The organism is Pseudomonas rosaeacicularis (assembly GCF_057128745.1).
In genome coordinates this window covers 113,940-159,372 of the sequence record NZ_JBSKHT010000006.1, presented here as the reverse complement: position 1 = coordinate 159,372, position 45,433 = coordinate 113,940, and the positions used below count along the sequence as shown (strand labels likewise).

Genomic DNA, 45,433 nt, shown 5'->3' with positions numbered 1-45,433 from the left:
AAATTAGCAGCGCCGCAGATTCACTGTGGGAGCGAACCTGTTCGCGAAGACGGTGGTTCAGACACCAGAGATGAAGTGGATGCGCCGGCGCCTTCGCGGACAGGTCCGCTCCCACGGGTTTTGTGTCAGCCTCCAAGCTCCTTGCTCCTACAGGTTCTCGATTGCTCTGCCGGAGGCTCGCTCCTACAGGTTTTCGATTGCTCTGCCGGAGGCTCGCTCCTACAGGTTCTCGATTGCTCTGCCGGAGGCTCGCTCCAACAGGTTCTCCAGTGCTCTGCGGGCAAACCTGGCGTCGACAAATATTCAACTGCCTTCCCCCAACAAGTTCTCTTGTGCGGTGCTGGCATGAACGCTGCTAAGATTTAAAGAGTTAATCAATTAATTAATTTTTCGCTCGCTGAATCCCCTGAATGCTACGTTCCAGGGCCGCGAGCGATTGATTTGACTCTCAAGGTAGCGGGTATCGATGCAGACAATAATGGGCCGTCGCGGCACTGCGCCCTTGCCGGTCGAGCAGGGCAAGGCCAAGACCAAAACCAAGAAAAAAGGACCGGGACGTCCCGAGGGCGCCAGCAACGTGCGCGACGAAATCCTCGACGCCGCCGAAGAGTTGTTCGCTAATCTAGGCTACGCTGGCACTACGTTGCGTGAGGTTTCGCAGCAAGCAAAAGTCACTCAAGCGCTGATCAACTATTACTTCGGCTCCAAGTACGGCCTGTTTGAAGAAGTATTCCTGCGTCGCGGTGCCGCCGTTTCAGACGAGCGACTGAAAAACCTGGAGGCGTTGCAAGAACAGGGCGAGCCCTTGCAGGTGCGGCAGATCGTCGAAGCTTTCCTGCTGCCAACCGTCGTACTGCGCACCAGCGTGCAGGGCCGACATTTCCTGCGTCTGCAAGCGCGACTGCACACCGAGCCGCCAAACATTTCCTACGCGCTACGTGATAAAGCTTACGGGACCTCGACCCAACGTTACGTCGATGCGCTCAAAGAGGCTGTCCCCGGCCTGACGGATCTGGACGCCAACTGGCGCATCACCTTGATGGTCGGCACTTACCTTTATGCATTTTCGGACAGTCACCGCATGGAAGACCGCTTGCCCGGCGGCGAATACGATCCGGCGGACTGGCAGTCGCTGATCCATCAGGTCACCAGTTTCGTCGTCGGCGGGATGACGGCTTGAGATCCTTGCACTGACCGGACGCACCAAACTGGACGCCGCCGATACTAAAACAGTGCTCGCCCCAAAGGCGGGCCCTGCGCCCTGACGGATAATTCTCATAACAATCAAACAGATAAAATTTCACCCATGACTGGCACGGCTCCTGCTATCTATTAATTAACGAGTTGATTAATTAATTTGCATCCTGATAAGCAGAGGCATCGTGATGAACCTGATCGCTGTTTCATCTCACCAACCGATAACCGCCAACGACGGCTGCCAAGACCCCGTGTTGCTTAACGACTGGCACGTCGTGGGCTACAGCAGTGACTTCGTCGAGGGCACGATCTACCCCGTGCGTTTGCTGGAGCGCGAACTGATTGTCTGGCGCAGCGCCGATGATCAAGTGCATGTCTGGGAAGACCTGTGCATCCATCGCGGCGCTCGGCTTTCCAAGGGCTGGATCAAGAATGACTCGGTGGTTTGCCCTTATCACGGCTGGCAATACGACGGCAGCGGTGCCTGCACCCTGATGCCTGCTGCGCCGGATGAAAAACCGATGAAAAAAGCCAAGGCGTTTCCTTACGCAGCGGTGGACCGTTATGGGTTTGTCTGGACCTGTCTCGGCGAACCGGCAAGCGACATTCCGGTGTTTCCGGAGTGGGAAAACGACGCTTTCATGAAGGTCCACAGCGGCCCTTATATCTACGACGCCAACGGGTTTCGCGCCGTCGAAAACTTCATTGACGCCTCGCACTTTCCGTTCGTGCACGCTGGCCTCAATGGTGTGATGGACAAACCTGACCGCCTGGACCCCTACACCGTGGAAGAAGTCGACTCGGGGCTGCGCTCCTCCGAAGTGCGGGTGTTTCAGCCGTTCGGCGATGCGCGGGGCAAGCCGCTGGTGGCGTTTTACACCTACCACACGTTCCGTCCGCTGGTGGGTTACTTCTCCAAACGTACTCAGGATTCGGACGCGCAAGGCAACGTCACCAGTGACAAATCCGACACGTTCGCCACGCTGTTCACCGTGCAAGCGCTCGACGCCACCCACAGCATCGTGCGCGTGTGCGCGGCCATGGACGTCATGCCGCGGCCGGACCCCCAGGCCGTGCGCGAGCGTGCCGACGTAGTCTTCGGCCAGGATCGCGACATCGTCGAAAGCCAGCGCCCGGAACGCATCCCGCTCGAACTTCGCTACGAGTTGCACCACCGCACCGACCTGATGGGCCAGCGTTATCGCACCTGGCTGCGCAACAAGGGCATCAGCTATGGCGTTATCTGACGGCGTGCTCAAGGTGCGTTTGCAGGCGATCGAATACGGCGCGCCGGGCATCAATCTCTACACCTTCGAATCCCTCGACGGCCTGCCATTGCCTGTCTATGAGCCCGGTGCGCACATCGACGTCGCCTTGAGTCCGGACACAGTGCGCCAGTACTCATTGTTGTGGCCCGCGCTCAATCCTGCGCAGTACCGCATCGCGGTGCAGCTGTCGGAGGCGGGGAAGGGCGGATCTCGCCAGTTGCATTTCGAGTCGGTGGTGGGCGCGACTTACGAGGTGTCATCGCCGCGCAATCATTTTCCGTTGCATCCTGGCGACGGTGAGTTTCACCTGTTTGCCGGAGGGATCGGCATCACCCCAATCATCTCGATGTACCGCCAGCTCAAGGCCACCGGGCAAAAAGTTTCGCTGTACTACTGGGCAAGCGGGCCGGCGCACATGCTGTTTCATGGCGAACTGTGCCAGGCGCAAGACAGGGTGCGACTGTTCCATACCCGCATCGACGGAGTCGCGCCACCCAGGCTCAGGGACCTGATCACCGCGCTGCCCGACAGCGCGCAACTTTACTGCTGTGGGCCGCAAGGAATGGTGGATGAGTTCGACCGCCTGACCCTCGAACGCCCCGAAGCCAACACTCATCGTGAACGGTTCAGCGCCACCACCGACGCCTTGCAACCGGGCGATACCTTTCGCGTACGGCTGCAACGTTCTGGCCTGACTCTGACCGTTGCCACCGAGCAAACCCTGTTGCAGGCCTGCGAGGCGGCGGGCGTCGACGTGGCGTATTCCTGCGAAGAGGGCGTGTGTGGCGCGTGCGAGGTCAAGGTGCTGGCCGGGAAAGTAGAGCACCGCGACACCGTGCTGACGCCGGGCCAACGCCAGCGCAACGAAAGCATGATGATCTGCTGTTCGCGGGGTGTGGGCGACGGCCTGGTACTGGATCTGTAGGGCCCATTTTTTCAAGCGAGTAATTAATTACTCGGCCAATTATTACAACGCGCTGCGTCGATCATCCATCGCTCAGCAGGAGGAACACCCATGGACAGAGCATTGCGAGTCGGCATCATCGGGGCGGGTATCGGTGGCGTCACGTTGGCGCGTGCCCTCAAGCAGCGAGGCATCGAAGCGCGCATCTTTGAGCGCGCGCCGATGTTTGGCGAGGTCGGCGCCGGCGTGCAGATGACCCCGAACGCGGTCAAGGTGCTGTCAGCGCTGGGCCTGGAAGATCAGTTGAAAAAAATCGGTTTCCTGCCGCAAGCGATGGTAGGGCGCAACTGGAAAACCGCGCGTGAACTGTTCCGCACGCCGCTCAAGGAAAGCTGCCCGGCGCTATATGGCGCCGAGTTCTATCACGTCCACCGTGCCGATCTGCACGCTGCGTTGGCGAGTGATATCGAACCGGGGCAGGCGACCTTCGGCGCACAGTGCAGCGGCTTGATTCAGCACGCTAATAGCGCTGTCGCGCAGTTCGCCGATGGCACCGAGTTCGAGGCCGATCTGATCGTCGGCGCCGACGGTGTGCGTTCGGTGATCCGCGAGCAGCTGTGGGGCCAGGAAGCGGCCAATTACACCGGCCACATGTGCTGGCGCGCGCTGGTCAATGTCGACAAACACCCGCTGCCCTTCGTCAGTCCCGATTCCAGTTTCTGGATGGGCCCCAAAGGCCATGTGGTGACGTACTACGTGAAGGGCGGTTCGATGGTCAACATCGTGGCCGTCAATGAAAGCCCGGCGTGGGTCGAGGAGTCATGGAACGCCAAAAGTACCCAGCAAGAGATGCTCGCCGGGTTCGAAGGCTGGCACCCGAATCTGATCGAACTGTTCAAGCGCACCGATCCCGATGCGATCTTCAAGTGGGGGCTGTTCGATCGCGACCCGATGAAAACCTGGTCCAAGGGCAATGCCACGTTGCTGGGGGACGCGGCCCACCCGATGCTGCCGTTTTTGTCCCAGGGCGCGGCGATGGCCATCGAAGATGGTTACGTGCTGGCGCAATCGCTTGCGTTTCATGGCCCGCGTCAGTTGCAGCAGGCGTTGAGCGCCTACGAAATGGAACGCTTGCCGCGCACCAGCCGGGTCCAGCTCGAAGCCCGCGAGCGCGGGCGCACCTATCACTTGCCGTCTGCCTGGTCGCAACTCAAGCGCGACATGACCTACCGCTGGCGCCAACTGCTCAACCCCAACGCCGTGGGCATTCAGGCCAACTGGGTTTACGAGTACGACGCTCGGGATTGCGAGGCGCGGTTTGCTCAGGCGCAGAAGATTCCGGCGTGACGTTCGCGCGTCTGCCAGCGCGTTGCGCGACCCGCCCGGCGCGGTGCTGAACCGATTCCCGCACTCTTAAAACAACAAGCCTGATTGGCATACTCGTTGCTCGTTAATTAACTGCCCATTTAATAATGGTCGTCCGAGCCTGGAACGCCCTAATGCTGTGCAAGCCTTTCACCTGATCAGCTTGGAGAGAACCATGATTACGCGTGCACGTTTAACGAAGTCGGGCCTGTTGGCAGGCTTGATCGCTCTGACCATCAGCGGCGTTGCCTGGTCGGCAGAGACCATCAAGATCGGCGACATCAACAGCTACAAGTCGCAGCCGGTATTTACCGACGGTTACAAGAAAGGCATGGAACTGGCCATCGAGCAGATCAACGCGGCGGGCGGGGTCGAGGGCAAGAAGCTTGAGCTGATCACCCGTGACGATAACGCCAATCCGGGCGACGCGATTCGCCAGGCCGAAGACTTGATCAACCGCGAGCACGTGGACGTGCTGGCCGGGGCGTTTTATGCGCACATCGGCACCGCATTGTCCGATTATGCCAAGCAGAAAAAACGCTTCGTGCTGATCACCGAAGCCCTGAGCGACAACATCGTCTGGAGCGCGGGCAACCGCTACACCTATCGCCTTGATGCCTCGACCTACATGCTGACGTCCGCGCTGGTGGACGAAGCGGTCAAGCTCAACAAAAAGCGCTGGGCGCTGGTTTACCCCAATTATGAGTTCGGTACCGCTGCGGCCAGTGCCTTCAAAGCCATGCTCAAGGCCCGGCAGCCAGACGTGGAATTCGTGACCGAGCAAGCGCCGCCGTTCGGCAAAGTCGATGCCGGCAGCGTGGTCCAGGCACTGGTTGACGCCAAGCCGGACGCGCTGTTTAACGCCCTGTTCGGCGCTGATCTGGCCAAGTTCATTCGCGAAGGCACCACCCGTAACTTCTTCGGCGAGCAGTTGCCGGTGCTCAGCATCATCACCGGTCAGCCGGAATACCTCGAGCCGCTCAAGGATGAAATTCCGCAGAACTGGACCGTCACCGGTTACCCCTGGTACAGCATCGACTCGCCCGCGCACAAAGCGTTCGTCGACGCGTATCACGCCAAATACGGCACCGAAAACCTGCGCTTTGGCTCGATCATCGGCTACTCGGCGATCCAGTCCATCGCGGCAGGGATCAAGGCGTCCGGCGGCAAGACCGATTCCGAATCGATGGTCGAGGCGTTCAGCGGCTTGAAAGTGACTACGCCTGACGGCCCGCTGGAGTACCGCAAGATCGACCATCAGGCGACTTGGGGTTTGTACGTCGGCAAGCTGGCCGTGAAAGACGGTTCTGGCGTGATGGTGGATTACACCTTCAAGCCCGGCGCCGGGCTGCTGCCGTCGGATGATGAAGTGCGCAAGTTGCGTCCGGCTGAGTAAGTGATGGTCTGACCTGACCATGTGGGAGCGGACCTGTCCGCGAAGAGGCCGTAACAGGCGCCCAATGTGTTGTCTGTGCCGACACCTTCGCGGACAGGTCCGCTCCCACAAAACCGCAGCGAGCCAGTCAATCCGGTTTTAGCGGGCAGAAGCGGTATTGCATAAACCTGCTTTCGAGGACCTCATGGACTTTTCAGCTTTTCTTGCTCAGTTACTCAACGGCCTGGCCGAGGCGTCGTCGCTGTTTCTGGTGGCGGCGGGACTGTCGTTGATCTTTGGCGTGACGCGGATCGTCAACTTCGCCCACGGCTCGTTCTACATGCTGGGCTTGTACATCGCCTATTCGGTGGTCGAACACCTGATGGGCTCCCTCGGCGCGGCGGGGTTTTGGCTGGGGCTGGCGCTGGCCGCGATCTCTGTCGGACTGATCGGCGCAGTGGTCGAAATCGTGTTGTTGCGGCGCATCTACAAAGCGCCAGAGTTGTTTCAACTGCTCGGCACCTTCGCCTTGGTGCTGGTGATCAACGACGCCGTATTGGGTTATTGGGGCGCCGAAGAACTTCTTGGCCGTCGCGCACCGGGCCTGAGCGGATCGGTAGACATCCTTGGGCGGCAATTTCCCACGTACAACTTTTTCCTGATCGCCATCGGCCCGGTGGTGCTGGGGCTGGTCTGGCTGTTGCTGGTGCGCACGCGCTGGGGCGTGCTGGTTCGCGCAGCCACTCAGGACCGAGAAATGCTCGGCGCTTTGGGCGTCAATCAGGCGTGGCTGTTCACCAGCGTGTTCGCCCTCGGCGCAATGCTCGCCGGGTTGGGCGGAGCCGTGCAATTGCCCCGCGAACCGGCCAGCCTGACGCTCGATCTGCGCGCTATCGGCGAGGCGTTCGTGATCGTCGTGGTCGGCGGCATGGGCTCGCTGCCGGGCGCGTACGTCGCCGCGTTGCTGATCGCCGAGATCAAGGCCCTGTGCATTGGTTTGGGCACGGCCACGCTGTTCGGTATCACCATTTCCTTTTCCAAACTGACGCTAGTGATCGAGTTCCTCGTCATGGCGGTGGTGCTGGTGGTTCGCCCGTGGGGCCTGATGGGCAAACCCCAGGCGACCAGTCGCAATTCGGCGCCCATCGAGGCTCCGATGCGCCCGGGATCACCCACGTTCAAATGGCTGATCGGCGGGTTACTGTTGGTACTGGCGGTATTGCCATTGCTCTCGACCTGGCTGCCTTATGCCAGCGTGCTGACCCAAGACGTGCTGGTGACAGTGCTGTTCGCCGTCAGCCTGCACTTCATCATGGGCCCGGGCGGCATGCATTCGTTCGGCCACGCGGCGTATTTCGGCCTCGGCGCTTATGGCGCCGCAATCCTGTTCAAAGTGCTGACGATGCCCATGCCGCTGGCGTTCGCCTTCGCGCCATTGGTGGCCGGGTTTGGCGCACTCATTTTCGGCTGGTTCTGCGTGCGTCTGTCCGGCGTGTATCTGGCCATGCTGACCCTGGCGTTTTCGCAGATCGTCTGGTCGGTTGTGTTTCAGTGGGAAGACGTGACCGGTGGCTCCAACGGCATCACCGGCATCTGGCCTTCGACCTGGCTCGACGGCACTGCCTATTACTACCTGACCCTGGTGCTGGTGGCGGCGAGTGTGTTCGTCGTGCGGCGGATTCTCTTTGCGCCGTTCGGCTACAGCCTGCGGGCAGCTCGGGATTCGGCGCTGCGGGCGGACGCGATCGGCATCGACGTCAAGCGTGTGCAGTGGATGGCGTTCGTTATTGCCGGGCTGTTCGCCGGTTTGGCCGGAGCGTTGTATATCTTTTCCAAGGGCAGCATTTCTCCGGACGCCATGGCGGTGGGCAAGTCGGTGGACGGTCTGGTGATGGTCCTGCTCGGCGGCATCCAAAACCTGCTCGGGCCGGTGGTCGGTGCCAGCGTGTTCAGCGTGTTGCAGGACTACATCATGCGCGCCACCGATTACTGGCGAGCGGTGTTCGGCGGCGTGATTCTGGTGCTGGTGCTGGTATTCCCCCAGGGCATCGCAGGCTTTTTCCAGCAAGTGGGCGAGAAGTGGCGCGGCTGGCGTGCAAACGCTTCCGCTCGGCGTGAACCGCTGTCCCCGGCTATGGAGAAACAGGCATGACGCTGCTTGAAGTACGTGATCTGAACAAATCATTCGGCGGCGTTCGCGCGGTGGATGGCATCAATTTCGATCTGCACGAGGGCGAGTTGCTGGCCCTGATCGGCCCCAATGGCGCGGGCAAATCCACCACGTTCAACATGGTCGGCGGGCAACTGAAAGCGTCGGGCGGTTCGATCCGCTTGATGGGTAAGGAGCTGGTCGGTATGCGTCCGCGCGATATTTGCCGGATGCAGGTCGGGCGCACTTTCCAGATCGCTGCGACCTTCGCGTCGCTGACCGTGATCGAGAACGTGCAAATGGCGCTGCTCTCACACCATGGCCGGGCGTTTTCGCTGTTCAGGCAGGCGCGCAAGATGTACCGGGAGGAGGCGCTGGATCTGCTGGCTCAGGTTGGCATGCTCGCTCATGCCAGTAGGCCGTGCAGCGAGTTAGCTTACGGCGACGTCAAGCGCGTGGAACTGGCGATGGGGCTGGCCAATGATCCCAAACTGTTGCTGATGGACGAACCCACCGCCGGCATGGGCCCGGAAGAACGCAATGACCTGATGGCCCTGACCAAGCGGCTGGTGGTGGAGCGCAAGATGGCGGTGCTGTTCACCGAGCACAGCATGGACGTGGTGTTTGCCTACGCCGACCGGATGATCGTGCTTGCCCGGGGGCGGTTGATCGCCGAAGGGGATGCCAATTACATCCGCAATCATCCGAAGGTGCAGGAAGTGTATTTCGGCACCGGCAAGACCTTTGAAAAAGAACTGATGTCCTCGGAGGCCCCGGTATGAGTGCTGCGCTTGAAAGTCTGTTGCCGATGGCTGCGCCGGGAGTGGAGCCATTGCTCCAGGTGTCCGGCCTCAACGCCTGGTATGGTGCGGCGCAGATCCTCTACGACGTGAGCCTGAATGTTCGGCGCGGCGAGGTCGTGGCGTTGATGGGGCGCAACGGCGCGGGTAAATCCACCACGCTTAAAGCGCTGATGGGCATGCTGGCGCGGCGTCGCGGCAATATCCAGTTCATGGGGCGCGACGTCGCTGCCCTTGAGCCCTTTCAGCTGGCGCGACTGGGGTTGGGTTTCGTGCCCGAAGACCGCCGGGTGTTCACGCACTTGAGCGTTACCGAAAACCTTGAAGTAGGGCGCCAGGCCGACCGGCGCTGGCCCGATGGCACCGAAGCGCTGAACTGGACGCCTTCGCAGTTGTTCGAGTTTTTTCCCAATCTGGGGGCGATGCAGGACCGGCCCGGCGGACAAATGAGCGGCGGCGAGCAGCAAATGCTCACCGTCGCACGGACCCTGATGGGTAATCCTTTTCTGATTCTTCTGGATGAACCGTCCGAAGGTGTCGCCCCAGTCATCGTCGAGCAAATGGCCCAGATGATCCTCGCGCTCAAGGCCAAGGGCGCGAGCATTTTGCTGTCCGAGCAAAACCTGCATTTCGCTGAACTGGTGTCCGATCGTGCTTATGTGTTGGAAAAAGGCCAGATCCGCTATCAGGGCAGCATGGCTGAACTGGCCGCCAATGAAGAGGTTCGCAAGGCGTATCTGACGATGTAATGCGAGCGCCCGGCGTCCCTGCGGCATATATGAAGCAAAAGCCTGCGCGGGCACCGCCCAACTTCTCCGCGCTGAAAGAGGCACAGTGCTGGCCCCCTGACTGACGATTTGTAGGCAATATCCCTTTTTTTTCAGAATGTCGGGAAGGGGCTGCATGCGGATTTGTCTATTGGTGCTGGCCTTGGGGAGTTTGTCGGGGGCTGCGTTTTCGGTACAGGCCAAAACGTTGAGCAAGAATGATCGTTATGTCTGCAACTGGGGAGCGGGCGTTGCCGGATCGGCGCAAGCTTCCAAACTGTCTCGCGTGTCGTTGTACGGAGCACGCAACAAAGTACAGGCACGTAAATATACTCAACCGTGGATGCGCATGATGGCGCTGGGCATAACCGAACAAACGTACGACAGCGCATCGCGCCTCAAGCCCGCCGCGGTCAAGCAAACCTACTATGAAGATTGCATCAAACACGAAATGGCGCGTCGATAATGGTGTGGTAATGGATAGCGGGTTACACCCGATTCATACACGGGTTAAACATGACGGCTGCTTAAATTGAATTAATAACGGATGACTCTTGGCTTTTGAGGCGTTAGCATTGTCCGTGCGTAACGCGCTCCCCCTAAGTCAATGGAATTTAATCAATGTCTCGTCTCGCTGAATTTCGCAAACTTGAACAGCAACTCGCTCAACATCTGGCAGAACTAGAATCCCTTAAAAACGATTCCGGTCTGCAGAAAGAAATTGAATTCGAGACCAAATTGCGCGCACTGCTGGGCGAGTACAGCTTCAGTCTGAAAGACGTCATCAATATTCTTGACCCACAGGCCTCCCGCCGTTCCCAGGTGCAGGCTGTTGCTCCGGTCAAAGCTCAGCGCAAAGCACGCGACATGAAGGTTTACAAGAACCCTCACACTGGCGAGTTGGTCGAAACCAAAGGCGGCAACCACAAGCTGCTCAAACAATGGAAAGCCGAGCACGGCGCTGACACTGTTGAATCGTGGCGCTCTCACTGATTACCAAAGCCGCATTCGTGCGGCTTTCTTTTTTTGCGTTTTTCTTGCGCGGTCTTGATGTGACCATTTGTTTCAAAGTTTCAGCTTGTTGTAGCGTTTCATCTGATGGATTCTTCTGGTGATACCCAGCGTCAATCAGAGCGCTCCAAACTAATACTCGGCGACGGCTTTTGTTAACGCAGCGCCAGCACAGAAATATCCCTTCCCCACACGCCCTGCTATTAGATGACACTGCCGTGAATGTCATTTCTAGCTCAATAGTTGAGCTCGTCGTAACAAAGCCGCCATGGGTTTTTGACGATTCATTGGCGATGAATACACCCAAGCTATTGCGCCCCATGAATTGAACCTGCCGTTGGAGCAGCGGGGAACCTGGCGCCCCGACCCGTTGCCCCTATAGTTAACGTCATTCAATTCGCCGAGCAGAGCATGGTCATGCGCGAAATACTCAACAAGGAACCCTGGTGGGCTGCGCCGCCCACGCCGGGTCAGGACGAATCTGAACTGGAGTGGGGCTGGCTGGTGATTTACAGCGAGGGAGAACCACGGTTCGAGTTTGTCAAACAGCGGCCCTCTGACAGCGAGATCAGCAACCGCAAGAGTTGCCGGATCACCCCGCAGTCAGATTAAAAGGCGCACATTGTGTATGCGCATCAAACGTCATCAAGCGAGCGCGGTTCGTGCATCGGGCAGCCGTTGTGCTGGCTGCGAAAGCCGGCCGAATGTTCATAAGCCGGCTTGCGCACCCGGTTCACCCCACCCAGTGGACGATGCGCTGCAAGGCCGTGCCAAGGGCTGAAGCTCATACCTTCATCGATTGCCTGCTTGCGTGGCTCAGTCCATGAAGCCTGACGCGGGACTTCGATGCGCGCCACGGTCACGAACGGGCTCAGTTCCTCATCCCACGGCACCGATGCGTCTTCGATGGGCATTTTTTCCAGGTCAGTGGCGAGCTGTACGCGCACTTCCCACACCGCATCGTTATTGGCGAAGAACGTCTGCACCGCTTCGCGCAGGCCGTCCGGCTTGTCGTCGAGATCGATTTTTTGATCGGTCAGCTCTGTGAGGTTGGCAGACACCGGCACCACGCTGATCTTGGCGTAGTAAGGGCCGTACAGCACGGGCACCACGGTGTTGAACGTCTCGCCCAGAATATGCGTCAGTGGATGGCCGCCCAGGCTTTTCAAGGTGCCGCTTTCGCCGCCCACCGCTTCCACCGCCGTTTCGATCCCGCGCAGCACGGCGGACAGGGTTTTTTTCAAGCCGGGTGCTTTATCAGTGGTCTTCGCCAGCAGCTTGAGCGTTTTGAGAAATGCTTTGGGATCCGGTGCAGTGAACGCCTTGGCGTTCTGCATGACGAAATCCTGTGTCACCGCACCTTCGCCGCCGGGCAAGCGCTCGCCTTCGACGCCGATGATTTTTATCGCCAGGCCGCGCGGCGTGGAGACTTTGTCGTCCAGGATGTCTCCGGGATTGGTCGAAAAGCGCATCGCGACCGGGAGTGTGCCGGGGGTGGCGAAAGCACCTTGGGCCAGCACCGATCGCAGGCCTTCCAGGATATGGATATGGCCGTGCAACAAACCGTGCGCCTTGGCGTGAACACTGCGCACGGCGTGGCCGGAATCCTGATAGGTGGTTTCGAGAATGTCATGCATCGCTTCGACCAGGCCTTGGCTGGTTTGAGCTTCGTCGTCAGGGATCTGCTCGAACGCGGGCTGGAAAATCAACGGCTGGAGATTACTGCTTATCACGGTCATGGGCGCTACTCAGTCAGGTTGATCCGATGTCAGCGCCAATGCAGTTCTCGTCGACTTTTTGCGCTGACTATCACCTGACTCGTACGGTTTAGCGCGGTTCAGTGAATATGACGGACGTCCTCTTCTGTTACCTGCGGAACATTCCCACCAGCAGAATCAGGTTCAGGCTGACGATGAGCAGGGCGATAAACCAGGCGCAGATCGTGAGCGATCTGCCCGTCACCAGATTGCCCATCAGCTGTTTGTCGGAGACAAAGCGCACCAGCGGGATCACCGCGAAGGGCAGTTGCATCGACAGAATGACCTGGCTCAGGACCAGCAGTTTGGCGGTGCCACTGGCGCCGTAGATGCTGGTGACGACGATCACCGGGATGATCGCCAGACCGCGAGTGATCAGACGCCGCAGCCAGCCCGCGATTTTCAGGCGCAGGAAACCTTCCATGACGATCTGCCCGGCCAGCGTCGCGGTCACCGTCGAGTTGATCCCCGACGCCAGCAACGCCACCGCAAAGAGGACTGAGGCCATTGCCACACCGAGCATCGGTGACAGCAGGTGGTAAGCCTGTTCGATTTCGACTACGTCGGTTTTGCCGGCTTTGTGAAACACCGTGGCGGCTGTGATCAAAATCGCTGCGTTGACGAACAGCGCCAGCATCAACGCGATACTGCTGTCGGTCACGGCCCAGCGCAGGCCGATCTTGCGCCCGGCGTCGGTGCGGGGGTAGGCACGGGTCTGGACGATGGAGGAGTGCAGGTAAAGGTTATGCGGCATGACTGTGGCGCCGATGATCCCTATCGCCAGGTACAGCGCCGCCGGGTTGGTGACGACTTCCGCCTGTGGGATGAAGCCTGCGAGCACTTCGGCGAGCACAGGGTCGGCAAGGAACATCTGAATCGCGAAGCAGACGAAGATCAGCGTCAGCAGGGCGATGACGAACGCCTCCAGCGCACGAAACCCTCGGTTCATGAGCAGCAGAATCAGGAACACATCCACCGCCGAAATCACCGCGCCCCAGACCAGGGGAATGTCGAACAGCAGGTTCAAGGCAATGGCGGTGCCGATGACTTCGGCAAGATCGCAGGCGATGATCGCTGTCTCGCAGGCCAGCCATAGTGCAATGCAGACCGGGCGGCTATAGCGTTCGCGACAGGCCCGAGCCAGATCCCAACCGGTGGCGATGCCCAGTCGTGCAGACAACGCCTGAAGCACGATGGCCATGAGGTTGGAGAGCAGCACGACCGACAGCAGCATATAGCCGAACTGCGAGCCACCGGCAATATCGGTCGCCCAATTGCCCGGGTCCATATACCCAACGGCGACCATGTAGCCGGGGCCTGTAAATGCCAACAAGCGTTTGAACCAGTTGCCAGTCTTGGGCATGGCAATGCTGGAGCTCATCATGCCGCCGCCCAGCATAGATTCGGAGACGCGTGCTTCGTTATCGCTTGGTGGCATCGAAAGTCGCCTGGGTGAATGTGAACAAGCCCGTACAAAACACCCTACAGGACTGCCGAATAACCCGCATCAACCGGCAGTCAGCGTGGCCAGGGATTTCAGATAGTCGCCGAAGCCTTCACGGCAACGGCAGCTTTTGCGCGCGCTGGTGGTGACGCGGTTGACGGCAGTCCAGGTGATGGTAGCCCCGCTGCGCTCAAGATCTTCAATCAAATGCACATCCTCATGAGCGGGGAGCGCCCGGAACCCGCCCGCCCGGACATAGGCGGCGGCGCTGACGCCCAGGTTGGCCCCGTGGATGTGCCGATGACCGTCAACGGGGGTGTAGTGCGCATCGTAGCGCTCGCGAACGAATTCCGAATGTTCGGACCAGTCCGCCACTTCAACCACGCCGCATACCGCATCGGTGTCGAACTTCACCTGATCGGCCAGCCAGGAGTAAGGCACCACGGTGTCTGCGTCAGTGAACGCCAGCCATCTTGCGCCGCGTTCCAGCATGAGTTTGGCGCCCTCGGCGCGGGTCATGCCGACGTTTCGGTGGTCGCAGGCATGGGTAAAAACGTCATGACTTTGCGCAACGAGCATGGAGCCGTCGTCGCAGGCGTCCAGCACAATGAGGATTTCAACGGATTCTTGGGCCAGATCCTGGTGAGCGGCGGCTGCCAGCAATGACTTGATGCAGTCGTCCAGGACCAGTTCTTCGTTATGCGCAGGAACAATAATTGCAATCATCGGCAAGTCTCGTCGCGGCGCAAGCGACGATCGCGTTGGCCTTACAATGTCGATGGCGTGTTCTGAAATTGGTTTCAACTTTTCGCCTGGCGACGGACCGTGAGTACGCCACCCGTTCAAATGGATAGAACGGGGCGATCTGAACCGCCCCGTTCGGGTGTTGTATTCACGCTGTTGCGATGGCTTTGGCGATGGCCTCGTTGAATGCCGGCAGGTCATCCGGGGTGCGGGAGGTAATCAAAGTCCAACCGTTGGCGCCGCACTGTTTGACTTCCTCGTCGACCCATTGGGCAGCACCGGCGTTTTCCAGGTCCAGGCGCACGCTTGGATATGAGGTCAGCGTTTTGCCTTTGATCACGCCGGCGTTGATCAGCAACCATGGGCCGTGGCAGATGGCGGCAACGACTTTACCGGCGTCAGCGAAGGCTTTGACCAGCTGCTGAGCATCGGCGTCCTGGCGCAGGGTGTCGGCATTGACCGTCCCGCCCGGAATCACCAACGCATCAAAATCGGCGGCATTCAGGCCCGCCAGCGTGCTGTCGGATTCGACGGTTTTGTCTTTCTCGGTGTCCTGCACAAAAGTCTGGGTGGTGCCGCCCTTGCTCGACGCGTGAGTGACCGTCGCGCCGAAACCGCGCAGGGCTTCCAGCGGCTTGACCAGTTCGTCGCGCTCGATGCCGGTGTTGGAAGTGATGATCAGGATTTTCTTGCCTTGCAGTTGGGTACTCATTGCGTCATGCCCTTGTAGTCAGTAATGGATGCGTTCGCCGCCAGCGCGGTCGTTGGCGGCGCTGACATTGGGAGGGCGTGGCAAAACTGAAAGTTCAGCCCGATTGATTGAGCTGTCACTGAAAAGGGGGATGGGGGCGGTTACGTATCGCGGAGCAAGTCGTGGGCGTTCAACAGTTCATAGGCGATTTCAGGACGTTTTTCCAGGCCCCGGCGGATAGCGGTCGGGATCGACTGCCGTGTCTTGCGGCACAGGCCGGGCAGCGTTTCGATTTGAAAACCGATGCCGCGCACGGTGCGTACTTCGTTCAAACCGGGGGCGATGCTGACGCGAATGCCGAGTTGCTCGTACATCCGCTGTTGCAGGCGTTGCAGATCGCTGAGGCTGGTGATGTTTTCCAGACGCTCGAGCAAACGCTTTTCTTCAATGCGAGTCAGCCAGAGGATGCGCAGGTCGGCGTCCGGCTGTTCAAGTAGCCGATCGCGCTCGCAATCGCAAGCGCCGGGCGGGCAGGGTGAGCGGGTCGGTGGGGAGGTGTCCATGGGCTGGCATCATAGCGATGGATTGGCAGGTTTGACCATTGCCAACGGCTACCTCTGTAGGAGCGAACTTGTTCGCGAAGGGGTGTGTCAGGCGCGACGTCTCGCGAACAAGTTCGCTCCTACAGCAATATTTGTTGTCCATAGGTTAGAGAGCGACTTTTTTATGTGGATGAGGAGTGGTGATGAATAGGCTTATGAAGGGCTTGGCCTGTCTGACGATCACCATTGCGGCAAATGGATTGCTGGGTGTCGCAACCGTCTCGGCCGGGGCAAGTGCACCGGCCGCAGTGGGCGCGGGTATTGGCGCCGGCGCCAATTCCGCTGGCAATGGTGGGGTCACTGGCACGGTCAATGGCAACCGCAATCCCAACCGACGCAACCCCGATACGCAACAGCCGTCAACCTCGGAGCAGACGGGAAACGGCACCGCTGACACCCTGCAACAGCAACGTCAGCAAAGCGGTGAGCAGATGATTCAGGAACGCAAAGGGCAGAGCGGCGATACCCGATGAATCACGCGCCATCCAGTGTCGGGCGGGTAAATGCCTGGCGCATCCGATCAATCTCGGTGCGGCAGATGCATCCCGTCAGATGATCGTTCACCAGCCCCATGGCCTGCATGAAGGCGTAAATGGTGGTGGGTCCGACGAAGGTCCAGCCGCGTTTTTTCAGCGCTTTTGACAGGCGGATCGACGCAGGCGATACAGGGTTCGCGGTCCAGTAATCCAGATCGACCAACGCTGGCCGCTCGTTATCAGCCGGCTCGAACGACCACAGCCACGCGGCCAGTGAGCCGGTCTCGTCGATCAGTTTCCGCGCGCATCTAGCGTTGTTGATGGTCGAGAGAATCTTGCTACGGTTTCTGACGATGCCCGGATTGCCCATCAATCGTTCGACATCCGCTTCGTTGTACGCCGCCACGGTGTCGATGTCGAAGCCGTCGAACGCCGCACGAAAATGCTCGCGTTTGCGCAAAATGGTGATCCACGCCATGCCCGCCTGGAACCCTTCCAGACAAATCTTCTCGAACAGCAGAACGTCGTCACTGACCGGACGGCCCCATTCGCTGTCGTGGTAATGCAGATATTCCGGCGCCGCCGAACGCCACAGGCAGCGCGTGCTGCCGGATTCGTCAATCATCAGGCCGGGGGCAGTCGTGGTCATGCAGCACTCCTCGCGATATTCTCGGCACACCTTAAAGGAGACTTTCATGCGCGTCGCATCGTTCGTAGCACACTTGATTGCGTTGTCGTCGGGCCTGGCATTCGCCGCGGTGGCAACTGCCAGCGAAGAAACGCAGTTGGTGCAGTCGATCAACGCCTATCGCAGTCAGGCACAGCGCTGCGCCGGGCAGGTTTCGCAAGAGTTACCGCCGTTGACGACAGACGCTCGCCTCAACCTTCCGGCGACCGGCAGCGGGGATTTGCAACAGGCACTGGCTCGCGCGTCTTACCCGATGGTCAGCGTGCAGGCGATTACCTTGTCCGGCCCTCGAGATGCGCAATCGGCCATGGCGGTGGTGCAGGAAAGCTTCTGTCAGGTGGTGCTCAACCCGCAATTCATCGACGTGGGCGTGAGTCGGGACGGGCGTGATTGGCGCATTGTGCTGGCGCGTCCCTTGTTGACGGCCGGGCTGCGCAGTTGGCAGACCGAGGGTCAAAAGGTGCTGGAGCTGATCAACACCGCCCGTGCTCAACCGCGTACCTGCGGCGCTCAGTCATTCACCGCCACGGCGCCATTGGCCTGGAATGCAAACCTGGCAACCGCCGCCCAAAGCCACAGTCGGGCGATGGCCAACAACAACTTCTTTGATCACCTGGACCGAGATGGCCGCACCCCCGGTGATCGCGCGGAACTGGCCGGCTACATCGGTCAGCAAGTGGGCGAGAACATCGCTGCCGGGCAAGATACCCCGCGCAAAGTGGTCGACGGTTGGCTCGCCAGCCCCGGGCACTGCGCCAACCTGATGAACCCCCAGTTCAAGGAACTGGGCGCGGCCTACGCCACCGATCCCAAGAGCGATGCCGGGGTGTATTGGACAACTGTGTTTGGCGCGCAATGATTTTTGATAATCAAGTGTGCCGCTGTAGGAGCGAACTTGTTCGCGAGGAATTTAATGCGGTGTGTCAGGCACAACGCCTCGCGAAGAAGTTCGCTCCTACAGAGCTCGATTAAAGCCCCGCCTTCGCCGCGCCCCGTATCGCTTCCAGGAGCATCGCGAACGCGGGATTGTCGTTATCGGCGCCCCAGATCAGGTGCAGTTCGCTTTGCACCCCTTCACCCAGATCGATGTCGCGAAACACTACGTCCTTGAACACCACGCTGGTCGCGCATCGCGGCACCAGCGCCAGCCCCATGCCGGCGTTCACCAGCGCCAGAATCGTCAGCGACGACCCCAGCCACTGCACGTACTGCGGCGCGACGCGGGCTGAGCGCAGCATGCCGGTGAGCAACTCGTTGAACGGTGGATAGGCTGAATGCGAGTACATCAGAAACGGTTGAGCGTCGAGATCGGCGACCGTCACGCTCGACGCGCTGGCCAGCCGGTGACTGCTCGGCACCGCCAGCACAAACGGCTCGCGCACCAGACATTCGGTCTCGTACCCAGGCTCCAGGAGCGGCGCGCGCACGATGCCCAGATCGATGCGCCGCGCACGCAGGGCTTCGTGCTGCTGATAAGTATTCATTTCCGAGAGGGAGATTTTGACGTGGGGCTGCTTGAGCCGCGCCTCGGCGATGACTTTGGGCAGAAACTCGTACACCGCGCTGCCCACGAAGCTGATCGACACCGTGCCAATGTCGCCCTCGGCAAAGCGCTTGGCCGACACCGCCGCCTGTTGCGCGCGCTCCAGCAGATTCTGCGCTTCGACAAAGAACGCCCGACCCGCCGCAGTCAGTGCCACGCTGCGTGTACTGCGGGTGAAAAGCGCGACGCCCAGGTGATGTTCGAGCAACTGAATCTGCCGACTCAGCGGCGGCTGGGTCATGTTCAGACGTTCCGCAGCACGACGAAAATTCAATTCCGTGGCCACAGTGGTAAAGCAGCGCAACTGAGCGAGTTCGAACATTGATTCAATCCAGGTATCAATCAAGTGCCAATCTAGATTAGACGGTAACAATCAGAGCGTACATGATCGGCGTGTTCCCACAAAAATAATGATCGGGAGTTCGGCCCTTGAATCACATTCCCCTGAACGGCGCGCAGTCAGCAGACGGCGATACTGTCCTTGCCCGCGCTGCCGCCAAAGTAAAACGGCATGTATTGCCCCTGTTTGTGGTGATGTTCATCGTCAACTACATCGACCGGGTCAACATCGGTTTCGTGCGCAGCCACATGGAAACCGACCTGGGCATCGGTGCCGCAGCCTACGGTCTGGGCGCTGGCTTGTTCTTCGTCGGATACGCCTTGTTCGAAGTCCCGTCCAACATGCTGCTGCAACGCTACGGCGCCCGCGCCTGGCTGACGCGCATCATGTTCACCTGGGGCGCTGCGGCGATGGCCATGGCGTTCGTCAAGGGTGAAACCAGCTTTTATGTGCTGCGTTTCATTCTCGGCGCGGCAGAAGCGGGCTTCTTCCCCGGCATCATTTATTACTTCACCCAGTGGCTGCCCTCGACAGAGCGCGGTAAAGCCATGGCAATTTTTCTCAGCGGCTCGGCGATTGCCTCGGTCATCTCAGGTCCTGTGTCAGGTGCGCTGTTGAACGTCAGCGGTCTGAGCCTGCACGGCTGGCAGTGGATGTTCCTGATTGAAGGGTTCGCCTCGATCATCCTCTGTGGCTTCGTCTGGTTTTGGCTGCAGTCGCATCCGCGTCAGGCCAAATGGCTGACCGATGAAGAAAAGGACGCACTTGAAGGCGCGATCGCCGAAGAACAGCGTCAGCGTGAAGCGACTCAGACCGTCAAGCCGTCGATGTTCAAACTGCTCGCTGACCGGCAGATCGCGCTGTTCTGCTTCATCTATTTCTCCATCGCCCTGACCATTTACGGCGCCACGTTCTGGCTGCCGAGCATGATCAAGAAGATGGGCAACATGGGCGACTTCCAGGTCGGCCTATTCAACTCGATTCCGTGGATCATCTCGATCATCGCGATGTACGGCTTTGCAGCCATGGCCTCCAAGTGGAAACACCAGCAGGCCTGGGTTGCGCTGACGCTGGTGATCGCCGCCTTCGGCATGTTCATGTCTACCGTCGGCGGGCCGATCTTCGCCTTCGTCGCCATCTGTTTTGCCGCCATCGGGTTCAAGGCCGCATCGGCGTTATTCTGGCCGATCCCCCAGGGCTATCTGGACGCGCGAATCGCCGCAGCGGTGATCGCGTTGATCAACTCCATCGGCAACCTCGGCGGCTTCGTCGCGCCTACCACTTTCGGCTTTCTGGAACAGACCACCGGCTCGATTCAGGGCGGTCTGTACGGCCTGGCCATTACTTCGCTGGTGGCGGCGGTGGTGATCTTCTTCGCCCGCACCACGCCCAAGGGCGATGCGCCGAACTCGCTGATGGGAAAGCCCGCACCGGTGGCTGAACCGGTGCAGTCCTCCGGCCATAGTCGTCATGTCTTAACCCCTGATCAATCGGGAGCAGTCTCTTGAAAATCACTCGCGTAACCGTTACCCCCATTGCCTTTCGTGATCCGCCGCTGCTCAACGCCAGCGGCATCCACGAACCCTTTGCGCTGCGCTCGATCATTGAGATCGAAAGCGATAACGGCTACATCGGTCTGGGTGAAAGCTACGGCGACGCTCCGGCGCTGGCGATCCAGCAACAGCTGCAAAGCCAGCTGATCGGGCTTGATCCGTTCAACCTCAACCAGCTGCGGACCATCGTTCAAGCCACCGTTGCCGCGAACAAACCGGCGAGCATTGCCGGGGCGGAACTGGCGCCTGGCTCTCATGCCAGCAAAGCAGTGAGCAATGCCTATTCGGCGTTCGAAGTGGCGTTCCTGGATTTACAGGCGCATTACCTGAACGTGCCGCTGGTGGATTTGCTGGGCGGGGCGATTCGCGACGAGATCCCGTTCAGCGCCTATCTGTTCTTCAAATACGCGCAGCACGTCGATTCGCCCTACAAGCCGGACAATTGGGGCGAGGCTCTGAATGAGGAGCAGATCGTTGCCCAGGCCGGGCGCATGATTGAGGCGTATGGCTTCAAAAGCATCAAGCTCAAGGCCGGCACGCTGCCGCCCGAGCACGAAGTGTCGTGCATCAAGGCGCTGAAAAAGGCGTTCCCCGGTTATCCGCTGCGTATCGATCCCAATGGCAACTGGTCGCTGGAAACATCCATTCGCATGGCTGAGCTGCTGGGCGACGACCTCCAGTATTACGAGGACCCGACGCCGGGCCTTGAGGGCATGTCCGAGCTGCACAAACGCACCGGTTTGCCGCTGGCGACCAATATGGTGGTCACCGATTTCGACGAGTTCCGCCGCAGCGTGGCGCTTAATAGCGTGCAGATCGTGCTCGCCGACCACCATTATTGGGGCGGGCTGCGTGATACCCAGGCGCTGGCGAAGATGTGCGACACCTTCGGCCTGGGCGTGTCGATGCATTCCAACTCGCACCTGGGCATCAGTCTGATGGCCATGGCCCATGTCGCCGCAGCGGTGCCCAATCTTGATTACGCCTGCGACACCCATTACCCGTGGCAAGAGCCGGACGAAGAAGTGATCAAGGGCGGCAAGCTGCCAATCGTCGATGGCTGCGTGAAGATCACTCGCGCTGCGGGTCTGGGGCTGGAGATCGATCAGGATCAGCTCGCCAAACTGCATGAACAGTTCCTGACCTGCGGCATTCGCCAACGTGACGACGTCAAGCAAATGCAGCGCTACAAGCCGGACTGGAAAGCGCTCAAGCCTCGCTTCTGAACGAATGTGTGTTTTGCCCGGTTCATGATCTGATTCGTCAGGCGTAACCGGGCTTTTTTGTGTCTGAATCAGCGACATCGATTCTGTAGGAGCCAACTTGTTGGCGAGGCGGTTCTTGCGGGGTGCCAGGGGTGACGCCTCGCGAACAAGTTCGCTCCTACACGGTCTTCGCTCAGGCAAACATGCTATCGGTCGGGAATATTACAGAACGGTGAACAGGGGCCGATGGTCATGGACAAGCCGTGAGCGTTTTCCCTCGCGAGCTACCCATCAATTTGCCGGAGTTTGTCCCGGCGCAGTTCTTGAGTGCTTGATCGTTCATGAAAAAAAGCCTGCCTGGCCGCCTGAAAGTGCTGATGTCCGTGCCGCGCGACAATCCTCGGCTGCTCAAAGCGCAGTTCGTCGCGTTGTCCCGTCAGTTGCCGATGATGTATTTGATCCTGCTGGTCAACACTCTCGCGTTGGCTGCGACCCATTACGCCACTGCGCCGCGCTGGCTGGTGGTGTATTGCCCGCTGCTATTGACGCTGGTGGGCGGATGGCGCGCGCTGATGTGGCTGCGAATCCGCCGGGAATTGCCACCGCCTGAAAAGATCCTCAGTACGCTGATCCGCACCAGTCGATTGTCCGGGCCGATTGCGGTGGGTTTTACGGGCTGGTCTCTGGCGTTGTATCCCTACGGCGATGTCTACACCCAGAATCATGTGGCGTTTTACATGGCGATCACGGTCATCGTCTGCATCTTTTGTCTGATGCATTTGCGTCCGGCGGCGCTGACCACTGCAGCGGTAGTCAATATCGCGTTCGTCGCGTTCTTCGCCTCCACCCATAACCCGATATTCATTGCGATGGCGGTGAACGTTTTTCTGGTGACGGCGGCCATGTTGTTTGTGCTGCAAAACCACTATCGCGATTTCACCCGACTGGTGAACATGCAAGCCAGCAGCGAACGGTTGAGCAATGAAAACCAGCGGCTGGCCAATCAGGACAGTCTGACCGGGCTGCCCAACCGTCGGCAATTTTTCAGCGTGCTCGACGCCCAACTGGACCTCGCCACCAGCGGTAATACTCGCTTGGCCGTGGGTTTGATCGACCTCGACGGCTTCAAGCCGGTCAACGATATTTACGGCCACCGCGTCGGCGACACACTGCTGGTGCAGGTCGGCCGGCGGCTGCAGAGTTTTGTGACCGATGAGGTGCATCTGGCCCGCCTCGGTGGCGACGAGTTTGGTTTGATCATGTCCGGCCCGATCAGCGATGACGGGCTGCGCAGGCTGGGTAACAGTGTGTGCGATACCATCCGTGAACCCTTTCCCATCGGCGATATCCAGATTCAGATCAGCGCATCGCTCGGCGTGGTGATCTTCCCGGACATGGCGACTTCCAGCGTTGAGGTCTACGAATACGCGGACTACGCCTTGTACCAGAGCAAAAAACTCGCGCCCGGCAGCCTGTGTCTGTTCTCCGGCGTTCATTATCAGCAGCTCAATCGCGACGTATTGACCGAGCAGGGCTTGCGACGGGCCAATATCGTCGAAGAATTCGCCGTCGTGTTTCAGCCCATCATCGACATCCGCGCCCAGCGCACCGTCGCTTTCGAAGCGCTGGCGCGCTGGGTCAGCCCCGAACTTGGCAACGTTGCGCCGTGCCATTTCATTGCGGTCGCCGAGCGGATCGGGTTGGTCAGCCGGTTGACTCTGCCGTTGTTGGAAAAAGCCCTCGCCGCCGCGCGGACCTGGCCTCAAGACGTGCGTCTGTCTTTCAATCTGTCGGCCCACGACTGCGGCTCCGAAGAGGCCGTGCAACTGATTATGGCGGTTGTCAGGCGCAGTCAGTTCGACCCGCGCCGACTGGATTTCGAGATCACCGAAACCGCAGTCATCCAGGACATCGTCCAGACCCAACGTGCGATTAGCCTGTTTCGGCAACTGGGGTGTGGCATTTCGCTGGACGATTTCGGCACGGGCTATTCCAGCCTCAGCCAGATCCACGCGCTGTCGCTGACCAAACTCAAGATCGACCGCAGTTTTATCACTAACATTCATCAGGACCCGGCCAGCTACAAGATCGTCAAATCATTGTTGGCGCTCAGCCAGGACATGGAGCTTGAATGCATCACCGAAGGCGTCGAAACCGAGGAGGAACTGCAAGCCCTGAAAACCCTGGGCTGCACCCTGGTGCAGGGCTATCTGTTTTCCGAGCCGCTGGCGGTGGACAAAGTGGCGGAGTGGTTGCAGCGCGATCCGCATGTTCAGGTCAGGAATGCTTCCTGAACGGCTGGGAGTAACGTTTCAGCCGCCTCGCTTGAGGCGTGTCACTGGAACCCTCAACCCGAGGTAAATCAAATAAATCTGCCGCCGTTTTGACCGATGCGATAGTCTTCGCACCATTGTCGATACAGACACTTGGACGGAAAGCTATAGATGGCGCCTGATGATTATCTCGTAATGACCAGCAAAGAATGGGCGGGGCTGCGCGCCAGCACGCCGCTGACTTTGTCTGAAGAAGAACTGTCGGCGTTGCGAGGTGTAAACGAAGATATTTCCCTGGAAGACGTTTCCAACATCTACCTTCCGTTGTCCCGATTGATCAACCTGCATGTCAGTGCGGCCCATAACTTGTCCGGCATCAAGGACACGTTTCTGGGGCGTCCGGCGCACAAGCAGACATTCGTGATTGCCGTCGCGGGCAGTGTCGCCGTGGGCAAGAGCACTTTTGCCCGGGTGTTGCAGGCGCTGATGGCGCGCTGGCCCGACCATCCGCGGGTTGATCTGGTCACCACCGATGGCTTCCTGCACCCCAACGCCAAGCTCGACGGCGAAGGCATCATGCACCGCAAGGGCTTCCCCGAAAGTTACGACCGCAAGCGCATGGTGCGTTTTTTGTCCGACCTCAAGGCCGGCGCTGCGCAAATCACTGCGCCGGTCTATTCCCACATCAGTTACGACATCGTTCCCGACCAGTTTCAAACCGTGAACCAGCCTGACATTCTCATTTTCGAGGGTTTGAATGTGCTGCAAACCGAGGGCGACAGCAGTCAGAAGCCCGGCAGCATCGTCTCGGACTTTTTCGATTTTTCGATCTACCTGGACGCCGACGAAACCAACATTGAACAGTGGTACGTGGAACGTTTCTTGATGCTGCAACAAACGGCGTTCCGTGCACGCGGCGCTTATTTTCGCGAGCTGGCTGACCTCGATCCGGCCAAATCGCCGGACGCCGCGCGCAAGATCTGGCACGACATCAACCGGCCCAATCTGCTGGAAAACATCCTGCCCACCCGCGAACGCGCCAACCTGGTGGTGCGCAAAAGTGCAGACCATTCAGTGAAGGAGCTTTGGTTGCGTTGAGGTTGCCGGGGCGACGCCAGCCTGTAGCAATTCAATCGCGCCAGGTTGCTGATTTCTCGGATCGCAGAAACCCGTGGGAGCGGACCTGTCCACGAAGAGGCCAGTACATCCGACATACCTGCTGCGCCTGATACATTGCCTTCGCGGTCAGGTCCGCTCCCACAGTATTGATGTCTGTTCAGCCACCGCGTTGTGCAGAAACCCCTGTGCGCAGAGGCTGCAATCGGTGCTGTGATTTTGCCTGCCGACAAGGATTTCATCAGGAGTCTGACCATGCGCATGAACGCTGTGATCGTGGTGTTGCTCACCGGGCTGGTGGCGGCAACTTATGGTTTCGGGATTTACCTTTTTGCCCAACTGGTGCCGGACATGCGCGCCAGCCTCGGGTTTGACATCACCTACGTTGGAGCCATCACGGCAGCCGGGCAGTTCGGTTTTCTGCTCTGCGCCCTGCTGGCTGCCTGGCTGACTCCCCGATTGGGCGGCGGCTGGGTGATCTTCGGCTCGGGTGTGGTCTGTGGCGTCGCATTGCTGTTGATCCCGCTGTCGCACAACGTGTTCGTCATTGGCTTGTTGCTGACCGTGCTGGCAGGTACAGCCGCCACCGTGTTTGTGCCGATGGTTGATGTGCTGTCCCGCGCCGTCGCCTATCGCTATAGGGGCATGGCGATGGGCCTGGTCTCCAGCGGCACCAGTTATGGGGTGTTCATCAACAGCCTGCTGGTGCCGATGTATGCGCCACAAGGCGATTGGCGCACGGTGTGGTGGATCGTCGGGCTGTTGACGGTGGTGATCTCGATCGCGGTGTTTGTTGTCTTCAAGCAGGCGCGGCTGTTTCAAAGGGTGGTGGACGACCCGACCTCAGCGGCCGTGTCGACGGCGGTTGCTGAAACAGTCGGCGGTAAGGCAAACCCGCTTTTGCAGCCTTGGGTGCTGACCATCTGGTCGATGAATTTCCTGATTGGGTTCTCGACGTTTCCGTTCCAGAACTATCTGTCTTCCTACCTGCGCACCGAGCTTGGGTTTGCGGTCGAGCGTACGGCGCAGATCTGGGCGGTGATCGGCTTCGTTGGCATGTTCGCAGGTCTAGCCGTGGGGTGGCTGTCGGACCGAGTCGGCCTGCGCGCGGCAATGCTGCTGGTGTACTTCAATGTTGCGCTGGCGGCGCTGATCTTCGTGTTGCATCCAGCAGGGTTTTGGCCGCTGCTGGCGGGCATCCTGTTCGCCATCGCCTTCTACCCGATCTTCGGCCTTATCCCGGCATACGTCTCGAAGATGGCCAGCACGGCGGCGCTGGCCGTCACTATTTTCGGGATTGCCAACATCATGCAAGGGGTCGGCGGCATGATCGGCAACTATTGCGCAGGGCTTTTGGCCAGTGCCAGTGGGACATTTGTCGGGGTGTATGCAGCCATCTGCGGGGTCGCAGTCTTACTGGGTGGATTGACCCTGCGGTTGCCGAAGACCGTGAACAGCGATCCTGCCAATCAGTAGCGTCGATTTCATCATTGATCGTTCTGATGCGCAGCCTGAGGAACAATCAATGAGTCCGGGGTTGACGCGATCCCAGTAGAAGCTGACGAGCAGCGCGAGGCTGCGATTGCGGTACTTCTGACCCACCGCACTCTCAGCTTCGCGGGCAAGCCTCGCTCCAACAGGATCTTCGGCGCCGTTCAATCGCGGTGAGGAGTCGCGCGTATTGCTTTTAATTCTGGCCGAAGGCCGTTGGAGCGAGGCTTGCCCGCGAAGTCAGCAACCCGGTCTTTCTCCAACAGGATCTGCGGCGCCAATCAGGAAACGTCTTATCCCGTGAACCGTAGCGCATTGGTCAGATCACCCATCGGCGCTTGCCCGCGGGCGATCATGGCGTTGTCGCGTTCGCTCAGGCCGTTGAGTGTTTCCAGGTCGTGTACGCGGGTGATCAGGCGCAGGATCGAGGCGGTGTCGTAGACCGTGTGATCCACCGTGCCTTTGCGTGCGAACGGCGAAATGACCAGCGCCGGGATGCGAGTGCCGGGGCCCCAGCGGTCGCCTTGGGGTGGGGCGACGTGATCCCACCAGCCGCCGTTCTCGTCCACCGTGACCACAATCACCATGTTTTCCCACTGCGGGCTTTCGCGCAGCACCTTGATGGCGCGGTCGATGTGTCGATCGCCCGACGCCACGTCGGCGTAACCGGCGTGCATGTTCAGATTGCCTTGCGGCTTATAGAACGAAACGGCAGGCAAAGTGCCGGCCTTGGCATCGGCAAAGAACTTATTGGTGCCGACCTCATCGCCCAGGCCCCCGTCACGCAGGCGTTTGCTGCGCTCTTGCGGATGCTCAGGGCCTTGCTGCCTGAAGTAATTGAAAGGCTGATGGTGATACTGAAAATTGGGGATTTTCGGAATGCCACCCGAATCCTTGAATTGATCCAGCGTCGCCTGCCAGGCACCGGCATACCACGCCCAATCGATGTTCTTTTTCGACAGCTTGTCGCCGATGTGTTCGTGGCTTTGCGGCACCAGTACGTTGGCCAGGTCCGGTTTGGAATAGTCCGGTTTCTCCGGGTCGCGTAGCCAGGTAGGCCAATACGGCGGGGCGAGGGTATTGACCCCGTAGCCGTCCGGGGTCAGTGCGCTGGGACCAAACTGCGGCGGACCGGTCAGCGCGCTGGCGGGGGATTTCTCCAGTGGCTTGAGTCGAAAATCACGGGGGTTGTCGCTTTCCAGCGCAGCAATCTGTGATTTGGCCGCTGAATTGGCGGCGTCCGGGTAAAACGGTGCTGTCGCCGCGACCAAGTACTGGTGATTGAGAAACGAGCCGCCGAAGGCACCCTGGAAGAAGTTATCGCAGAGCACGAACTCTTTGGCGACGTCCCACAGGCGCAAGGAATATTGCGACTGGCTGTAGTAGCCCATGGGCAGGCCGCCGGAGTCCGCCCAGGCGACGAAACCATCATTCTTGCCACCGTTGATCTGCATCTGGTTCTGGTAGAACACATGCCACAAATCCCGGGTCACCAATCCCAGCGGCAGGTCTTCACCGGCTGGCCCTTTAAGCGGGTAGGGCGCGTTGGGCAGGTTGTCCTGGAACTGCACGCCGGTGGCATAGGTCACGCCGTCCACACTTTGCGGACCTACTTGCAACACACCGCCCCACGCCGGGGGCAGTGTTTGCAGGACCTTGCCGTCGCGGTCGCGCTGTTGATAGTCGGCAGGCTTGAGCGCAGACAGCGGCTTTTCGACGCCGGGGAAATCGCCGAACAGGTTATTGAAACTGCGGTTTTCGGCGTAAATCACCACGATGGTCTTGACGTTATCGCGCAGCGCCTTGTCCAGATCAGGCCCGGTGAGTGAAGTCTCCAGAGCGCTGTCTCTGCCTGCGTCCGCTTGCTTGGCGTTGACGTAACTGCCCAGCGTGGCGCCTGCACCCAGTACCGCAACGCCGCCTAAAAAGCGGCGTCGGCTGGTATCGGCAGGCGTATCGCTGGCGGACGGCGTGCACGGGGCTTGGGGTTTATCGCTCATGGCTCTACCTGCTCGCTGGGCCTAAGTTGTTGCAAATGATTTCGACGCAGCCTAGCGAGGCAGTGTGACGGTAATGCTACAGAGCAAGCGCACATTTGTTGTGGTGCAGGTATCCGGCCGGCCAGGGCAATGAAGTCATCGGGGCTCGGCAGGGTTACCGGATTGGGTGTTGTAATGCTCGACGATGCGTTCGATTTCGCCGGACATCTTCATCCGCAACAGTGTGCGCATGATGCGCTGAGCCGGGACGTCGGGATCATTGCGCACCACGCAACCAACGGGTTGTTCATCAATGTTCCACACCGCGACCAGTTTGTCGGCGTCCTTTCGGCCTCGGTTGTACCAATCCAGGGACCATTGCGTGTCTACGGCGTATCGATAGCGATGGGCTGCGAGTTTTTGCAGCACCTGGTCCTGGAGCCGGGCGTCTTCGCGAATGAGGTCGCGCCGGTCGAACAGAGCGTCCAGCGCCGGATAGGAATAGCCCAGCACGGTGCCGATATGATCGCCCAGAATGTCGCTGAGCTGGACCGACGTCGAGTTCCATGAGGTGCTGATCAGCACGTTGCGCTGATTGAGTAATGGCAGGCTCCAGGTGTAATCGCCCGACATGCCTGGCAGCCACGATTGCGCCGCATAACAGAGCACATCGACCTCACCCCGATCCAGAGCCGCTTGCACGCGCAAGCGCGGATAGACGCGGTATTCAGGGGTTTGATCGATCTGATGCGACAGGCTTTGCATGATATCGAACAAAATACCTTCGGTCGGGCCATCGCGGCCCACTTGCATCAGCGGCATCGACCAGCTGTCAGCCACTGAAAACCGCAGCGACGGCCCAGCCGTCACGGCTGAAGCGTTTGTTAGCACTAAAGCACTCATTACCAACCGACGCATCCGGGACCCTCAAAGTGTGCAACGCAGTGCTGTGGGCCAGTGTAACGTTCGAACAGCGGCGTGAGCCTAACCTTATTAAAGCCATAACCAACGTACATCGGATGCAATTTTAGTGCTGCTCCGCTAGCATTGCGGTCTTCCGCTTCCCAGTCGCGACGGTTTTCGATGAGTTATCAGGTTCTTGCACGTAAATGGCGTCCGCGCTCGTTCCGCGAAATGGTCGGCCAGACCCATGTGCTCAAGGCCTTGATCAACGCGCTGGACAGCCAGCGCCTGCACCACGCCTATTTATTCACGGGAACCCGTGGCGTTGGCAAGACCACCATCGCGCGAATCATCGCCAAATGCCTGAACTGTGAAACCGGCATCACTTCGACCCCCTGCGGCGAGTGTTCGGTGTGCCGCGAGATCGATGAAGGCCGCTTCGTCGACCTGATCGAGATCGACGCCGCGAGCCGGACCAAGGTCGAGGACACCCGCGAACTGCTGGACAACGTGCAATACGCCCCCAGTCGCGGACGCTTCAAGGTCTACCTGATCGACGAAGTGCACATGCTCTCCAGCCACTCGTTCAATGCGCTGCTCAAAACCCTCGAAGAGCCGCCGCCCTACGTCAAATTCATCCTGGCGACCACCGATCCGCAAAAGCTGCCGGCGACTATTCTGTCGCGCTGCCTGCAGTTCTCCCTGAAAAATATGACGCCTGAACGCGTGGTCGAGCATTTGACCCATGTGCTGGGCGTCGAAAACGTGCCGTTCGAAGACGACGCGCTGTGGCTGCTCGGCCGCGCTGCCGATGGCTCCATGCGCGATGCCATGAGCCTGACCGATCAGGCGATTGCCTTCGGCGAAGGCAAAGTCATGGCCGCCGACGTGCGCGCCATGCTCGGGACGCTGGATCACGGCCAGGTGTTCGACGTGCTCACCGCACTGATCGACGGCGACGCGCGCAGTCTGCTCGAAGCAGTTCGGCATCTGGCCGAGCAGGGCCCTGACTGGAATGGCGTGCTCTCGGAAATTCTCAACGTGCTGCACCGCGTGGCGATCGCCCAGGCGCTGCCCGAAGGAGTCGACAACGGCCACGGGGATCGTGATCGCGTGCTGGCGCTGGCCCAGGCATTGCCGGCCGAAGACGTGCAGTTTTATTACCAGATGGGCCTGATCGGGCGCCGTGATCTGCCGTTGGCGCCGGACCCGCGAGGCGGCTTTGAGATGGTCCTGTTGCGCATGTTGGCGTTTCGCCCGGCGGACAACGACGATGCGCCCAGGCAATCACTAAAGTCAGTGGGGATCAGCCCGGCCACGGCTGATTCCCAAAAAACGGTGGCCGGTGCAGCGCATGTTGCTCCGGCGGTGCTCACCGCTCCGGCAGTTGTCGCCCCCGCCTTGATGCCCGCCCCGGCACCGGTCGCGCAGCCTTCGCCAGTAGTTGCGCCAGTCGCAACGCCTGCGCCGGTAGAGGAAGTCGACCTGCCGTGGAATGAGCCCAAAAGCGCTGCGCCGGAGAACGCGCCGGCACTACAACCTGATCAGGCGCCCGCTGACGAAGAAATCCCCGAGCCGGTGCTCGACACGGTGGCCGAGCAGCCAGAGCTGACGCCGATGCCGTCCCCTGCGCCTGCAAGCCCGGTACCGGACGCGCCGGAAGTGGAGTCTCCCGAGCAAGCGCAAGCCGCTGCCGAGGTGGTCACGCCATCGATGCTTGAGACCGTGCCGGACGCGGTGGCCTATGTGCCAGCACCCATGGACCGCGACGATGAGCCGCCGCCGGACGACGATTATTACGAGCCGGACGTGGACATTGATCCGGCGTCCTACGCGTATCTCGATGACCTGGCCCATGAGACCGTCGAAACCGTGGAGGCCGTTGAAGCGGAGCCTGAGTTGCTGCCCGCCTCGGCGCCGGCCACCGGTCTGGCACTGGAATGGCTGGAGCTGTTCCCTAAACTGCCGGTGTCTGGCATGACCGCGAGCATCGCCGCCAACTGCACGTTGATTTCGATGGATGGCGACAATTGGCTGCTGCACCTGGACCCGGCCCACAGCGCCTTGTTCAACGCGACCCAACAGCGCCGTCTGAATGATGCGCTGAACCAATTCCATGAACGCACTCTCAATCTGAGTATCGAGCTGATCAAGCCCGAGCAGGAAACCCCGGCCCAGGCGGGTGCGCGGCGTCGCGCTGACCGTCAGCGTCAGGCGGAAGAATCCATTCACGGCGATCCGTTCATCCAGCAGATGCTGCAACAGTTCGGCGCGGTGATCCGCGAAGATACAATCGCGCCTGTGGATACCCCGGTCGCACAGACCCATTAACGACCGCGAGGCGCTAAGCTGTTTAGCGCCTCGTCAATGACCCGATCGACTTCTGAGGAGAACTCTCATGATGAAAGGTGGCATGGCTGGCCTGATGAAGCAGGCGCAGCAAATGCAGGAAAAAATGGCCAAGATGCAGGAAGAATTGGCCAATGCCGAAGTGACCGGCCAATCAGGCGCAGGCCTGGTGACCATCGTCATGACCGGCCGTCACGACGTTAAACGCGTCAGCCTGGATGACAGCCTGATGCAGGAGGACAAGGAAATCCTTGAGGACCTGATCGCTGCCGCCGTCAACGATGCCGTGCGCAAGATCGACGCCGCCAGCCAGGAAAAAACGGCCAGCATGACCGCTGGCATGCAACTGCCGCCAGGGATGAAACTGCCGTTCTAATCCGGCGCCCCAGCTGCACCCGAATGCCAGGCCATGCGCCTGGCATTTTTTTTGTGTGGTGCATTGCTTTGGTAGGAGCTGCCGAAGGCTGCGATTGCGGTCTGTCTGACACGCCGCGATCGCAGCCTTCGGCAGCTCCTACACGGGTGGCGTCAGGTTGAGGCTTGGACGATGCCTGCGATTTTGTTGGAGCGAGGCTTGCCCGCGAAGCTAGCCGCTCGGTGCTATTTGCCAGACACGCATCAAAACGAAGCAGGTTTGCTGACGGTACTGCCTGGGCTCTTGATCGGCGGCGTAAGCTTCGCGGGCAAGCCTCGCTCCAACAGTATGTGGTGCCTCATCCGACCGAACGCCTCTAAGCCATCACGGTCTGCTCTTCATACCCCTTATTGTTCATTCAGGAGTCGCATCCCGATGTCCCAGGAATTGGTCCTCAATCAACGCATCGTCCTTGCCTCCCGGCCGCAGGGCGCGCCGACGCCGGAGAATTTTCGTCTCGAGCGCGAAGCCTTGCCCGACTTGCAGGACGGTCAGGTGCAGTTGCGCACCCTTTATCTCTCCCTCGATCCCTATATGCGCGGACGCATGAGCGACGCGCCATCCTACGCAGCACCGGTTGAAATCAATGGCGTGATGGAAGGCGGCGCGGTGAGCGTTGTCGAGCAGTCGCGCAATCCTGACTTCAAGGAAGGCGATCTGGTGGTCGGCCAGACCGGTTGGCAAACCCACAGCGTGTCCGATGGCAAAAACCTCACCGCCATGCCCAAGGATCTGCCAAGCCCCTCCATGGCCGTCGGCGTACTGGGCATGCCTGGCATCACCGGTTACATGGGCCTGATGCACATCGGTCAGCCCAAGGCGGGGGAAACCCTGGTTGTCGCCGCAGCGTCAGGCGCCGTGGGTTCAGTGGTCGGGCAGGTTGCCAAATTGCACGGTTTGCGCGTGGTCGGCATCGCTGGCGGTGTCGACAAGTGCCGCTATGCGATGGACGAATTAGGCTTCGACGCCTGCGTGGATCACAAGAGCGAACATTTCGCAGAGCAGCTGGCCGAAGCCTGCCCCAGCGGGATCGACATCTATTTCGAGCTGGTGGGCGGCAAAGTGTTTGAAGCCGTTTTACCGCTGCTCAACCAGCGCGCGCGTATCCCGCTGTGCGGTCTGATCGCGCAGTACAACGCCACGAGCGCGCCCGAGGGCCCGAATCACCTGCCGCTGCTCATGCGCACGTTGTTGACCAAACGCGCACGCATTCAGGGCTTCATCGTTTACGAGGAGTATTACGAGCGCATGGACGAATTCATGCAGGCCATGATTCCGTTGGTCCGGGACGGCAAGGTCAAATTTCGTGAAGACGTGGTCGACGGTCTGGAAAATGCCCCGGATGCCTTCATCGGCATGCTCGAAGGCAAGAACTTCGGCAAGCTGGTGGTCAAAGTCTCATGACCCTCAATTGACGCTGACCAGAGGCGCGGGTATAAACCGCGTCTCGTTTTCTTGTCGGAGCTTTCCGTGATGAGCTTGGCCCCATGAGCTTCAGCCCCCTGATCCGCCAGTTGATCGACGCACTGCGCACTTTGCCGGGCGTTGGTCAGAAGACCGCCCAGCGCATGGCCCTGCAAATGCTCGAGCGTGACCGCAGTGGCGGCATTCGGTTGGCGCAAGCGCTGAGTCAGGCGATGGAGGGTGTGGGGCATTGCCGCCAATGCCGCACGCTCACCGAGGATGATTTGTGTCCACAGTGCTCCGACCCGCGTCGGGATGATGCTCTGCTGTGTGTGGTCGAAGGCCCGATGGACGTGTACGCAGTTGAGCAGACCGGTTATCGAGGGCGCTATTTCGTACTCAAGGGGCATCTGTCGCCGTTGGACGGCCTTGGTCCAGAAGCAATCGGCATTCCCTTACTGATGGCGCGGATTGAAGAGCAAGGCACTTTCGCTGAAGTGATTCTTGCGACAAACCCCACGGTCGAAGGCGAAGCCACCGCGCATTACATCGCTCAGTTGCTGAGCAAAAAAGGCTTGATCGCCTCGCGCATTGCCCATGGCGTTCCGCTGGGGGGCGAGCTGGAACTGGTCGACGGCGGCACGCTCGCGCACTCGTTTGCAGGGCGCAAACCTATCTCGCTGTGAATCTGCGCAAAAAAGCCTTCGCCAGCAATATGTAACCCCATCCGCGTGACGTTTCGTATTCAGTCTTTTTGATCCGTGCCTGTCCATTCGTTCTGGGCACGGTTTGAAAAGGAACCGAGTATGAATGCCCCCCTCACACCGTATTTCGACAGTGATCTGCTGAAGGCTGCGTTCGCAGTCGATATAGACGTCGCTGCGTCCGCGCAACGTATCGGCGAAGATCAACGGATCTGGCTCCAAACGCTGGTCGAGGCAACAAGCGACTCCCAGCCTGCCGGTTTGCCGCGCGTCTATCGACTGATCCCCGGCTCGGGTTTTACCGGTAGCGAACTGCCCGCTGCGTTGCTGATCAGCCATCCAGATGCCGATAAGCCACAGGTTTATCTCTACACATTGCTGTACGGGATCGAGCCATTCGATAACCGTCAAACCCTTCTCCACTATCTGGAGGCGGGCGGTGATACCTCCCGCCTAGCGCTGTCCGAACTCGAAGCCGAGCGTCTGGACGCTCCCGTGTTCGAGTCGTGGATGTGCGCCATTGTCGATGTTCAGATCGACGCGGTGAACACGGTCTTTCAGCAGATCCAAACGCTGCCGACACTGCGCAGCGCCATGACGCAGTGGCTGCAAAATGCCGTCGCGCGCCCGTCACCCGACGTTCCGTTCGATATCGATTGGGTCTGTGTGCAGATTGCACAGCAGACCACCACTGCCGACGGTTCAACCACCACCGAGATCGTCGGCACCTGCAGCTTGCTCGATGCTGCGCTTGATACCTACGCCGGCAGTGCCTTAACGGCAGACCAAGCGTATGTCTTTCTGGATGGCAACGGCCAAACGCTCGATGCCACTTGGTCCAAACCCTATCGCGATGCACTAAATGGAGTGAAGGGCGCATTGCCAGGCTCTTTCGAACGTACGCTGCAGACCTGGTGGCGCGGCCCCACACTTGCTGTACGCAGAGACAAAGCCATACTGGCGCTCGCCGAATCGTTGCGCCAATCGCTGCTGGACAACAAAGCCAACGGCAATTTCACGGCTCGACAGTTCGCGGACCTTCGGCCGTTGTTGCCAGGCGGTGTGGCGAGTAACGACCACGGGGTCACACGAATCAGCAAGCTGGCTGCCCTGTTCCCCAAGCAAGAACCGCTCAAGCTGGTGAGCATGTTTACTGTCGAGTTCGTAGACCTGCACGATCAAAGCGTGTGGCTGTTTTCGGCTGAGACCGGGCTTCGAAGTTTCGAGGACCGCAGCGCGTTGCTGGCGTACGTCAACAGTGCAGCAGGTCGCGAGTTTTTATTCAGACATCTGTCTTTCAATGATCATGCCTTGGCCACTTGGAAAGGCTCGCTCGATCTGGCCTACGAGCCTTACACCGCCCAGCGGGGCGACCTGGCGTCCCATCTGGTCGACGGCATCATTGGTTATCAGCAACGCAACCTGAAATTTGCTCTGGCCCGCAGCTACCGTGATCGTGACGAAGCGCAGGTGATGATCGACGATGCGCTGGACATTCGGCGACTGCTCGATTCACGACTGCATGCGCGTAACGACAGTGGTCGTTGGCGCGTGAACCCGCGTTCATTCGTGCCTGAGTCGAAGGTGACTGTCGATGAGTCGTCCACCCTTGAGCCGAGCGTCGCCACCGTAGAGCAATCCGTCAGCGCGACGTCGACTTCGTTTCGTTCGGCTGGCGAGCACGAAGACACCTGGGTGTCGCAGTTGCAAGCGCTGGAAGCTGATTTGCTGCACGTGCGCATGAGTCGCCCCGGGATTGAAATGTGCGCTCGCAGGTTGCTGAACGCACAGCTGTGTGTGCTCGCGGACGGGCGAATCGACGCTCGAAATGTGCAGCTGCGCCTACCTGCTGACAAGGCTGGTGAGCCACCGGTCAGCATGAGCCTGGTGGACTGGCTGCTTGCGCGAGTCTCGGGCGCGCGGGTGATGGATCTTCCGGCTGGAACCCAGGTGTTGCTGCCCTCTGACGTCTCGGCATCGGGCTACTTCACCGCGCCGATGCAGCGTCTGACCCTCAATCGCTTGATCAAACGCGCTCACGCCCAATTGCCGGGGAGTTACCTCAAACAGGTCCGCGAATCTCACCTGAACGTCGTACGTGAAGGCGACAGCCAGACCGAGCTGGGCCAACTGGGCTGCGACATCCGCACGCGACAGCTGCGCCTGCAACTGGCAGTGGAGAAGTACCGCAAAAAACTCGATCCCGATGTGCTCGACATGCTGCAACAGCTGCTGGATCGGCCTGCTCAACCGATGCGCTCGGCGTTGGGCAGTCAAAGAGTTCAGGTGTCGAGCGTGAGTATCGAACATGATCCCAGGCAGAAGGCCGTGCCACTGAGCAATGCGTTTGTGTTCCATCGACCTGCGGACGCTGATGGGCCATTGGTGCTCTGGTCGGCGATCAAAGGGCTGTGGATTTTCAGCTCGTTGGCTCAGATGACCGGTTACCTCAACCGTTGGTTGCGCAAGCAGGACCAACGAATGCGCTGGCAGACCCTGCTGTCGGTGCAGGATGCGCGGCTGATTGACGTGTGGCTACAGCAGCCAGCCTCCCTGGGTATCAGTCTGCAGACTCCAGTCATCGAGGGGTCTTTCATCCAGCACCTGCAGCGCGGCGAGGAGCATCGGCAGTATCAGTGCGTTGAGGAGGCTTTTTTTTTCGCCACGCGTCGAAAACTCGACAGCAAGGCGTTTGTAGCGTTTTCCCGGGATGCCGAGATTCAGGACGTTACCACTGCAACGCTGGACGCCTTCACCCTGAGCCTGGAGTCGCTGCTGCTCGGTGCCACGCTGCCCGATTGGCTGAGCAACGCATCCAATTTCGATCTGGCGATCTATTGCGAACTCCTGAAGCTGTATTTCAAGGTCGAAAATCAGGGCCGGGATTTTTTGTTCGGCATTCCCAAACTCAAGGATTTTGCCAAAGACATGCTGGTCAGCCAGCTTGCGGCTGACTTCCCCGGACAGCGGATTGAGCCGGACGACATTCTGGTCAAGCATTTTCGATACGTGACGCCAGGCGTCATGGGCACCAACAGCCCGCTCGGCGTCCCGGCAGCCACAGAGGCCTACGAAGAAACACTGACTGACTTTGTGCTCAACCACTTGGGCGCCGACAAGGGGTTTTCTCTCGCCGTCTCAACGACTGACTCCCGAAACGCCATCAGCGTGCTGACGCCGCCGTATCTCAGCGCACTGGCGCGCAAGCTGGATGTGGGTGGTAATTTCCAGAAGGTGCTGGAGGAAAAACTGAGCATTGACTCACCCGATTACGCTGACCGTTTCAATCGCTTCTGCTGGCAGTTCCCCGCGCAGATGCTTGAAATGGCGTTCGAGCAGAAACTCGAGGGCGTCATCAGCGAAAGGGCCTGGTGGTATATCCAGCGCGTCATCGAAATGCCAGATGCCTTGGCGCGCCAGCCGGTCGATGGCGTGTCGGTTGCGCTTCGGCCATTCGCACTGATCGCCGCACCGGGCATGGAAGCCGATGTGGCGATCGGGATGTACCTGTTCGGCGCGGACGCTCCCGAGCAAGGGCCGCTGGTATTGCATGCCATCTTTCACGATGACTTCTGCTTCAAGGAATACGCCGGCGAGGCGGCGTTGATGGCGGATCTGCACAAGGACACCCGCCTGCAGACCTTGGTGTTACATCGCATGAGCCCGCAAGCCAGAGCCCGCTACGACTTTGGCGGCTTCGACGGAGCTCATCTGCCAACCGGCATCGTCCCGCCTCTGGAATTGCCGGCGACCGTTCCTTTGCCCCCTACGCTTGGCCGCGCTTCAGTCATGGGTAACGCCAAGCTGTTTTTCTTCGAGGACACGCTGCGTGCGATGAAGAACCTGGCGAAGAATCAAACCGTGACCACCGCACAATCCGATTGGGCTTCGTTTACCTACCTGCTGACCCTGACTGGCGAGCAAGTGCTGACCTTCCTTCCCGGCAAGCTCGGCATGCTGGTGTCTGCGTGGCAGAGTCAGTCGTGGTTCAAGTCGTCCTTTTCGTCGGCCACGACAGATCGCTGGGGCAAGGCGGTTTCGGAATTCGGTGCGGGGTTGGCGATGTTGCTTTCCCAGCGCACCGCTCGCGAAGAGGAACTTGAGGTGCTGGCGCTGGAGGAAATCAAAGACGATGCGCTGGAAGAGGCGTCCGACTCGGACGCCACGCAGGCGCTGGATTTTTCATGGGGCAACGGCGAGCTGTCAGCCGACCTGAAAACACGCTTGCGCGCCTTCGAGGTCAACGATATCGAGCTGCGGGCGCTGAAGAAGGACCCGTTGCTCAATCTTTATCTGGGCAAGACCGGCAACAAGCGTTACGCAACGGTTGGCGGCAAGGTGTTTCAGGTTCGGCAGGTCGAGGGCACTTGGCGAATTGTCGGCGACCACACCCGCGCCAGCGGCCCACCCGTGCGCCTGAGCTCCCAACAACGTTGGGAACTGGACGTCAAGTGGGGGCTGTTTGGTGGGGGGCCGGCCAGCAGCCGGATCAAGACGTCGGTGGCTGACAAAAATGTCGCCGAGGTGTTTATCACCCAGGCGCAGGGCATGAAAGAAATTCGTACGCTCAATCTCGACCACGCACGACGCATCGGTGAGGCCCATCAACAGGCTAAACACTACCTGGAGAACGCGCTGGATAATCTGAATTTCCCCGACACCAATGCCGCTCTGGATACCCGCGCGCAGACCCTCATCAAGGATTTCTTCGGTGTCACCACCGTCGATTCAGCGCTGCGCCTTTCATTGCAAAACTCAGCCAAGACGCTGTTTGACCAAATCATCGAGGCTTCACTGGCACCTTGGTCATCACAACGTTTCGTGGTTGGCATCAATAAGCCTGGCCATGAGCAAACGTTGGGGTTCACGGTAAAGGCGGACCCCGTACAGCGCATCTTCCTGACGGAGCGATTCTTCACCGCGCCAGGGTATGTGCTGGCCAACACGGCGCACACCGGGGGGTTCGACGCCGGTGCCCATCATCGGGCAACTGTCCTGATCCACGAGGTTTCGCACCTTGCGCTCGATACTCATGACATTGCGTACGTAGAATCCACGGCACCGTTTATTGACCTGCTGCAAGACTCTACGTTGGCCGGGGCCCTGGTGAAGGCGGGGATCACTGACATCCAGGGCACGTACCTGTCTCACCGAACACCGAGGCACAGGCTGTTTCACCTGCTCAAGGATGGGATCTGGAGCGATTTGGTCGAGGAGGACGGCGAAGCCTTTCAGACTGTTCTGGACACCACCGGGACAATGGACCTGGAGGAGGCCCGCGATGTATTTCTGGCTGATGAGCAGGTCCGTTGGAAGCTCATCATGAAAAACGCCGACTCAGTCGCGCTGTTGATGACGTTGCTGGGACGTACGCAGTTCAGCTGATCGGAGCGCGAGGCGGGCTTGCAGATGCTTCCCGTGGCTGGCCCGCCTCGACAGGTTTAGAGGCTGTAGTGCCGCAGTTCGCGTGCGATCAACAGGCGCTGGATTTCGCTGGAGCCTTCGTAAATCTGTGTGATCCGCGCGTCCCGGTAATAACGCTCCACCGGGTAGTCCTCCAGGTAGCCGTACCCGCCATGGATTTGCACGGCTTTGGAGCACACCCATTCGGCCATTTCCGAGGCGAACAGTTTGGCCTGTGAAGCCTCGGACAGGCAGGGTTTGCCCGCCGTGCGCAAACGGGCGGCGTGCAGGATCAACAGGCGCGTGGCATTGATGCGCGTGTGCATGTCGGCCAGCATATTGGAGACGCTTTGGTGCTCGATGATGGGCTTGTCGAACTGCACACGCTCACGGGCGTAAAGCAGCGCGGCGTCGAAGGCCGCACGGGCGATACCCAGCGCTTGGGCGGCAATGCCAATGCGGCCGCCTTCCAGATTGGACAGGGCGATCGACAGCCCTTTGCCGCGCTCACCCAACAGGTTGGCGGCGGGCACGCGGCAATTGCTCAGGGTCACCGCGCAGGTGTCCGAGGCGCGAATGCCCATCTTGTGTTCCATACGGTCGACAGTGAAACCTGGGTTATCAGTGGGCACCAGAAACGCTGAGATGCCTTTTTTGCCCAAGTCCGGATCGGTCACCGCAAAGATGATGGCTAATTGCGCGCGCTTGCCGTTGCTGACGAATTGCTTGGCGCCGTTGATCACCCAGTGGCCGTCTTGCAGTTCGGCTCGGGTACGCAGGTTATGCGCCTCGGAACCAGCCTGCGGCTCGGTCAGGCAAAAACAGCCGATGGCTTTGCCGCTGGCAAGTTTTGCCAGCCATGTGTTTTTCTGCTCATCGCTGCCGTAATTGAGCACCGGGCCGCAACCGACTGAGCTGTGTACGCTCATCAGCGTACCGGTTGCAGCATCGCCGGCAGAAATCTCCTCGACCGCCAGGGCATAGGCGACGTAATCGATATAAGTGCCGCCCCATTCTTCGGGGACGATCATGCCCAGCAATCCCAGATCGGCCATCTTGCCGACCACCGCGTCGTCGATCCAGCCAGCCTTTTCCCAAGTTTGCGCGTAGGGGGCGATTTCGTTTTTGGCGAAGTCACGCGCCATGTCACGAATCATGACTTGTTCTTCGGTCAATTCCAGATCGTTCATGTCAGGGCCTCTTGTCCGCTGAAGAAGCTGGCCACGTGCTGAGCGTCGAGCGCTTTTACGTGGCCTGGGTTCCAGTGCGGTTTCTTGTCTTTGTCGATAATCAGTGCGCGAATGCCTTCGATCAGGTCCCCGCGCTCAAACCATTGCTGGTCCAGATGCAGTTCCAGCGCAAAGCACGCTTGCAATGGCAGGCGCCGCCCACGGCGTAGCATTTCCAGGGTGACCGCCATCGCGAGGGGCGAGCGGGTCTCCATGAGGTCGGCGGTGCAGAGCGCCCAATGATGGGTGTCGAACAGCGTGACGGCACGCAATTGTTCGATGATGCTGGGGATATCCGGTAGTGCAAAGAAGTGGTCAATCGTCGGCCGCAGTGCCGCAAGGCTTGGGTCTGGCAACTGCTGACTGCCAATGTTCGCCAGCACCCCTTGCAGGTCCTTGAGCGGGTTGGCTTGCCAGATGAGCGCATCCAGCTGTTTGTCCAGGCGGGCCAGGTCCCGACTGTGCAGGTACCAGTCGGCCAGACCGCAGTACAGCGCGTCGGCTGCCTGAATCTGCACTCCGGTCACGCCCAGATACACCCCCAATTCACCGGGCAGGCGCGACAGGAAATAGCTGCCGCCGACATCTGGAAAATAGCCGATGGCAACTTCCGGCATTCCCAGGCGAGTGCGTTCAGTGACGACACGCAAGTCGACCGCCTGCGCCAGGCCCATGCCGCCGCCCAGTACCAGGCCGTCCATCAAGGCCAGCACCGGTTTGCGGTAGTGATGCAGGGCCAGATCAAGGGCGTACTCCTCGTGGAAGAAGTCCTGATGCAGGGTGCCGTGGTGGTTGAAACTGTCGTAAAGCGCGCGGATATCGCCGCCCGCGCAGAAGGCTTTTTCCCCCGTGCCGCGCAGGACGACGGCATACACATCGTCGTCAAGGGCCCAGGCATCGAGTTGCGCGTGCAGGCAACGGACCATGTCCAGGTCGATGACATTCAAGGCGTGCGGGCGGTTGAGGGTGAGATGGCCAATATGATTGCGCACTTGAGCCAGAACGTAACCGGTGGTGGATTGCGCAGTGGCAGGCTGGGCCGATACTACCTGTGCCGTCATCACGGACTCCCTGTTGTTGTTATATTTTTGTTCTGATCGAAAATCGGATAAGGCACTTTTTGCCGAGAAAAGTCTTGGTTGTTGGCACCAGGGTTGCCAAAAAGAGGGTAGTGCATCCGCAGACTTGTGCCGGATGCTAACAGCGCAATTTTGCAAATGACAACCCAGAATCTTGCAACGGCGCTGTGCATAAATGCCTCAGGCCCGGCACGCGGAGGTTCTTTGGTTGAGCCCAGCCGGAGTAGATCACGCACTGCGGACCTTTTGATCCTATCTGTTCGGAACAGCGCCATCTTTATTCACCGGGTTGGCAGGCCCTAACCTGAATTCATTCATTCAGGAGGACTGTCATGTCCACTTCATCACGTGTTGCGCTGGACGCGAACGCGCCAGCATCATCCCTGCGGTCATGGTTGTCGGTGGGCTCGGTGGCCCTTGGCGCGTTTGCCTTTGTCACCACCGAATACATGCCCGTGGGCATCCTGCCGCAAATCGCCAGCGATCTGAACGTGTCCCAAGGCACCGCTGGATTAATGGTGACGGTACCCGGCATTGTTGCAGCTATTTCGGCGCCGGCCCTTTTGTTTGGTGCCGGACGGATCAATCGGCGACTGATTCTGTTACTGCTGTCGGTGCTGCTGCTGGCCTCGAACCTGATTTCGGCCTTTGCCACTGACTTCTTGGTCATGCTCGGCGGACGCGCCTTATTGGGCGCGGCACTGGGCGGCTTCTGGACCGTGGCATTGGGCGCTTCCGGGCGACTGGTCAACGCTGAGAATGCGGCCAAAGCGATGGCTGTCATCTTCGGCGGCATCACCTTCGCGACGGTGTTGGGCGTGCCGTTCGGGACGTTTATCAGCCATCTGTTCACCTGGCGCGCAGCGTTCATTGCCACCTCGGTATTGGTCGCTGTGGCGCTGATCGCTCAAGCGCTGTTGCTGCCGTCGTTGCCTTCACAAGGGGAGGTCAGCATTCGCGGTTTGCTTGCCCTGATGCGCCGTGCCAACCCGCGTCGTGGCGCAGTGCTGGTGTTGCTGGTAATCGGCGCGCACTTTGCCTCCTACACCTATATCGCGCCGCTGCTGGAGCAGAGCGCATTGTTCACACCGTCCTTGATCACGACGATTCTGTTAGGGTTCGGGATTGTCGGGATGATCAGCAACTTCGCGATTTCCACCCCCGCGAGCAAGAATCTCTCGGCGTCCTTGTTCTGGATGGTGGCGCTGTTGATGCTGGCGCTCGCGGCGTTGCCACTGATGCAAGGCGTGTCGTCCGGGCTGATTATTGCCGTGCTGGCGTGGGGCATTGCATACGGCGCTGTGCCGTTGTGCTTGAGTCTGTGGATGAGCCAGTCGACGCCGGATCTGCCGGAAGCGGGCTCGGCCATGCTGGTCAGCTCGTTTCAGATCGCGATAGCACTGGGTTCATTGGGCGGCGGGGTGGTCGTCGATCATCTCGGCGTGTCAGCGACGATGTGGGTCGGCGCGGTGTTGGCGGCGGTCAGCTTAATTGTGATTGCAAGCTTTGGTCTGGGGAGCCGGAATTTGCGATCGGTCGAAGCGGCTTAACCGCAAGGCCCCCGATGACTCCGTCCCTGTAGGCGCTGCCGAAGGCTGCGATGCGATCTGCCTGGTACACCGCATCGCAGCCTTCGGCAGCTCCTACAGGGAAAAGGCGCCAAGGCGGGTCTGTAGGCGCTGACGAGCCGCCGAAGGCTGCGATCTCAACGAACCTGACACACCGACCCTTTACTCACGCCTGCAAACTGAACAACGCCACTTCCGGGGCTTCACTGATCCAGTGCCCACTCACAGTCCAGCCTGCACGAGCGGCAAGGGCGGTGAAAGATTCCACGGTGAATTTGTGCGAGTTTTCGGTGTGCAGCCGTTCCCCAGCCGCGAAGTGGAAGCTGTGCCCCGCGACTTTCACCACTTGCTCGACCTGACTGACCAAATGCATTTCCATGCACGCCTGCTCGGCATTCCACACGGCCAGATGCTCGAACGCATCGACGTTGAAATTCCCCATCAGCTCGCGATTGATGCGCGTCAGCAGGTTTTTATTGAAACGCGCGGTCACGCCTTCTGCATCGTCATAAGCCGCGACCAGGGTGGCGGCGTCCTTGACCAGATCCACGCCGACGATGAAATGCGCATTCGCACCCAGCACTTCATGGGCCCCGTTAAGGAAATCAACCGCCTGGTCGTGGGTGAAATTGCCAATCGTCGATCCGGGGAAAAAGCCCACTCGGGCATGGCCGTTGGCTTCCTTGGGCAAGGTCAGCACCCGGGTAAAATCGCCGACCTGAGGCGCGACGATCAGCTCGGGGTAACGCTGACGCAACGACTGCGCCGCTTTATTGAGCGCCGTGGCGCTGATGTCGATCGGCACGTACACCGCGATATGCGGCGCCGCATCAAGCACCAGGCGGGTCTTTTCGCTGGCGCCACTGCCGAACTCAACCAGTGCGGCACCCTGTGGGATCGACGCGGCAATCTGCGCTGCAGTGTTTTTCAACAGCCCGGTTTCCGCGCGAGTGGGGTAGTACTCAGCGGTTTCACAGATGGCTTCGAAAAGGTCTGAACCGTTCGCATCGTAGAAATATTTGGGCGGCAGATTCTTGCTGGATGCTGACAAACCGGCGACAACGTCACGGGCAAACTCGCTGTCATTGGGGTTGACCACCCCAGGCTGGCGACTGTCGCGGGCCAGCCGCAGCCCCGAAACCATCCAGCGTTTGTCAGCGTGAAAGAAGTTGCGGTAGGTCACTCGACAGTGATCAGGCGACGTCACGCTGGCGCCGCCACGCAGCACCATCTGGTTTACCATGAATTTGCCGTTGTACTCACCGACCGCACCCATCGACGGCTTGAAGCCGGGATAAGCGCTGTAAGCGCTTTGCGTCCATTGCCAGGCCACATCGTCGACCTGCTCCAGCAAGCCTGCGCGTGCCGCTGCCTCCCATTCGGCTTCAGTCGGCAAGCGCGCGTCAGCCCAGTTGGCAAAGGCGCAAGCTTCGTAATAGCTGATGTGCGTCACCGGCGCTGCGGGGTCGATGTCTTCCAGCCCGCGCAGGCTCATGCGCTGCCAACCGTTATCGTCGTGCTGCCAGTACAACGGAGAATTCCAGCCGTTTTCCTGGATCAGCGTCCAGCCTTCGGACAGCCACAACGCTGCGGTGTGGTAGCCGCCGTCAGCGATAAAACTCATCCATTCGCCATTGGTGA

Annotated in this window: 36 protein-coding genes (1 of these 36 running past the window's edge); 24 read left to right on the top strand and 12 right to left on the bottom strand. The window is 59.7% G+C overall.

Going from position 1 to position 45,433, the window contains the following annotated elements; genetic code table 11:
- Nucleotides 1-466: 466 nt before the first annotated feature.
- From ACWKWM_RS09880 to ACWKWM_RS09830, 11 genes are all read left to right on the top strand, one after another.
- Entirely contained in the window at nt 467-1,180 is a 714-nt protein-coding gene (locus ACWKWM_RS09880; RefSeq protein ID WP_483845968.1) for a TetR/AcrR family transcriptional regulator, read from the top strand.
- A 205-nt stretch (nt 1,181-1,385) separates the two neighbouring features.
- Nucleotides 1,386-2,444, top strand: a complete 1,059-nt coding sequence (locus ACWKWM_RS09875; protein ID WP_483845967.1) for a Rieske 2Fe-2S domain-containing protein — start codon at nt 1,386-1,388, stop codon at nt 2,442-2,444.
- The gene (locus ACWKWM_RS09870; RefSeq protein WP_483845966.1) at nt 2,431-3,390 is read left to right on the top strand and encodes a PDR/VanB family oxidoreductase; all 960 of its coding nucleotides are present in this window, start codon (nt 2,431-2,433) and stop codon (nt 3,388-3,390) included. The genes ACWKWM_RS09875 and ACWKWM_RS09870 overlap by 14 nt, the downstream gene beginning before the upstream one ends.
- 90 nt (nt 3,391-3,480) lie before the next feature.
- Nucleotides 3,481-4,716, top strand: a complete 1,236-nt coding sequence (locus tag ACWKWM_RS09865; protein ID WP_483845965.1) for an FAD-dependent monooxygenase — start codon at nt 3,481-3,483, stop codon at nt 4,714-4,716.
- A gap of 193 nt (nt 4,717-4,909) precedes the next feature.
- Entirely contained in the window at nt 4,910-6,130 is a 1,221-nt protein-coding gene (locus ACWKWM_RS09860) for an ABC transporter substrate-binding protein (protein WP_483845964.1), read from the top strand.
- Between the two features lie 184 nt (nt 6,131-6,314).
- A complete protein-coding gene (locus ACWKWM_RS09855) occupies nt 6,315-8,261 on the top strand; it encodes an ABC transporter permease (RefSeq protein WP_483845963.1) in 1,947 nt (648 codons plus the stop codon).
- The gene (locus ACWKWM_RS09850) at nt 8,258-9,040 is read left to right on the top strand and encodes an ABC transporter ATP-binding protein (protein WP_483845962.1); all 783 of its coding nucleotides are present in this window, start codon (nt 8,258-8,260) and stop codon (nt 9,038-9,040) included. Before ACWKWM_RS09855 ends, ACWKWM_RS09850 begins: the two co-directional genes overlap by 4 nt.
- The gene (locus ACWKWM_RS09845) at nt 9,037-9,807 is read left to right on the top strand and encodes an ABC transporter ATP-binding protein (protein WP_483845961.1); all 771 of its coding nucleotides are present in this window, start codon (nt 9,037-9,039) and stop codon (nt 9,805-9,807) included. Before ACWKWM_RS09850 ends, ACWKWM_RS09845 begins: the two co-directional genes overlap by 4 nt.
- A gap of 154 nt (nt 9,808-9,961) precedes the next feature.
- Nucleotides 9,962-10,291, top strand: a complete 330-nt coding sequence (locus tag ACWKWM_RS09840) for a hypothetical protein (RefSeq protein ID WP_483845960.1) — start codon at nt 9,962-9,964, stop codon at nt 10,289-10,291.
- Nucleotides 10,292-10,446: 155 nt separating this feature from the next.
- Entirely contained in the window at nt 10,447-10,818 is a 372-nt protein-coding gene (locus ACWKWM_RS09835) for a histone-like nucleoid-structuring protein, MvaT/MvaU family (protein WP_483845959.1), read from the top strand.
- 435 nt (nt 10,819-11,253) lie between these two features.
- Entirely contained in the window at nt 11,254-11,448 is a 195-nt protein-coding gene (locus ACWKWM_RS09830) for a hypothetical protein (protein WP_483845958.1), read from the top strand.
- A gap of 23 nt (nt 11,449-11,471) precedes the next feature.
- On the opposite strand, the gene ACWKWM_RS09825 is transcribed toward ACWKWM_RS09830, so the two are convergent.
- From ACWKWM_RS09825 to ACWKWM_RS09805, 5 genes are all read right to left on the bottom strand, one after another.
- A complete protein-coding gene (locus ACWKWM_RS09825) occupies nt 11,472-12,575 on the bottom strand; it encodes a catalase family protein (protein ID WP_483845957.1) in 1,104 nt (367 codons plus the stop codon).
- A gap of 127 nt (nt 12,576-12,702) precedes the next feature.
- Nucleotides 12,703-13,992 (bottom strand): Nramp family divalent metal transporter, encoded by a 1,290-nt coding sequence (locus tag ACWKWM_RS09820; protein WP_483846060.1) that lies wholly within the window; start codon nt 13,990-13,992, stop codon nt 12,703-12,705.
- 108 nt (nt 13,993-14,100) lie between these two features.
- The gene (locus ACWKWM_RS09815; protein ID WP_483845956.1) at nt 14,101-14,763 is read right to left on the bottom strand and encodes a glycosyltransferase family 2 protein; all 663 of its coding nucleotides are present in this window, start codon (nt 14,761-14,763) and stop codon (nt 14,101-14,103) included.
- Nucleotides 14,764-14,929: 166 nt separating this feature from the next.
- A complete protein-coding gene (locus tag ACWKWM_RS09810) occupies nt 14,930-15,493 on the bottom strand; it encodes a type 1 glutamine amidotransferase domain-containing protein (RefSeq protein WP_483845955.1) in 564 nt (187 codons plus the stop codon).
- A gap of 140 nt (nt 15,494-15,633) precedes the next feature.
- Nucleotides 15,634-16,035, bottom strand: a complete 402-nt coding sequence (locus tag ACWKWM_RS09805) for a hypothetical protein (protein ID WP_483845954.1) — start codon at nt 16,033-16,035, stop codon at nt 15,634-15,636.
- Between the two features lie 182 nt (nt 16,036-16,217).
- Between ACWKWM_RS09805 and ACWKWM_RS09800 the strand changes: the two genes are divergently transcribed.
- Nucleotides 16,218-16,547: a hypothetical protein gene (locus ACWKWM_RS09800; protein ID WP_483845953.1), complete on the top strand. Its 330-nt coding sequence runs from the start codon at nt 16,218-16,220 to the stop codon at nt 16,545-16,547.
- Nucleotide 16,548: 1 nt separating this feature from the next.
- Here the strand turns inward: ACWKWM_RS09800 and ACWKWM_RS09795 are convergent, their stop codons facing one another.
- Nucleotides 16,549-17,199, bottom strand: a complete 651-nt coding sequence (locus ACWKWM_RS09795; RefSeq protein WP_483845952.1) for a DNA-3-methyladenine glycosylase I — start codon at nt 17,197-17,199, stop codon at nt 16,549-16,551.
- Between the two features lie 46 nt (nt 17,200-17,245).
- Between ACWKWM_RS09795 and ACWKWM_RS09790 the strand changes: the two genes are divergently transcribed.
- A complete protein-coding gene (locus ACWKWM_RS09790; RefSeq protein ID WP_483845951.1) occupies nt 17,246-18,097 on the top strand; it encodes a CAP domain-containing protein in 852 nt (283 codons plus the stop codon).
- Nucleotides 18,098-18,206: 109 nt separating this feature from the next.
- Here ACWKWM_RS09790 and ACWKWM_RS09785 read toward each other — a convergent pair whose 3' ends face one another.
- The gene (locus ACWKWM_RS09785) at nt 18,207-19,103 is read right to left on the bottom strand and encodes a LysR family transcriptional regulator (protein WP_483845950.1); all 897 of its coding nucleotides are present in this window, start codon (nt 19,101-19,103) and stop codon (nt 18,207-18,209) included.
- 116 nt (nt 19,104-19,219) lie between these two features.
- Between ACWKWM_RS09785 and ACWKWM_RS09780 the strand changes: the two genes are divergently transcribed.
- The 5 genes from ACWKWM_RS09780 (at nt 19,220) to ACWKWM_RS09760 (ending at nt 26,744) form a co-directional block, all read left to right on the top strand.
- Entirely contained in the window at nt 19,220-20,629 is a 1,410-nt protein-coding gene (locus ACWKWM_RS09780; RefSeq protein ID WP_483846059.1) for an MFS transporter, read from the top strand.
- On the top strand, nt 20,626-21,900 hold the full coding sequence (locus ACWKWM_RS09775) for a glucarate dehydratase family protein (RefSeq protein ID WP_483845949.1): 1,275 nt from the start codon (nt 20,626-20,628) through the stop codon (nt 21,898-21,900). The genes ACWKWM_RS09780 and ACWKWM_RS09775 overlap by 4 nt, the downstream gene beginning before the upstream one ends.
- Nucleotides 21,901-22,220: 320 nt before the next feature.
- Entirely contained in the window at nt 22,221-24,173 is a 1,953-nt protein-coding gene (locus tag ACWKWM_RS09770) for a putative bifunctional diguanylate cyclase/phosphodiesterase (RefSeq protein WP_483845948.1), read from the top strand.
- Nucleotides 24,174-24,347: 174 nt separating this feature from the next.
- Entirely contained in the window at nt 24,348-25,250 is a 903-nt protein-coding gene (gene coaA, locus ACWKWM_RS09765; RefSeq protein ID WP_483845947.1) for a type I pantothenate kinase, read from the top strand.
- A gap of 273 nt (nt 25,251-25,523) precedes the next feature.
- On the top strand, nt 25,524-26,744 hold the full coding sequence (locus ACWKWM_RS09760) for an MFS transporter (protein ID WP_483845946.1): 1,221 nt from the start codon (nt 25,524-25,526) through the stop codon (nt 26,742-26,744).
- 308 nt (nt 26,745-27,052) lie between these two features.
- On the opposite strand, the gene ACWKWM_RS09755 is transcribed toward ACWKWM_RS09760, so the two are convergent.
- Together ACWKWM_RS09755 and ACWKWM_RS09750 are read right to left on the bottom strand one after the other, a co-directional pair.
- Nucleotides 27,053-28,759 carry an acid phosphatase gene (locus tag ACWKWM_RS09755; protein ID WP_483845945.1) on the bottom strand — a complete coding sequence of 569 codons (1,707 nt, stop codon included), beginning with the start codon at nt 28,757-28,759 and terminating at the stop codon, nt 27,053-27,055.
- A 135-nt stretch (nt 28,760-28,894) separates the two neighbouring features.
- Nucleotides 28,895-29,656: a substrate-binding periplasmic protein gene (locus tag ACWKWM_RS09750; RefSeq protein ID WP_483845944.1), complete on the bottom strand. Its 762-nt coding sequence runs from the start codon at nt 29,654-29,656 to the stop codon at nt 28,895-28,897.
- A gap of 165 nt (nt 29,657-29,821) precedes the next feature.
- Here ACWKWM_RS09750 and dnaX point away from each other — a divergent pair, with 165 nt between their 5' ends.
- The 5 genes from dnaX (at nt 29,822) to ACWKWM_RS09725 (ending at nt 39,898) form a co-directional block, all read left to right on the top strand.
- Nucleotides 29,822-31,972, top strand: a complete 2,151-nt coding sequence (gene dnaX, locus ACWKWM_RS09745; protein ID WP_483845943.1) for a DNA polymerase III subunit gamma/tau — start codon at nt 29,822-29,824, stop codon at nt 31,970-31,972.
- A 67-nt stretch (nt 31,973-32,039) separates the two neighbouring features.
- Nucleotides 32,040-32,366, top strand: coding sequence for a YbaB/EbfC family nucleoid-associated protein (locus ACWKWM_RS09740; RefSeq protein ID WP_268800472.1), 327 nt, complete (start codon nt 32,040-32,042; stop codon nt 32,364-32,366).
- Nucleotides 32,367-32,780: 414 nt separating this feature from the next.
- Entirely contained in the window at nt 32,781-33,809 is a 1,029-nt protein-coding gene (locus tag ACWKWM_RS09735; protein ID WP_483845942.1) for an NADP-dependent oxidoreductase, read from the top strand.
- An 83-nt stretch (nt 33,810-33,892) separates the two neighbouring features.
- Nucleotides 33,893-34,495 (top strand): recombination mediator RecR, encoded by a 603-nt coding sequence (gene recR / locus ACWKWM_RS09730; RefSeq protein ID WP_483845941.1) that lies wholly within the window; start codon nt 33,893-33,895, stop codon nt 34,493-34,495.
- Between the two features lie 120 nt (nt 34,496-34,615).
- Nucleotides 34,616-39,898 carry a dermonecrotic toxin domain-containing protein gene (locus ACWKWM_RS09725; RefSeq protein WP_483845940.1) on the top strand — a complete coding sequence of 1,761 codons (5,283 nt, stop codon included), beginning with the start codon at nt 34,616-34,618 and terminating at the stop codon, nt 39,896-39,898.
- A 56-nt stretch (nt 39,899-39,954) separates the two neighbouring features.
- On the opposite strand, the gene ACWKWM_RS09720 is transcribed toward ACWKWM_RS09725, so the two are convergent.
- Both ACWKWM_RS09720 and ACWKWM_RS09715 read right to left on the bottom strand, forming a co-directional pair.
- A complete protein-coding gene (locus ACWKWM_RS09720) occupies nt 39,955-41,106 on the bottom strand; it encodes an acyl-CoA dehydrogenase family protein (protein WP_483845939.1) in 1,152 nt (383 codons plus the stop codon).
- On the bottom strand, nt 41,103-42,206 hold the full coding sequence (locus tag ACWKWM_RS09715) for an enoyl-CoA hydratase/isomerase family protein (RefSeq protein ID WP_483845938.1): 1,104 nt from the start codon (nt 42,204-42,206) through the stop codon (nt 41,103-41,105). The genes ACWKWM_RS09720 and ACWKWM_RS09715 overlap by 4 nt, the downstream gene beginning before the upstream one ends.
- A gap of 350 nt (nt 42,207-42,556) precedes the next feature.
- Here ACWKWM_RS09715 and ACWKWM_RS09710 point away from each other — a divergent pair, with 350 nt between their 5' ends.
- Nucleotides 42,557-43,774, top strand: a complete 1,218-nt coding sequence (locus ACWKWM_RS09710) for an MFS transporter (protein WP_483845937.1) — start codon at nt 42,557-42,559, stop codon at nt 43,772-43,774.
- Nucleotides 43,775-43,958: 184 nt separating this feature from the next.
- On the opposite strand, the gene egtB is transcribed toward ACWKWM_RS09710, so the two are convergent.
- Nucleotides 43,959-45,433: the 3' portion of an ergothioneine biosynthesis protein EgtB gene (gene egtB, locus ACWKWM_RS09705; RefSeq protein ID WP_483845936.1), read on the bottom strand. Its footprint extends 673 nt past the window's final position; only the last 1,475 of its 2,148 coding nucleotides appear in the window; its start codon lies beyond the right edge, outside the window; it ends in the stop codon at nt 43,959-43,961.

Coding starts and splice junctions, on each gene's coding strand:
- ACWKWM_RS09880 (WP_483845968.1), top strand. CDS start 467: ATGCAGACAATAATGGGCCGTCGCGGCACTGCGCCCTTGCCGGTCGAG.
- ACWKWM_RS09875 (WP_483845967.1), top strand. CDS start 1,386: ATGAACCTGATCGCTGTTTCATCTCACCAACCGATAACCGCCAACGAC.
- ACWKWM_RS09870 (WP_483845966.1), top strand. CDS start 2,431: ATGGCGTTATCTGACGGCGTGCTCAAGGTGCGTTTGCAGGCGATCGAA.
- ACWKWM_RS09865 (WP_483845965.1), top strand. CDS start 3,481: ATGGACAGAGCATTGCGAGTCGGCATCATCGGGGCGGGTATCGGTGGC.
- ACWKWM_RS09860 (WP_483845964.1), top strand. CDS start 4,910: ATGATTACGCGTGCACGTTTAACGAAGTCGGGCCTGTTGGCAGGCTTG.
- ACWKWM_RS09855 (WP_483845963.1), top strand. CDS start 6,315: ATGGACTTTTCAGCTTTTCTTGCTCAGTTACTCAACGGCCTGGCCGAG.
- ACWKWM_RS09850 (WP_483845962.1), top strand. CDS start 8,258: ATGACGCTGCTTGAAGTACGTGATCTGAACAAATCATTCGGCGGCGTT.
- ACWKWM_RS09845 (WP_483845961.1), top strand. CDS start 9,037: ATGAGTGCTGCGCTTGAAAGTCTGTTGCCGATGGCTGCGCCGGGAGTG.
- ACWKWM_RS09840 (WP_483845960.1), top strand. CDS start 9,962: ATGCGGATTTGTCTATTGGTGCTGGCCTTGGGGAGTTTGTCGGGGGCT.
- ACWKWM_RS09835 (WP_483845959.1), top strand. CDS start 10,447: ATGTCTCGTCTCGCTGAATTTCGCAAACTTGAACAGCAACTCGCTCAA.
- ACWKWM_RS09830 (WP_483845958.1), top strand. CDS start 11,254: ATGCGCGAAATACTCAACAAGGAACCCTGGTGGGCTGCGCCGCCCACG.
- ACWKWM_RS09825 (WP_483845957.1), bottom strand. CDS start 12,575: ATGACCGTGATAAGCAGTAATCTCCAGCCGTTGATTTTCCAGCCCGCG.
- ACWKWM_RS09820 (WP_483846060.1), bottom strand. CDS start 13,992: ATGCTGGGCGGCGGCATGATGAGCTCCAGCATTGCCATGCCCAAGACT.
- ACWKWM_RS09815 (WP_483845956.1), bottom strand. CDS start 14,763: ATGATTGCAATTATTGTTCCTGCGCATAACGAAGAACTGGTCCTGGAC.
- ACWKWM_RS09810 (WP_483845955.1), bottom strand. CDS start 15,493: ATGAGTACCCAACTGCAAGGCAAGAAAATCCTGATCATCACTTCCAAC.
- ACWKWM_RS09805 (WP_483845954.1), bottom strand. CDS start 16,035: ATGGACACCTCCCCACCGACCCGCTCACCCTGCCCGCCCGGCGCTTGC.
- ACWKWM_RS09800 (WP_483845953.1), top strand. CDS start 16,218: ATGAATAGGCTTATGAAGGGCTTGGCCTGTCTGACGATCACCATTGCG.
- ACWKWM_RS09795 (WP_483845952.1), bottom strand. CDS start 17,199: ATGACCACGACTGCCCCCGGCCTGATGATTGACGAATCCGGCAGCACG.
- ACWKWM_RS09790 (WP_483845951.1), top strand. CDS start 17,246: ATGCGCGTCGCATCGTTCGTAGCACACTTGATTGCGTTGTCGTCGGGC.
- ACWKWM_RS09785 (WP_483845950.1), bottom strand. CDS start 19,103: ATGTTCGAACTCGCTCAGTTGCGCTGCTTTACCACTGTGGCCACGGAA.
- ACWKWM_RS09770 (WP_483845948.1), top strand. CDS start 22,221: ATGAAAAAAAGCCTGCCTGGCCGCCTGAAAGTGCTGATGTCCGTGCCG.
- coaA (WP_483845947.1), top strand. CDS start 24,348: ATGACCAGCAAAGAATGGGCGGGGCTGCGCGCCAGCACGCCGCTGACT.
- ACWKWM_RS09760 (WP_483845946.1), top strand. CDS start 25,524: ATGCGCATGAACGCTGTGATCGTGGTGTTGCTCACCGGGCTGGTGGCG.
- ACWKWM_RS09755 (WP_483845945.1), bottom strand. CDS start 28,759: ATGAGCGATAAACCCCAAGCCCCGTGCACGCCGTCCGCCAGCGATACG.
- ACWKWM_RS09750 (WP_483845944.1), bottom strand. CDS start 29,656: ATGCGTCGGTTGGTAATGAGTGCTTTAGTGCTAACAAACGCTTCAGCC.
- dnaX (WP_483845943.1), top strand. CDS start 29,822: ATGAGTTATCAGGTTCTTGCACGTAAATGGCGTCCGCGCTCGTTCCGC.
- ACWKWM_RS09740 (WP_268800472.1), top strand. CDS start 32,040: ATGATGAAAGGTGGCATGGCTGGCCTGATGAAGCAGGCGCAGCAAATG.
- ACWKWM_RS09735 (WP_483845942.1), top strand. CDS start 32,781: ATGTCCCAGGAATTGGTCCTCAATCAACGCATCGTCCTTGCCTCCCGG.
- recR (WP_483845941.1), top strand. CDS start 33,893: ATGAGCTTCAGCCCCCTGATCCGCCAGTTGATCGACGCACTGCGCACT.
- ACWKWM_RS09725 (WP_483845940.1), top strand. CDS start 34,616: ATGAATGCCCCCCTCACACCGTATTTCGACAGTGATCTGCTGAAGGCT.
- ACWKWM_RS09720 (WP_483845939.1), bottom strand. CDS start 41,106: ATGAACGATCTGGAATTGACCGAAGAACAAGTCATGATTCGTGACATG.
- ACWKWM_RS09715 (WP_483845938.1), bottom strand. CDS start 42,206: ATGACGGCACAGGTAGTATCGGCCCAGCCTGCCACTGCGCAATCCACC.
- ACWKWM_RS09710 (WP_483845937.1), top strand. CDS start 42,557: ATGTCCACTTCATCACGTGTTGCGCTGGACGCGAACGCGCCAGCATCA.